Origin of the sequence: Crossiella sp. SN42 (assembly GCF_023897065.1) — a bacterium.
Lineage (GTDB): Bacteria > Actinomycetota > Actinomycetes > Mycobacteriales > Pseudonocardiaceae > Crossiella.
In genome coordinates, this window is the sequence record NZ_JAMHIV010000026.1 from 1 (window position 1) to 56,189 (window position 56,189).

The 56,189-nt window shown below is 72.1% G+C and carries 50 protein-coding genes; 21 read left to right on the top strand and 29 right to left on the bottom strand.

Annotation, left to right across the window (positions count from 1 at the left end; translation table 11 throughout):
* Window positions 1-516: 516 nt before the first annotated feature.
* On the bottom strand, window positions 517-3,021 hold the full coding sequence (locus M8C13_RS45150; RefSeq protein WP_252483853.1) for an acyl-CoA dehydrogenase: 2,505 nt from the start codon (window positions 3,019-3,021) through the stop codon (window positions 517-519).
* Window positions 3,022-3,221: 200 nt separating this feature from the next.
* Between M8C13_RS45150 and kstR the strand changes: the two genes are divergently transcribed.
* Window positions 3,222-3,848 (top strand): cholesterol catabolism transcriptional regulator KstR, encoded by a 627-nt coding sequence (gene kstR / locus M8C13_RS28740; protein ID WP_252483854.1) that lies wholly within the window; start codon window positions 3,222-3,224, stop codon window positions 3,846-3,848.
* Between the two features lie 67 nt (window positions 3,849-3,915).
* On the opposite strand, the gene M8C13_RS28745 is transcribed toward kstR, so the two are convergent.
* A complete protein-coding gene (locus M8C13_RS28745) occupies window positions 3,916-4,497 on the bottom strand; it encodes a dihydrofolate reductase family protein (RefSeq protein ID WP_252483855.1) in 582 nt (193 codons plus the stop codon).
* A gap of 754 nt (window positions 4,498-5,251) precedes the next feature.
* Window positions 5,252-6,583, bottom strand: a complete 1,332-nt coding sequence (locus M8C13_RS28750) for an NAD(P)/FAD-dependent oxidoreductase (protein WP_252483856.1) — start codon at window positions 6,581-6,583, stop codon at window positions 5,252-5,254.
* An 83-nt stretch (window positions 6,584-6,666) separates the two neighbouring features.
* Here M8C13_RS28750 and M8C13_RS28755 point away from each other — a divergent pair, with 83 nt between their 5' ends.
* From M8C13_RS28755 to M8C13_RS28780, 5 genes are all read left to right on the top strand, one after another.
* Complete coding sequence (locus M8C13_RS28755; protein ID WP_252483857.1) at window positions 6,667-7,323, top strand: TetR/AcrR family transcriptional regulator; 657 nt, start codon at window positions 6,667-6,669, stop codon at window positions 7,321-7,323.
* A gap of 697 nt (window positions 7,324-8,020) precedes the next feature.
* Complete coding sequence (locus tag M8C13_RS28765; protein WP_305884017.1) at window positions 8,021-9,412, top strand: glycoside hydrolase family 28 protein; 1,392 nt, start codon at window positions 8,021-8,023, stop codon at window positions 9,410-9,412.
* 120 nt (window positions 9,413-9,532) lie between these two features.
* Entirely contained in the window at window positions 9,533-9,946 is a 414-nt protein-coding gene (locus M8C13_RS28770) for an SsgA family sporulation/cell division regulator (RefSeq protein ID WP_252483858.1), read from the top strand.
* Between the two features lie 122 nt (window positions 9,947-10,068).
* Window positions 10,069-10,830, top strand: a complete 762-nt coding sequence (locus tag M8C13_RS28775) for a DUF4239 domain-containing protein (RefSeq protein ID WP_252483859.1) — start codon at window positions 10,069-10,071, stop codon at window positions 10,828-10,830.
* Window positions 10,831-10,845: 15 nt separating this feature from the next.
* Entirely contained in the window at window positions 10,846-11,361 is a 516-nt protein-coding gene (locus tag M8C13_RS28780; protein ID WP_252483860.1) for a hypothetical protein, read from the top strand.
* On the opposite strand, the gene M8C13_RS28785 is transcribed toward M8C13_RS28780, so the two are convergent.
* The 5 genes from M8C13_RS28785 to M8C13_RS28805 all read right to left on the bottom strand — a co-directional run bounded on the left by M8C13_RS28785 (window position 11,351) and on the right by M8C13_RS28805 (window position 15,949).
* Window positions 11,351-12,481: an ABC transporter substrate-binding protein gene (locus tag M8C13_RS28785; protein WP_252483861.1), complete on the bottom strand. Its 1,131-nt coding sequence runs from the start codon at window positions 12,479-12,481 to the stop codon at window positions 11,351-11,353. The genes M8C13_RS28780 and M8C13_RS28785 overlap by 11 nt on opposite strands.
* Window positions 12,474-13,265 carry an ion transporter gene (locus M8C13_RS28790; protein ID WP_256509876.1) on the bottom strand — a complete coding sequence of 264 codons (792 nt, stop codon included), beginning with the start codon at window positions 13,263-13,265 and terminating at the stop codon, window positions 12,474-12,476. Before M8C13_RS28790 ends, M8C13_RS28785 begins: the two co-directional genes overlap by 8 nt.
* 120 nt (window positions 13,266-13,385) lie before the next feature.
* Window positions 13,386-14,726, bottom strand: coding sequence for an MFS transporter (locus M8C13_RS28795; RefSeq protein WP_252483862.1), 1,341 nt, complete (start codon window positions 14,724-14,726; stop codon window positions 13,386-13,388).
* A gap of 13 nt (window positions 14,727-14,739) precedes the next feature.
* Window positions 14,740-15,126 carry a VOC family protein gene (locus M8C13_RS28800; protein WP_252483863.1) on the bottom strand — a complete coding sequence of 129 codons (387 nt, stop codon included), beginning with the start codon at window positions 15,124-15,126 and terminating at the stop codon, window positions 14,740-14,742.
* Between the two features lie 4 nt (window positions 15,127-15,130).
* Window positions 15,131-15,949 carry a helix-turn-helix domain-containing protein gene (locus M8C13_RS28805; protein WP_252483864.1) on the bottom strand — a complete coding sequence of 273 codons (819 nt, stop codon included), beginning with the start codon at window positions 15,947-15,949 and terminating at the stop codon, window positions 15,131-15,133.
* A 36-nt stretch (window positions 15,950-15,985) separates the two neighbouring features.
* Here M8C13_RS28805 and M8C13_RS28810 point away from each other — a divergent pair, with 36 nt between their 5' ends.
* The 6 genes from M8C13_RS28810 to M8C13_RS28835 all read left to right on the top strand — a co-directional run bounded on the left by M8C13_RS28810 (window position 15,986) and on the right by M8C13_RS28835 (window position 21,669).
* Window positions 15,986-17,020, top strand: coding sequence for an LLM class F420-dependent oxidoreductase (locus tag M8C13_RS28810; protein ID WP_252483865.1), 1,035 nt, complete (start codon window positions 15,986-15,988; stop codon window positions 17,018-17,020).
* Window positions 17,021-17,792: 772 nt separating this feature from the next.
* Complete coding sequence (locus M8C13_RS28815) at window positions 17,793-18,266, top strand: helix-turn-helix domain-containing protein (protein WP_252483866.1); 474 nt, start codon at window positions 17,793-17,795, stop codon at window positions 18,264-18,266.
* A complete protein-coding gene (locus tag M8C13_RS28820; RefSeq protein WP_252483867.1) occupies window positions 18,263-18,832 on the top strand; it encodes an ImmA/IrrE family metallo-endopeptidase in 570 nt (189 codons plus the stop codon). The genes M8C13_RS28815 and M8C13_RS28820 overlap by 4 nt, the downstream gene beginning before the upstream one ends.
* Window positions 18,833-18,875: 43 nt before the next feature.
* Complete coding sequence (locus tag M8C13_RS28825; protein ID WP_252483868.1) at window positions 18,876-20,036, top strand: MAB_1171c family putative transporter; 1,161 nt, start codon at window positions 18,876-18,878, stop codon at window positions 20,034-20,036.
* A 149-nt stretch (window positions 20,037-20,185) separates the two neighbouring features.
* A complete protein-coding gene (locus M8C13_RS28830; RefSeq protein ID WP_252483869.1) occupies window positions 20,186-20,773 on the top strand; it encodes a hypothetical protein in 588 nt (195 codons plus the stop codon).
* 116 nt (window positions 20,774-20,889) lie between these two features.
* Window positions 20,890-21,669 (top strand): hypothetical protein, encoded by a 780-nt coding sequence (locus tag M8C13_RS28835; RefSeq protein ID WP_252483870.1) that lies wholly within the window; start codon window positions 20,890-20,892, stop codon window positions 21,667-21,669.
* Here the strand turns inward: M8C13_RS28835 and M8C13_RS28840 are convergent.
* The 6 genes from M8C13_RS28840 to M8C13_RS28865 form a co-directional block, all read right to left on the bottom strand.
* A complete protein-coding gene (locus M8C13_RS28840) occupies window positions 21,609-22,832 on the bottom strand; it encodes a hypothetical protein (protein ID WP_252483871.1) in 1,224 nt (407 codons plus the stop codon). The two genes, M8C13_RS28835 and M8C13_RS28840, sit on opposite strands and share 61 nt — an antisense overlap.
* A 12-nt stretch (window positions 22,833-22,844) precedes the next feature.
* Complete coding sequence (locus tag M8C13_RS28845; protein WP_252483872.1) at window positions 22,845-23,429, bottom strand: DUF3558 domain-containing protein; 585 nt, start codon at window positions 23,427-23,429, stop codon at window positions 22,845-22,847.
* A complete protein-coding gene (locus M8C13_RS28850) occupies window positions 23,426-23,755 on the bottom strand; it encodes a hypothetical protein (protein WP_252483873.1) in 330 nt (109 codons plus the stop codon). Before M8C13_RS28850 ends, M8C13_RS28845 begins: the two co-directional genes overlap by 4 nt.
* A 119-nt stretch (window positions 23,756-23,874) precedes the next feature.
* Window positions 23,875-24,573, bottom strand: coding sequence for a DUF998 domain-containing protein (locus M8C13_RS28855; protein WP_252483874.1), 699 nt, complete (start codon window positions 24,571-24,573; stop codon window positions 23,875-23,877).
* Window positions 24,574-24,951: 378 nt separating this feature from the next.
* Complete coding sequence (locus M8C13_RS28860; RefSeq protein ID WP_252483875.1) at window positions 24,952-26,610, bottom strand: FAD-binding dehydrogenase; 1,659 nt, start codon at window positions 26,608-26,610, stop codon at window positions 24,952-24,954.
* A gap of 125 nt (window positions 26,611-26,735) precedes the next feature.
* Complete coding sequence (locus M8C13_RS28865) at window positions 26,736-27,182, bottom strand: MarR family winged helix-turn-helix transcriptional regulator (protein ID WP_252483876.1); 447 nt, start codon at window positions 27,180-27,182, stop codon at window positions 26,736-26,738.
* A gap of 148 nt (window positions 27,183-27,330) precedes the next feature.
* On the opposite strand from M8C13_RS28865, the gene M8C13_RS28870 reads away from it, so the two are divergent.
* The 3 genes from M8C13_RS28870 to M8C13_RS28880 all read left to right on the top strand — a co-directional run bounded on the left by M8C13_RS28870 (window position 27,331) and on the right by M8C13_RS28880 (window position 30,236).
* Window positions 27,331-28,527: an MFS transporter gene (locus tag M8C13_RS28870; RefSeq protein WP_252483877.1), complete on the top strand. Its 1,197-nt coding sequence runs from the start codon at window positions 27,331-27,333 to the stop codon at window positions 28,525-28,527.
* 66 nt (window positions 28,528-28,593) lie between these two features.
* Window positions 28,594-29,379 carry an SDR family NAD(P)-dependent oxidoreductase gene (locus M8C13_RS28875; protein ID WP_252483878.1) on the top strand — a complete coding sequence of 262 codons (786 nt, stop codon included), beginning with the start codon at window positions 28,594-28,596 and terminating at the stop codon, window positions 29,377-29,379.
* Window positions 29,380-29,408: 29 nt separating this feature from the next.
* On the top strand, window positions 29,409-30,236 hold the full coding sequence (locus tag M8C13_RS28880) for an aldo/keto reductase (protein WP_252483879.1): 828 nt from the start codon (window positions 29,409-29,411) through the stop codon (window positions 30,234-30,236).
* A gap of 53 nt (window positions 30,237-30,289) precedes the next feature.
* On the opposite strand, the gene M8C13_RS28885 is transcribed toward M8C13_RS28880, so the two are convergent.
* Both M8C13_RS28885 and M8C13_RS28890 read right to left on the bottom strand, forming a co-directional pair.
* A complete protein-coding gene (locus M8C13_RS28885) occupies window positions 30,290-34,126 on the bottom strand; it encodes a hypothetical protein (protein ID WP_252483880.1) in 3,837 nt (1,278 codons plus the stop codon).
* A gap of 848 nt (window positions 34,127-34,974) precedes the next feature.
* The gene (locus tag M8C13_RS28890; protein ID WP_252483881.1) at window positions 34,975-35,454 is read right to left on the bottom strand and encodes a glyoxalase/bleomycin resistance/extradiol dioxygenase family protein; all 480 of its coding nucleotides are present in this window, start codon (window positions 35,452-35,454) and stop codon (window positions 34,975-34,977) included.
* Window positions 35,455-35,473: 19 nt separating this feature from the next.
* Here M8C13_RS28890 and M8C13_RS45565 point away from each other — a divergent pair, with 19 nt between their 5' ends.
* A complete protein-coding gene (locus M8C13_RS45565) occupies window positions 35,474-36,319 on the top strand; it encodes a helix-turn-helix domain-containing protein (RefSeq protein ID WP_252483882.1) in 846 nt (281 codons plus the stop codon).
* Here M8C13_RS45565 and M8C13_RS28900 read toward each other — a convergent pair.
* Genes M8C13_RS28900 through M8C13_RS28910 form a run of 3 tightly spaced genes read right to left on the bottom strand, consistent with a single transcriptional unit; the run spans window position 36,309 to window position 41,928 of the window.
* A complete protein-coding gene (locus M8C13_RS28900) occupies window positions 36,309-37,403 on the bottom strand; it encodes a hypothetical protein (protein WP_252483883.1) in 1,095 nt (364 codons plus the stop codon). The genes M8C13_RS45565 and M8C13_RS28900 overlap by 11 nt on opposite strands.
* Window positions 37,400-40,159, bottom strand: coding sequence for a hypothetical protein (locus M8C13_RS28905; RefSeq protein ID WP_252483884.1), 2,760 nt, complete (start codon window positions 40,157-40,159; stop codon window positions 37,400-37,402). Before M8C13_RS28905 ends, M8C13_RS28900 begins: the two co-directional genes overlap by 4 nt.
* On the bottom strand, window positions 40,156-41,928 hold the full coding sequence (locus tag M8C13_RS28910) for an HSP90 family protein (protein WP_252483885.1): 1,773 nt from the start codon (window positions 41,926-41,928) through the stop codon (window positions 40,156-40,158). Before M8C13_RS28910 ends, M8C13_RS28905 begins: the two co-directional genes overlap by 4 nt.
* Window positions 41,929-41,970: 42 nt before the next feature.
* Here M8C13_RS28910 and M8C13_RS45570 point away from each other — a divergent pair, with 42 nt between their 5' ends.
* Both M8C13_RS45570 and M8C13_RS28920 read left to right on the top strand, forming a co-directional pair.
* A complete protein-coding gene (locus tag M8C13_RS45570; RefSeq protein WP_252483886.1) occupies window positions 41,971-42,834 on the top strand; it encodes a GNAT family N-acetyltransferase in 864 nt (287 codons plus the stop codon).
* A 33-nt stretch (window positions 42,835-42,867) separates the two neighbouring features.
* The gene (locus M8C13_RS28920) at window positions 42,868-43,185 is read left to right on the top strand and encodes a hypothetical protein (RefSeq protein WP_252483887.1); all 318 of its coding nucleotides are present in this window, start codon (window positions 42,868-42,870) and stop codon (window positions 43,183-43,185) included.
* Here the strand turns inward: M8C13_RS28920 and M8C13_RS28925 are convergent.
* The 3 genes from M8C13_RS28925 to M8C13_RS28935 form a co-directional block, all read right to left on the bottom strand.
* Complete coding sequence (locus tag M8C13_RS28925) at window positions 43,182-44,015, bottom strand: hypothetical protein (protein WP_252483888.1); 834 nt, start codon at window positions 44,013-44,015, stop codon at window positions 43,182-43,184. The two genes, M8C13_RS28920 and M8C13_RS28925, sit on opposite strands and share 4 nt — an antisense overlap.
* Complete coding sequence (locus tag M8C13_RS28930; RefSeq protein WP_252483889.1) at window positions 44,012-45,031, bottom strand: helix-turn-helix transcriptional regulator; 1,020 nt, start codon at window positions 45,029-45,031, stop codon at window positions 44,012-44,014. The genes M8C13_RS28925 and M8C13_RS28930 overlap by 4 nt, the downstream gene beginning before the upstream one ends.
* Before the next feature lie 83 nt (window positions 45,032-45,114).
* Window positions 45,115-46,071: a M28 family peptidase gene (locus M8C13_RS28935; protein ID WP_252483890.1), complete on the bottom strand. Its 957-nt coding sequence runs from the start codon at window positions 46,069-46,071 to the stop codon at window positions 45,115-45,117.
* 148 nt (window positions 46,072-46,219) lie between these two features.
* On the opposite strand from M8C13_RS28935, the gene M8C13_RS28940 reads away from it, so the two are divergent.
* The gene (locus tag M8C13_RS28940) at window positions 46,220-47,152 is read left to right on the top strand and encodes a M28 family metallopeptidase (RefSeq protein WP_252483891.1); all 933 of its coding nucleotides are present in this window, start codon (window positions 46,220-46,222) and stop codon (window positions 47,150-47,152) included.
* A 68-nt stretch (window positions 47,153-47,220) separates the two neighbouring features.
* Entirely contained in the window at window positions 47,221-48,687 is a 1,467-nt protein-coding gene (locus tag M8C13_RS28945; protein WP_252483892.1) for an SDR family oxidoreductase, read from the top strand.
* 1 nt (window position 48,688) lies between these two features.
* Here the strand turns inward: M8C13_RS28945 and M8C13_RS28950 are convergent, their stop codons facing one another.
* Both M8C13_RS28950 and M8C13_RS28955 read right to left on the bottom strand, forming a co-directional pair.
* Window positions 48,689-49,603 carry a hypothetical protein gene (locus M8C13_RS28950; RefSeq protein WP_252483893.1) on the bottom strand — a complete coding sequence of 305 codons (915 nt, stop codon included), beginning with the start codon at window positions 49,601-49,603 and terminating at the stop codon, window positions 48,689-48,691.
* A gap of 110 nt (window positions 49,604-49,713) precedes the next feature.
* Complete coding sequence (locus M8C13_RS28955) at window positions 49,714-49,983, bottom strand: hypothetical protein (protein ID WP_252483894.1); 270 nt, start codon at window positions 49,981-49,983, stop codon at window positions 49,714-49,716.
* Between the two features lie 308 nt (window positions 49,984-50,291).
* Between M8C13_RS28955 and M8C13_RS28960 the strand changes: the two genes are divergently transcribed.
* Window positions 50,292-51,968 (top strand): DUF885 family protein, encoded by a 1,677-nt coding sequence (locus tag M8C13_RS28960; protein WP_252483895.1) that lies wholly within the window; start codon window positions 50,292-50,294, stop codon window positions 51,966-51,968.
* A gap of 107 nt (window positions 51,969-52,075) precedes the next feature.
* Here the strand turns inward: M8C13_RS28960 and M8C13_RS28965 are convergent, their stop codons facing one another.
* From M8C13_RS28965 to M8C13_RS28985, 5 genes are all read right to left on the bottom strand, one after another.
* Window positions 52,076-53,443: a tryptophanase gene (locus M8C13_RS28965; protein ID WP_252483896.1), complete on the bottom strand. Its 1,368-nt coding sequence runs from the start codon at window positions 53,441-53,443 to the stop codon at window positions 52,076-52,078.
* A 22-nt stretch (window positions 53,444-53,465) separates the two neighbouring features.
* Window positions 53,466-54,455, bottom strand: a complete 990-nt coding sequence (locus M8C13_RS28970; protein ID WP_308202873.1) for a tryptophan dimethylallyltransferase family protein — start codon at window positions 54,453-54,455, stop codon at window positions 53,466-53,468.
* 302 nt (window positions 54,456-54,757) lie between these two features.
* On the bottom strand, window positions 54,758-55,387 hold the full coding sequence (locus M8C13_RS28975) for an ATP/GTP-binding protein (protein ID WP_252483897.1): 630 nt from the start codon (window positions 55,385-55,387) through the stop codon (window positions 54,758-54,760).
* Window positions 55,368-55,739 (bottom strand): DUF742 domain-containing protein, encoded by a 372-nt coding sequence (locus M8C13_RS28980; protein WP_252483898.1) that lies wholly within the window; start codon window positions 55,737-55,739, stop codon window positions 55,368-55,370. Before M8C13_RS28980 ends, M8C13_RS28975 begins: the two co-directional genes overlap by 20 nt.
* Before the next feature lie 4 nt (window positions 55,740-55,743).
* Complete coding sequence (locus M8C13_RS28985; RefSeq protein WP_252483899.1) at window positions 55,744-56,169, bottom strand: roadblock/LC7 domain-containing protein; 426 nt, start codon at window positions 56,167-56,169, stop codon at window positions 55,744-55,746.
* Window positions 56,170-56,189 lie beyond the last annotated feature (20 nt).

A 56,189-nucleotide genomic window follows, 5' to 3' on the forward strand; every position in this document is an offset into this window, starting at 1 on the left:
CCTCCAGCCCCGCACGATCCCTCGCCCCTGCCCGTCCCCCGCCTTCCTTCAATCCCGCTCGCCCGGCTTCGTTTCCGAGCCCCACCAATCCCGCGCCATCCACCGCCCCCGCCGAACCCGCGCCACCCGTCAACCCCACCGACCTCACGCCACCCGTCAGCCCCGCCGCCCGCGCGCCATCCGTCAACCCCGTCGACCCCGCGCCGTCCTTCGCCCCTGCCCGCCCCGCGCCATCCTCTGGCCCCGCTCGCCCCGCGCCGTTCCCAAGCCCCACCAATCCCGTGCCGTCCACCACCCCAGCCGATCCCGCGCCGTCCTCCGACTCCGCCCGCCCCGCACCGTCCTCCGACCCCGCCCGCCCCGCACCGCCCTTCGACTCCGCCCGCCCCGCACCGCCCTTCGAGCCCGCCCACCCCGCGCCGCGTTCCAACCCCACCCGCCCCGCGCCGTCGTCCGCCCCCACCAACTTCGCGGCAAGCTCCCCCACCGCAACCTGCGCCTCACCCAGCTCGAAGTTCACCGCCCCTTCCCCTCCCCATCCCGAGGCAACCCCAGCACCCGCTCCCCCACCAACGTCAGCAAAATCTGCGTCGTCCCCCCAGCAATGCTCAAACACCGGCTCAGCAAAAACCGGTGCACTTCCCCCGAGTCCCGCACCAAAGCCCGCTCCCCCAACAACTCGGCCGCCACCTCCGCGACGTCCTGCCGATGCCGCACCCCCACCAGCTTCCGCACCCCGGACTCCGCCCCCACCTCGCCCCCAGCCACCGCCCGCTGCGTAGCCCGCAAATCCAGCAACGACAACGCGAGCCCATCCACCACCAGCCCGCCAACCCGCTCCGCCACCACCGGATCCGCCAACAACCCGGCCTCCCCCGCAGCGGCCAGCACCTCCTCCACCGGCTCCCCCAACGCCGACCCCCGGCTCATCGCCACCCGCTCATCGGCCAAGGTCCCGCGAGCCAACCGCCACCCATCCCCCGGCTCCCCAACGACATCGGCGTCCGCGACGAACACCTCATCCAGGAACACCTCGGCAAACCGAGCATCTCCGGTGATCTCACGTAACGGCCGCACGGATATACCGTCCGACTGCATATTCACCAGGAAGTACGTCAACCCCCGATGCCGCGGCGCCTCAGGATCGGTCCGCGCCAAGCAGATCCCCCGATCCGCCCGATCCGCCAACGAGGTCCACACCTTCTGCCCGGACAGCAGCCACCCACCCTCGGTCCGCACCGCCCGCGTCCGCAACGAGGCAAGATCCGACCCAGCCCCCGGCTCGCTGAACAGCTGGCACCACACCACCTCGCCGCGCAACGTCGCCCCCACAAACCGCCGCCGCTGCTCCTCGGTCCCGTGCCGCAACAAGGTCGGCGCCGCCCACCCCCCGATCACCAGATCCGCCCGGACCACCCCGGCCCGAGCCAACTCCTCCTCCACCACCAACTGCCCCAACGCCCCCAGCCCCAGCCCATACGGCCGAGGCCAATGCGGCGCGAACAACCCCGCCGCCACCAACGCCGCCCGCCGCTCCCCCTCACTCAGCCCGGCGATCCGCTCAACCTCCCGCCGCACCCCCTCCCGAAACCCCACTGTCCCAGCGCCGACCCAACCACCACCGCCAACAACCCCCGGCTCACCGACCCCCGCGATCAAGCCGACTTCACCGTCGCCCGCAGCCAACCCGGCGCCGCCGCTACCAGCACCCACCCCGGTACCGCCGTCGTCCGCGGCCACCGCAGATCCGCCGCTACCGGCAACCGCCCCAACACCGTCACCACCCGCTGCCGCCCCTGCCCCGTTCCCAGCAGCCCCCGCCTGGCCGTCACCGCCAGCCCGGTCATCCCCGCCCCCCAACCCCTTCCGCCCGTTCGCACCGACCGCCCTAAGCCCCGCCGAGCCGCCGTCCCCGCCCGGCTCCGGTTGCCACCCCTCGCCCTCCCCCAACTCCACCCGCAACCGCCGCCGGGTCCCCCGCCCTGCCAGCACCGCGGCCCGCTCCCGCCACCGCACCCCACTGAGCAACTGCCGCAAGGCAAACGCCCGTCGCAGGTACAGATGCGCGTCGTGCTCCCAGGTGAACCCGATCCCGCCGAGCACCTGCACGCAGTCCTTCGCGTTGGCCACCGCCGCGTCCAGCGCGACCGCCGCCGCGGCCGCCGCCGACAACGACATCGCGGGCGAGGCTTCTTCCACCGCCCGCGCCGCGTCCCAGGCCACCGCCGCCGCCCGTTCGGACCGGCACAGCATCTCCGCGCACAGGTGCTTCACCGCCTGGAACGACCCGATCGGCCGCCCGAACTGCACGCGTTCGCGGGCATATCGCGTCGCGATATATACGCATTGCCGAGCTATCCCGGCCGCCTCCGCCGAGGCCAGCACCGCGGCCCGGTCCAGCACCGCCTCCGTGGTCAGGTCCGGCAGCACCCGGTCGGCGGGGATCACGGCCACCACCTCGACCTCGGCCAGGTCCCGCGAAAAGTCCGTGGCCGGCAACGGGCGCACCCCGGCTTCTCCCGGCGTCAGCAGGATCCAGCCGGTCTCCCCGCCGACCGGCAACAGCAGCGCGGCGTCCTCGGCCGCTCCCAGCACCGGCCCGGTCACGCCGGTGACCAGCAGCCGTCCGGCGGAATCCCGTTGCGCGGTCAGCGTTCCCGGTGTCAGGGCGACCGCGGCGGACAGTCCACACGCGACGGCGGGCAGCAGTTCCCGGACACTCGGCTGGTCGACGAGCACCAGTCCGGCCAGCACGGTCGGCAGCACCGGCCCCGGAATCAGGGCCTCGGCGGCGGCCTCCAAGGCGACGGCCAGGTCCACCACCGTGCCGCCCCCGCCACCGAGCTCCTCGGGCACGGCGATGCCGAACAGTCCCAGGTCGACCAGTCCGGGCCACAGCCGGCGCCAGGCCGGGTCGCCGTTCTCCTGCGCGCGCACTGCCGCGACGGCGTGACCGTCCCGGCCGTAGGCGAGCACGGACTCGCGCAAGGCCTGCTGCTCCGCGGTGACCGCGATCGACACGACACCTCCAGCCAGACCGAAGATGTAGAACGTGTTTCACTTTGCCGCACGGCGGCGCGAGACACCACCCTCCACTCGGACGCACCAACAACCAGACCCGAACGGGCCAGCGCACACTGGGAGTTCACCGAGATAACGGGTAGGCTCAACCCACAGAACTGGAACAAGTTTCGCCTTTGTCGTGATGTTAGCCTAAGTCCATGACGACTACGCCCAAGGCGCGCGCGGGCGGGGCCGAGGCACTGACCGGTCTCGCCGAGGAGGAGCTGGGCTCGGCGGCCCAGCGCGACCGGCGCAGGCGGATCATCGACGCGACCATCGCGCTCGCCTCCAAGGGCGGCTACGACGCGGTGCAGATGCGCGCGGTGGCCGACCGCGCCGACGTAGCGCTGGGCACCCTCTACCGCTACTTCCCGTCCAAGGTGCACCTGCTGGTCACCGCGCTGGCCAGGGAACTAGAACGGGCCAACCAGAAGATCGAGCGCGCCGCCATCCCCGGCGACACCGCCTACGACCGCGTGCTGTTCGTGCTGCGCCGCACCACCCGCAGCCTGCAACGAGACCCGCTGTTCACCGAGGCGATGACCCGGGCGTTCATGTTCGCCGACGCCAGCGCCGCCGCCGAGGTCGACTCGGTGGGCCTGTTGATGGAACGCATGTTCATCACCGCGATGGGCGGCGAACCGGACACCGAACGCAAGGCGATCGCCCGCGTCATCGGCGACGTCTGGCTGTCGAACCTGGTCGCCTGGGTGACCCGGCGGGCATCAGCCACCGACGTGGCAACCCGCCTGGAGCTCACGGTCCGCCTACTCCTCAAGGACTAGCCACCGCAGCGAGGCCGGCCCCGACGAAAGCGGGGGCAGGAAGCGAGAACTCCCTGCCCCCGACTACTCACCCACGCCGCTGATAGCTGAGGAAGAGCACTCCGCTGTCGAACCGCTTCAGATCGGCCAGCTCAAACCGGTCCGGGCTGAACCCGCCGTTGAACATCGGGATCCCCTTGCCCATCACGGTCGGGTGCTGCTTCACGAACACCTCGTCGATCTCCGGCAGCAGCTCCGCGGCGAGCGCGCCCCCGCCGACCAGGTAGATCCCCAGCCCCTCCTGCCGCTTGAGCTCCTTCACCTTGGCCAGCGCGTCCCCGCGAACCAGCTCCACCGTCGGCGCGGCCTCGGTCAGCGTGGCGGAGAACACGTAGTGCTTGAGATGCAGATAGGCATCCGGAATCCCTTGCGCCACACCACTTTCGTAGGACTTGCGCCCCTCCAGCACGGTGTCGAACCGGGTCAGCTCACCCGCGATCCCCAGCGCGTCCCGCGCCATGTACGGCAAGGTGTCCCCGTAGTTCTGGAACAGGTACTCCATGTGGTCACCCTCCATCAGGAAGTGACCAGTGGCCGTCGGGTCACCCCCGCCAACCTCGGCGATGAAGCCATCCAGGGTCGCCGCCACAAAGTAAGTCAACTTGCGCATCTATTGTCTCCCCAGTCCATCCATGGGAGCGACCCTCACCCCCAACCACTGCAACCATAGTACTCCACCCATAGTGGTTGCAACACCCAAGCGCGCTCCGCCAGCGCACCCACCCGCCAAACGCGCGGCTAGCTGCGACGTTGCCCCGAGCGTTGAGCGCTGTCATAGCGAGCGGCGACGGGCGGCAAGCAGCGGGCGGTGACAGGCGCCGGGTGGCTGCGACGTGCCGTGGACGAGGCATCAGACCACGGCACCGGGCGGCGGGCAGCGGCCATCGAGTGCCGAGCGCCGGCGTGGGCACCAGGTGCGGACGGCACGCCGACGGGCGGCACCTCACCACCGGGCGGCACCTCACGCCAGGCGGCGTCTCACCACCGGGCACCACTTCACCGCCGGGCACCGCCTCACCGTCGAGCACCGCCTCACCGCCGGCGGCGTCTCACCGCCGGACATCGACTGGCGGACTGCCGGCGACGGTCGACGGATCGCCGGGGCGCGCTCGGGCCGGGGTGGCGCTGGCCCTTCGACCGCCGCCTGGCGGCTCTTGCCAGACCGTCGCCTTGTGGCTCCTGCCGGGCCGTCGCCTGGCGGCTCTTGCCGGTGCGCCTTCCGGGCACCGTGCGTCTCCCCGCCACGCGCACCGCTTCTCTCTGCGGAACGAAACGATCAGCGGGCGAAGTTCCGCGGCCCTTTCAGCTATCAGCGAACAGCGGGCCGGGGGCCTCGGTGCGGAGCGGCGGTGGGGCGGGCTGGGTCAGGGGCGGGGTTGGCGGTGGTGGGTGCGGCGGTCTTGGGTCAGTTCGTGGAGGTAGGGGTGGAAGTCGACTTGGATGGTGTGGCGTTTGGAGGCAACGTAGCGCTTGCGTTGGGCGCGTTGGTAATCGGCGATGCTGCGGCGCATGGTGTCCCGGCTCGGCAGGGTGGTGGTGCCGTCCAGGAGGTCGGCGATCCAGGACGCCTGGGCTTCGGCCAGGGGCATAACGGCGCCCAGGGGTTGGATGAGGCCGATGAAGTAGAGGCCGGGGTGGTCTACCGAGGCGATTCGGCGGTACAGGTCGATGTGGTTGTCGGCGGGCTTGATGATGTCCTCGCCCAGGAAGGGGAAGGTGATCCGGTAGCCGGTGCAGTAAATGACCAGGTCGACTGGTTCGCTGGTGTCGTCGGTGAAGTGGACCGTGTCACCCTCGAACCTGGCGATGTTGGGGCGGATCTGGATGTCGCCATGGCCCAGGCGGCTGAGCAGGTCTTCGGAGACGGTGGGGTGGGCGGCGAAGAGTTTGTGCTGGGGGTCGGGCAGGCCGTAGTCCGACATCTTGCCGATCTTCAGGCGTAAGAAGGCGCTCAGCAGCAGGCGGCGGGCGAACATCGGCAGGGTTCGGGTCAGGAAGGGGCTGCTCAGGGTGTCGGTGGGGCGGCCGAAGAAGTACTTGGGCAGCACGTACTCACCGCGGCGGAAGGCCAGCAGGGTGCGGTCGGCTATGCGGGAGCTCTCCACCGCGATGTCGCAGGCCGAGTTGCCGAAACCCAGTACCAGCACTCGTTTTCCCGCCAGGATGTCGGGGGTGCGGTAGTGGTGGGCGTGCAGCTGGGTTCCGGGGAAGGTGTCGGCGCCGGGGAAGGCGGGTTCGGGCCAGCGGGGGTCCCAGTGGTGGCCGTTGGCGACCAAGACGGCGCGGAAGCTCTCGGTCTGCTCTGATCCGTCCACTGTGGACCGGGTGGTGACCCGGTAGCCGCCGTCGGGGTCGGGGTGGACGTTGGTCACCTCGGCCTGGAAGCGGATGTGGCGGTGCAGGCCGAAGTGCTCGACGAAGGAGTCGAAGTAGGCCGCGATCTGGGTGTGGCTGGGGTAGTCGGGCAGGGTCGCCGGCATCGGGAAGCTCGCGTACTCCATCTGCTGCCGGGAGGTGTTGATGTGCAGCGACCGGTAGGCCGAGGACATGCCGTTGTCGTTGTCGTAGCGCCAGTTCCCGCCCACCCGCGAACCGGTCTCGAAACAGGTGAACTCGATCCCCCGCGCCTGGAGCACCTGGGCCGCGGCGATCCCTGACGAACCCGCGCCGATGACACAGACCCGCTGCATGATCATCCCCCTGAGGTTGTGACCGGGTGGTCATGGCAGCATCCTCTGCGCTGGGGAGCCAGGGCAAGACCGCGTCAACGGAGGCCGCAGTGCCCACTCAGACCTGGACGAACCTGCCGGAACCGCGCCGGGACCGGGTGCTGGCCGCCGCCGTCGCGGAGTTCGGCAGGCACGGCTACTCCGGCGGCAGCCTCAACGTGATCGCGCAGGAGGCCGGGGTCGCCAAAGGCTCGCTGTTCCAGTACTTCACGGACAAGTTCGACTTCTTCCTGCACGTCACCGAGCACACCGCGCTGCGGGTGCGGGCGGCGCTGGACCCGTGGCTGGAGCGGCTCGACCCCGGGGCCGGGTTCGCGGAGACGGTGCTGGACGCGGTGCAGGCGTGGATGGCCCACTTCGCCGACCACCCCGCCGATCGCGGGATGATCGCGGCGATCAACCTGGAGCTGGACCCGGCGATCCGCGCGGTGGTGCTCGGCCCGGTGCACCAGCGCTACCGGGAGGCGCTGCTGCCGCACTTCGCCCGCGCCCAGGAGCACGGCACGCTGTCCGCCGGGGCGGATCTGGACGCGTTGCTCGCGCTGTTCCTGTTGTTGCTGCCGCATCTGGCGCTGGCTCCGTTCGAGCCGGGGATCGACGGGGCGCTGGGATTGCACGGGCGGCCGATGGCGGAGTTGCGCGCGCAGGCCGCGCGGCTGATCCGGCCGGTGCTCGCCGGGTTTGGGGTGGCGGGGCAGACCGGCTGAGGTAGGGGTGAGGGCCGGGTGCGGCTGGCCGGGCAAAACGGACAGGCGCGGCGAGCCAGGGAGCGCGGGACGGGGCGGACAAAGCAGGGCAGGGCGGCGGGCGGACAAAGCAGGGCAGAGCGGCGGGCAGGCAGCAGGGCGCGGGCGGCGGGCAGGCAGCAGGGCGCGGGCGGCGAGGCGCGCAGCGGGGCGGGTGAGGCGGCGCAGCAGGACGGGTGCGGGGGCGCGGCGGGGCTGGCGAGGTGGCGCGGCAGGGCCGGTGAGGTGGCGCCGGCACGCGGCCGGGCACGGCTGATGGAGTGGCACAGCAGGCAGTCGGGCACTGCGGGCGGAGTGGCACCGCGGGCGGGGCAGCACGGCGGGCGGGGCAGCACGGCGGGCGGTGAGGCATGGGTGGGGCGGCACGGCGGCCGGGAGGCACGGGGCGGCACGCGGCGGGCAGGCCGGCCACGACGAGCGGAGCGGCGTGGCGGGCGGTGAGGCACGGGGGTGGCACGCGGCGGGCGGGTCGGGCGCGACGAGCGGAGCGGCGGGGCGGGTGGCGCGGGAGCGGCGGGGCGGGCGGCATGTGGGATGCGGCTGGTGGGCGGGGCATGGGTGCGACCATCGGCGGATTGACCCGGTTTGGGGCGGCGTTGAGGATGGGTGAAAACGTATTCATTCATCGGGTCGCCGCCAGCCCGGGAGGGAGCTGGCGATGGGGTCGTCTCGGCGGGAGTTCCTGAAGGTGTCCGGGCTGGCCGCTGGGGGGCTGTTGCTGCCCGGGGCCGCGCTGGCGGACGGCGCGGCTGATCCGTGGGACGCGGTGCCGGGGATTCTGGCCCGGGTCGTGCCGCCGTCGTTTCCCGCTCGGGACTTTCCCGTCACCAGCTACGGCGGCAAGGGGGACGGCAAGGCGGACAACACCGCCGCGTTCCGGGACGCCATCGCCGCTTGTGCGCGGGCTGGGGGTGGGCGGGTGGTGGTGCCGGCGGGGATCTTCCTGAGCGGGGCCATCCATCTGACCAGTAACGTCAATCTGCATATACAGTCCGGCGGTATAATCAGCTTCGCTACCGATCCGAGGAAGTTCCTGCCGGTGGTGCGGACCCGGTGGCAGGGGATCGAGTGCATGAACTACTCGCCCTTCATCTACGCCTACGAGGCCACCAATGTGGCGCTGACCGGGGCTGGGCGCATCGACGGGCAGGCGGGCAATGGGCCGTGGTTCGACTTCGATCCGAAGCGGCAGCCGGACTGGGAGAAGTTGCAGAAGCTGGCGGTGGAGGGCGTGCCGGTGGAGCGGCGGGTGTTCGGGGGCGGGCACTTCCTGAAGCCGAACATGATCCAGTTCTACCGGTGCCGGAATGTGCTGGTGGAGGGGCTCGACATCCGGAATCCGGCGATGTGGACCATCCATCCGGTGCTGTGCCGCAATGTCACGGTGCGCGGGGTCACCGTGTACAGCCGGGGCGGCATGGTGGACGGGGTGGATCCGGAGGCCAGTTCCGACGTGCATGTGACCGGGTGCACGTTCGACACCGGCGATGACGGGGTGGCGATCAAGTCGGGGCGGGACGTCGATGGGCGCCGGGTGGGGGTGCCCAGTGCGAACATCGTGGTGGAGCAGTGCGCGTTCCTGGGGCGGTGGGGGGCGATCGCGGTGGGCAGTGAGATGTCGGGCGGGGTGCGCAACGTGTTCGCGCAGGACATCACCATCCGGCCGGGGCCTGACTACAAGACCTTCCACGCGGTGTACATCAAGACCAACAAGCGGCTGGGTGGCACCGTGGACGGGGTGCACGTGCGCAGACTTGTCGCTGACAAGATTGACCGGGGCGCGGTGTTCATCACGATGAACTACAGCCTGACCGGGCCGGGGTTCGGGCCGATCGCCTACCCGTCCGTGCGCAACGTCACGTTGGACCGGCTCACCGTGCGCGGCACGCCCTGGGCGGTGCGCCTGGACGGCCTCGCGGAAAGCCACATCCAGGACGTCCGGGTCAGCAACAGCACGTTCACCGAGGTCACCGACGCCGGTATCTCGATCAAGAACGCCGATCGGACCGTGTTCCACACTGTGCACGTGAATGGCAAACCGGTCCTCTGACGTGGCATTCTGCCCGAACGTTCGCACGAATGGGTGTGATGCGCGCCGAACCGCGTAAAGCTGGGAAGCCTCAGACGTCCCCCCAACGCACGCGACGGGCGAGACGGAAGGGCAGCAGTCATGCGCGAGGAGCACGCGGAGATCCGGACCACCACGATGTTCAACCTGCTGGTGGCACCGCCGGTGCCGGTGGAGGTCGAACTGGGTTACTCGACCACCGACCCGTACGCGGTGCGCGCGGTGTTCAACCCCGGTGGCAACCAGAGCGTGGAGTGGATCCTCGCTCGGGACCTGCTGGCCGACGGGCTGATCAGCGACAGCGGCGAGGGCGACGTCAAGATGTGGCCGATCCCGGATCAGCTGGAGCTGGTCGTGATCGAGTTCACCACCCCGGCCGGGCACGCCCGGTTCACCGCGGACGCCGAGGAGCTGGCGGAGTTCCTCAACCGCAGCTACGAGCTCATCGCCCCCGGCACCGAGCACGAGTGGTTCGACTTCGAGCACGAGCTCACCCACCTGGGCAACGCGAACTGAGGGCCCGGTGCCCCTCGGGGTGAACAACGGCCTCGTTCGAGCGAACAACCGGACGCGTCCTGCTCGGTCTGCCCGTGGCCACTTAGGTTTCGGAGACGAAGCCGAGGCCGGGAGGGCGCGGGGTGCTCTGGAACAGCCTGCTCATCGTGGGCGGGGCCATCGGAGTCAGCGTCCTGGCCGCCTACGTGGTGGACCGCTGCGTCCCGCGTGAGTCGCGGGCCCGCTACCACGACGTCTCCGGTCACTTCTTCGCCGCGGTCGGCGCCTTCTACGCGATCCTGGTCGCCTTCGTGGTGGTCGCGGTGTGGGAGGACATGGAGGCGGCGAAGAAGAACACCTACGTCGAGGCGAACGCGTTGCCGGGCCTGTACTTCGCCTCGACCGCCTTCTCCGACAAGGACAAGGCCGCCTTCCAGGACATCGCGGTCAGCTACGCGCGCACCGTGATCGTGGACGAGTGGCCGGAGCTGCGCGAGGGTCAGGCCAGCGCCAAGGTCGAGGACGTGGCCAAGCGGATGCGCCGCGCCATCGTCTCGATGGAGGTGGAGACCGCGCGCCAGGAAGGCCTGTACTCGGCCATGATCGAGCGGGTCAACACGATCAACACCATGCGCCGGGAACGGCTCAACGAGGCGCACACCTCGGTGCCCCGGTTCTTCTGGGCCGGGTTGATCGTGGGCGGGGTGCTGGTCATCGGGTTCGCGTTGTTCTTCGGCCCGCCGGGTTTCCTGCCGCACGCGCTGATGATCGCGGTGCTGGCCGCGCTGGTGTCGGCCTCCCTGTACTTCACCTACCTGATGGACCACCCGTTCCGGGGCGAGGTCGCGGTGGCCCCCGAAGCTTTCCGCATCGCTTTGGTCCAGATGGGACAGACACCACCGTGAAGTCGAGGAGGAGCAATGCCCGCCCAATCCCGCCGCCCCTGGTTGCGGATCGCCGTGATCGCCGCGGTGGCCGCGGTGCTGCCGCTGGCCGCCGCCAGCGCCGCGCCCGCACCGGCGCCCCAGGATGAGACCATCGAGCTGACCGCCCAGCGCGGGGTGCTGAGCCTGCCCGCCGCGCCCGCGGTCGGCGTGCCGTTCCTCGGCGGCGGCGACCTGCTCGACGCCGCGGGCAAGAAGGCCGGCGAGGGCTACTCCAGTTGCCTGATCGCCAAGCTCGCGCTGCCCGCCGAGCTCACCGCCTACTGCACCTCGGCCTACCGGCTGGAGAAGGGCGAGATCCACCTGTCCAGCCTGCGCACCTACACGCTGCTGCCCGGCCCCACGTTCAAGGACGGGCCGATGGCGGTGACCGGCGGCACCGGCGCGTACAAGAGCGCCCGCGGTGAGGCCAAGACGGTGAAGCAGGGCGGGGACCCGCTCGACCCGGCGAAGCCGGTGTCCTACAAGTTCACCATCACGCTCAGCGCCTGATCGCCTCGACCAGGTCGCCGTCGGGTGTCACGGCGGCGACCCGGTCGGCGGCCACGATCCGCAGCCGCGGTCCCCCGGCCCCGTGCCGCCACTGCCCGCCGGCCAGCGGCAGCGCGGCGATCCGCGGGGCCGGGCCGTGCGTCCAGTCGAGCCTGCCCGCGATGGTGTCGATGTCGGTGCGGGAGAGGGCTTCGCGGACCGCGGCGGGATCGGCCGGGTCGGCCGCGGCGCGCACCGCGTGGGTGGCCACCTCCAGCAGCGCGTGCGCCAAACCCAAGGGCGGCAACCAGGACCGGCCGGTGTCGCGCCGGTAGGCCGCGGCCAGCTCCGCCGCGGATCGTCCGTCCACACTGGACGCGCACTGGTGCCGGGGTGACCAGGCGACCACGGTGGCGACCCGGTCCAGCGCGGGGTGGTCCAGGCCGAACGGGTAGGCCAGCCAACGGGAACAGGTGATCAGCCGCAGGCCCAGCGGCGCGGCGGCGGCGCTGAAGCCGGCCAGGTCGGCGGTGGTGGCCGCGCTGCTGACGATGCGTGCGCCCTCGGCGTGGAAGGCGGCGAGGGCGACGGTGTGCTCGGCGGCGGGTTCGGGGTAGCCGCCGGGGTCGACCAGCGGGCGGGCCTGGCGGGCCACGGGCAGGAAACCCATCGCGGGGTCGCGGAGCGCCGCGCCTTGCGGGCCGTTGTTCCAGAGCAGGCCGACCGGGTCCGTGCCGGGGACGCGGGACCAGAGGTCGGTGAAGGCGCGGGCGATGTCGTCCAGGCCCCAGCAGAAGTGGAACGCGCCGGCGGGGCAGGTGGCGCGGTGCACCTGCCAGGGCAGCGCGGTGGACAGGAACGGCAGGCCCAGTTCCGTCGCGGCGGTGGCCAGTGCGGGCAGCACGGTGGTGCCGCCCAGCGCGGTGACCAGCCGGACCCCGTCGGCGGCCAGCTGCCGTACCGCGCGCCGCGCACCGTCCACTGTGGACTCGTGGTCGGCGGTGCGGAACTCGATCGGGCGGCCGTGCGCGGTCAGGGCGAGGCCGCGGAAGTGTTGGGTGGCATAGGCGAGCGGGTCGCCCAGCGGGGCCAGGCGGCCGGAGCGGGGCAGCGCGACCCCGATCCGCGGCGGGTCAGTCACGGGCCTTGCGCAGCTCGCGGATCTCGGCCCGGAGCGCGCGCAGCTCCAGCAGCACCGCCTGTTCGTCCTCGGCGGCGCGCGGTTCCGGGATGGCGGCCTTGCGCTCGGCGGCGATCTGGGACTCCATCGCGCTGACCATGGTGGCGATGAACAGGTTCAGCACGGTGAAGGTGCCCAGCAGCACGAACCCGACGAAGAAGATCCAGGCCAGCGGGTACTCGGTCATCACCTCGCGCATGACGTCGGACCAGGCGTCGCCGGTGATGATCTGGAACAGGGTGAGCATCGAGGCGCCCAGGTCGCTGAAGTAGCCGCCGGGCGCGGTGCCGTAGAGGTTGGTGGCCATCACCCCGGCCACGTAGAGCAGCAGGGTGAGCACCGCGACGATGGAGAGCACCGCGGGCACCGCGCTGAGCAGGGCGGCCACCACCCGGCGCAGGTTGGGCAGCACGGAGAGCAGGCGCAGCACCCGGATGATGCGCAGCGCGCGCAGCACCGAGGAGCCATGGGCGATGGGGGCCAGCGAGATCAGCACGACGAGCAGGTCGAAGCAGCTCCACGGGTCGCGGAAGAACGCCCGCCCGTGCGCGTAGAGGCGTAAGACGAGCTCGAGCACGAACACGCCCAGCGCCCACTGGTCGACGGTGTCCACAATGGACCCGTACTCGCGTTCGATGGCGGGCACGGTCTGCAGCCCGAGCACGATCGCGTTGACCACGATGACAGCGACGATCAGCTGCTGGAACCTGGTCGAGTCGACGAGGTCACGAACCCTGCTGCGCAAGCGGATCCCTTCCCGGACGGGGGCGAGGTGCGGGCGGAGCCTAACTCGTCACCCGGTCCAGGCGTGCTTTTCCCTGACGCTGCCGCACTTTCCGGTGAATCCTGCGCGACTGCCCTCAAGTCAGCCGATGCGGTCCAGTTCGCGGGAGCGGGTCTCCGGGGCGGCGAAGGCCAGCCACAGCACCGACGCCGCCACCGCGGCGCCCACCACCAGGAAGGTCAGTGGCAGGCCGAGCAGCGGCCACAGCAGCGAGCCGAAGATCACCGGCACGAACCCGGCGCCGATCCGGCTGACCGTGGAGGCCCAGCCGAACCCGCTGGCGCGCAAGGTGGTCGGGTACACCTCGGAGACGTAGGCGTAGAGCGCGGGAATGGTCACCTGGATCAGCAGGCCGTAGGCGCCGATCCACAGGTAGGCATAGCCGGGCAGGTCCAGTTGCAGGGCGAAGAGCACCAGCGCCAGCGCGGCCAGCGGCGCGCTGGCGCCGATGACCCACTTGCGGCCCACGGTCTCCACCAGCCAGGCCGAGATCAGCACCCCCAGGACGCCGACCGCGGTCATCAGCGTGGTCACCATGAAGGCCGCGTAGTCCCCGTAGCCCTGGGCGCGCAGGATGCTGGGCAGCCAGGTGAGCGCGCCGTAGTAGAGCACGAAGACGGTGAGGAAGACCGCCCACATCGCCGAGGTGGTCCGGGCGCTGTGCGTCCACAGCGCCCGGAGCTGGCTGAGCATGCTGGTCATGGACAGCGTGGGCACGGCCTGTTTTTCCGGCAGGGTCCACGGTTGCGGCGTGGCTCCGGTGCGTTCGACCAGGCGGTCGATCACCGCGCGGGCCTCGGCGTCGCGGCCGCGGCGCACCAGGTACATCGGCGACTCGGGCACCGAGAGCCGGACCCAGAACACCAGCAGCGCGGGCAGCACCATCACCAGCAGCAGCAACCGCCAGTCCCGCAAGGGCAGCAGCGCGGTGGAGACCAGTCCGCACAGGGTGGCGCCCAGCGGCCACCAGATGTCCAGCGCGGTGAGCACCCGGCCGCGGACCTTGGCCGGGGTGAACTCGCCGACCAGCGCGTAGTCCACCGGGATGCAGCCGCCCAGGCCGATCCCGGCCAGGAACCGGAACACGCAGAAGGTCACGTAGTCCGGGGAGGCCGCGCCGGCCACGGTGAACACCGAGAACATCAGCAGCGTGAGGCTGAAGGCCTTCTTGCGGCCGATCAGGTCGGCGATGCCGCCCCAGGCGAAGGCCCCCACGGCCATGCCGATCAGGTTGGCGGTGCCGACCCAGCCGCGTTCGGCGGTGGAGAGGTTCCACTCGGCGCCGACCAGGGGGATCAGGTAGCCGTTGAGGGCCACGTCCCAGGCGTCGAACATGAACCCGAGCCCGCCGATGAGGAAGATCGTGCCCTGGGTGCCCCATCGCCACGGCAGTTCCTGCACCACCTGGTCGCCTGTTTTCACGCCGAGCAGTCTCTCAGGTCCCCGCGTAGGTGCCGAAGCTCCACAGGTGGCCCTCGGGGTCGCGGACGGTGAAGCCGCGGGAGCCGTAGTCGCTGTCGTCGATGTCGCGGACGAGCTCGGCCCCGGCCGCGGTGGCGCGGGCCAGCACCTCGTCGGGCTTGGCGGTGACCACGTAGACCGAGCCGTGCGGGCTCCAGCAGACCTCGCTGTCGCGGCGGGTGCCGAGCATCACGCCGCCGCCCTCGGGCCAGGCGAGCTCGGCGTGCTGGACCTCGCCGTCGGCCTCCCCCGGCACGACCAGGGTCTCGGTGAAGCCGAAGGCGGTGGTGAGGAAGCGGATCGCGGCCGGGGCGTCGGTGTAGGCCAGGCCCGGCCACACGGTGGGAGCTGGTGTCGTCATGCGCTCAGCCTGGCGGGGGCAGCTGGTCCGGGTCTTGATGGAATGGAAGCTCCGCGGCCAGCCAGGCGGTCGGGGTCAGGCCGCTGAAGGCCCGCCAGTCCCGGCTCAGGTGGGCCTGGTCGGCGTAGCCGGCCAGCGCGGCCACCTCGGCCAGCGCCGGGCGGTCCGGGGGTGTGAGCAGGGCGCGGGCGTGCTGGAAGCGCACGATCCTGGCCAGCACCTTGGGGCTGAGGCCGAACTCGCGGGTGAAGCGGGCGCGCAGGTGCTGGCGGCTCCAGCCGACCTCGGCGGCCAGCCCGGCCACCGCGACCGGGCCTTCGGTGAGGCGTCGCCAGGCCCAGCCGAGCTCGGGCGCGGGGATCGCGGCGGGCCGGGCCACCCGGTCCAGGACATCGGTGAAGCAGGTGAACCGGTCGGCCCAGGTGCCTGCCGCGCGCAGCCGCTCCAGCAGCTCCTCCGCCGGCCTGCCGAGCAGGTCGCGCAGGGACACGTCCAGTCCGGCCAGCTCGCCGGCGGGCAGGCCGAACAGGGCGCGGGCGCCCAGCGGGGTGAGGTCGGCCTCGACGCCGAACTGCTCGCCGTCGTGCTCGACGGTCATCGGGGTCTCGTGCAGGCCGCCGACCAGGGCGGGGTAGCGGCGGGCCGGGCCGGGTCCGTCGCGCAGGTCGACGGTGCCGGCGAGGGTGGCGATGAAGGTGAGCTTGCTGGAGGGCAGGCCGCGGTGCACGCCGGGCGCGGACCGGACGTGGTAGCCGATGTAGCGGTTGACCAGCGGGCGCAGCCGGGGCGGCGGCAGCCCGATCACCTGCTCGAACTCCTCCACCCGGTCAGCCTAAGGCGAACCGCCTAACGTGGGCGCATGAAGGTTGCCACGACATTGGGGTACTGGAGCGCCGGTCCGCCCGCCGACGCCGGGGAGATCGTGCGGATCGCCGACGAGCTGGGCTTCGAGTCGGTGTGGACCGCCGAGGCCTACGGCAGTGACGTGCTCACGCCGCTGGCCTGGTGGGGCTCGCAGACCAGCCGGGTCAAGCTGGGCACCGGGATCGCGCAGATGTCCGCGCGGCCGCCGACCACCCTGGCCATGGCCGCGATGACCCTGGACCACCTGTCCAACGGGCGGGCCGTGATCGGCATCGGCGCGAGCAACCCGCAGGTGGTCGAGGGCTGGTACGGGGTGCCGTACCCGCGGCCGCTGGAGCGGACCAGGGAGTACATCGAGATCATGCGCAAGGTCATCGCCAGGGAGGGGCCGGTGACCTACGCGGGCAAGCACTTCCAGCTGCCCCTGGAGGGTGGCAGCGGGATGGGCAAGGCGCTGAAGTCGACGCTGCACCCCTTCCGCAAGGACATCCCGATCTTCCTGGCCGCCGAGGGGCCGAAGAACGTCGCGCTGGCGGCGGAGATCGCGGACGGCTGGCTGCCGTTGTTCTTGTCCCCCAAGACCAGTGACGAGTTCCGGGTGTCGCTGGAGGAGGGGTTCGCGCGGGCGGGGGCGCGGCACACCAAGGAGAGCTTCGAGGTGGTCGGCGGGCCGTACTCGATCATCGTCAACGACGATGTGGAGGCGGCGGCGGACTGGTTGCGGCCGGTCATCGCGCTGTATGCCGGGGGGATGGGGGCCAAGGGGCTCAATTTCCACCACAACGTGATCGCCAAGGCCGGGTGGCACGCGGAGTGCGAGCGCATCCAAGACCTCTATCTGGCCGGGGACAAACAGGCCGCCATCGCCGCGGTGCCCACCGCCATGGTCGAGGACTTCGCGATCATCGGGCCGCTGTCGAAGGTGCGGGAGGAGATCCAGCGCTGGAAAGAGACGGTGATCACTACCTTCTCGATCAACACGCTGCAGACCCAGTACCTGCCGCAGCTGGCCGAGTTCGTCCTGGGCTGATCGGAGTTTTTCCAACGCTGTAAGCCACTCGGGCGGCCACCAGAGGACAACTCGACTAGCTCTGATGGGTGCCCTCAGTTGTGCTTCGGCCCGAGTTTTGCCATCCTGCCCCTGACTGCGCGATCGTCCGTTCCATCCCCCCGGGCGGACGGATGCGTCAAGTCGATGCGGGGAAGGCGTTCTATCCGTCTTCCTGCGCCCAGGTCGCCGGCCGCGACTTCCTCCCCCCTAGGTCCCGGCCGGCGACCTGCCGTTCTCCCGGCCCCTGCTCGCGCTTCGCGCTCGCCGGGTCTCGGCAGGGTGTTTTCTGGGGGCGCGGCCCCCAGGCCCCGCCCGGCGGGCTCTGCCCCCGGACCCCCGCGATTGGCGGGGAGTCGCCTGGCGTTGGGTCTCGCCAGGGGCACAAGCCTCGCGCTGCCTGTCCTGCTGCCCAGTTCTTCTGCCGCTGCCTCTCCCCTGCCCAGCTCTTCTGCTCTTCTTCCGTTCTTCTGCTCTCCCTGTGCCCCTCTTCTCCCCTTCCGCTTGCCCCTCCCCGGCTTTTCTTCTTGTGTCGCAACGTATTTTGGGGTCCTGTTCGAAAAGGGGGCGGGGCGGCTCGGGGCACGCAAGCGACCCCCAGTCGCTTGGTGCCGGCGAGTCGCCCCGTCCGGGTGTGGGTCCCGGTGCTGCGGGGCTCACGGGTTGCAGCTTAGGGTCAAATCGAGCGCTTTTGCAACACAGTGGAACAAGATGGTGCTAGTTTCCACTTCAGTGTTCTCAAGGGAGGTGGGTCGTGCCAGAACGGGAAGTGCCAGGACAGCGGGCGTCCGACGGCGTCACGGCTGCTCGGTCTGCCTTCGTGGAACGGCTGCGCTATCTCCTGGAGCACCATCCCGCCGGGCCGCACACGCCGGCCGAGGTGGCCGCGGGGACCGGGTTGTCGCAGTCCGGGATCTACGCGCTGCTCTCGCCCAAGGCCAATCCGACCGTGGAGACCATGGCGACGCTGGCCTCGTTCTTCGGGGTTCCGCTCGGGTACTTCGTGGACGAGCAGATCGCCGAGCGGACCAGGGCCGAACTGGGGCTGCTGAGCCGGTTGAAGGACGCCGGGGCGCAGAAGGTGGCGTTGCGGTCGACCTCGCCGGGGACCATGGAGTCGGCCTCGCTGCCCGAACTGCTGGACCTGATCGGCGCCGCGGTCGAGCAGGCCCGCCGGCTGAAGGAGACGGACGGCCCTCGACGGCCGGATGAGTCCCCGACAGAATGAAGGTCGCCAGGTGGCGTCGCGGGGACGCCGGGCAGGAAGGCGACTCGGGGTTGCGGCGCACATACCGGGCATGCGCGGACATCGTCAACGGGCTGGCTCTGCCGCAGCCCTTCGATGTCCAGGTGCTCTGCGACCGGGTGGGCCAGGAGCGCGGCAGGCCGATCTTCCTCGCGCCGATCAGCCTGCCCACCGGTGGGCCGTGCGGGTTGTGGATCAACACCGACCCGGCCGACTACATCTTCTTCGAGGCCGACACCTCGCCGCTGCACCAGCGGCACATCGTGCTGCACGAGCTGGGCCACCTGCTCTGCGACCACCACGCCGCGCCGGTGCTCACCCCGGACGCCTCCCGGCTGCTGATGCCCTCGCTGGACCCGGCCATGGTGCGCAGGGTGCTGGGCCGGGGCTGCTACTCGGCGGTGGAGGAGCAGCAGGCGGAGATCATCGCCTCGATGATCATCCAGCGGACCAGCGCGTGGACCGCCGAGCCGGTGCGGCCGGTGCCACCGGAGGCCGCGGAGCTGGTGCGCCGGATCGAGCGCGCCCTAGAGCGATCGGTGAACTGAACTGGACGCCGTCAGCCTGGTCCTGCCGCCACTGTGCGCGCTGGTGTCCCTGATCGCGCTGCTGTACAAGCTGCCCGACCTGCGCCGCGACCGGCGGGAACCCGGGCTGCTCGCGCTGTGCGCCACCTTCGCCATCCTGACCGTCACCTACACCCTGTTCATCCCGGCCGTGTGGGCCTGGGTGGACCGGCTGCTCGGCGTGCCCAACATCGGCGGGATCATCAACCAGGGCATGGTGATCCTGCTGACCATGGCCCAGCTGAGCGTGGTGCTGCGCTGGTCCGACCCGCCCGAGGTGGCCTGGCCGCGGATCCGGTTCCGGCTGTGGCTCTACGGCCTGGTGCTGGCCGCGATGGCGGCGCTGTACACGTTGGCGGCCACCACCAGCGTGCAGGACGACCACTTCGCCCTCTCCCTGGTCCGCTCGCCCTACTACCAGGTCTACATGGGCCTCTACCTGGGCGCGTACACCCTGGGCCAGGTCGACGTGATGCGGCTGTGCTGGCGCTACGCCAAGGTCGCCGGGCGGCCGTGGCTGCGCCGGGGGCTGCGGATCGCGGCGGCCTCCTCCGCGCTGGGCCTGGTGTACTCGGCCGGGCGGGCCGCCGACGTGGTGGGCGGGCTGCTGAACTACAGCGGGCTGTGGTGGGAGCCGGTGGTGCGGGTCAGCGTCGGGCTGGCCGCACTGCTCAAGGTGGTGGGCTGGACCATTCCCGGCTGGGGACCCCGGCTGTCGGTGGCGCTGGGCGCGCGGGATCGGCGGCGGGCGCTGCGCGAGCTGACCCCGCTGTGGCAGGCCCTCTACCGCTCCGCGCCGGACATCGCGCTGGTGGACCCGCTCGGCGCGGGCATGCGGCAGAGCCTGGAGTTCCGGTTGTACCGCAAGGTGATCGAGATCAGGGACGGGCAGCTCGCGCTGCGGCCGTACCTGGATCCGGCGGTCGCGGAGACCGCGCGGCGGATCGGCGCGCAGGCCGGGCTGAGCGGGCGGGAGCTGGACGTCGCGGTGGAGGCGGCGCGGCTGCGGGTGGCGCTGCGGGACCAGGCCGAGGGACACCGGCCCGAGCGGTCCGCGCCGCTGACCGGGGACAGCGGGGGCGACCTCGCCGAGGAGCTTTCCTGGCTGCGTCAGGTGTCCAGGGCGTTCAGCGGCTCGCCGGTAGTGGCCGCGGTGCTCGCCGAGTCCAGCAGGGAACACGCCTGAGGCTTCCCGGTCGACGAGCGGCGGTCTGGTCACGATCACTCTGCGATGTGACGATGGTCACGGTGCGTATGTGCGGTTCCGGACACACTGTCGTGATCATCAGGAGCAGGCTGTGCCCCGCCCACCACGCCGTTGTTCCGGAGTTCCGCATGAGCGAGCCGCCGCCGTTCCTCCCGCCCTACCGGGCTGTGCTGGTCGCGGACAACCGGGACTACGACGGCGACGGACCGACCGGGCAGCGGCTGGACGAGTCGGTGCCCGAGGTGCTGCGCGCGACCTTCGACCGCATCGGCCAGCCGGAGTTGTGGCGGGAACTGGCCTTCCAGGACAGCTCGGCGCACGGCCACACCCTGGGCCTGGACACCCGCTACCTGCCGCTGCTGGTCGAGCCCTACCTCCAGGCCCTGCGCCGCGAGCTGGCCGCGCGGAGCAGGCACACCCGCTCCTACCCGCTGCGCCTGCGGGTCAGCCTCGGCGTCTGCCCGCTGCCGGCCTCCGGCGCCCCGGCCAGGGTGGAGGCGCACAACCTGATCAACGCCCAGTCGGTGCGCAACCTGGCCCGCCGCGCCGACCCCACCCCGGCCTTCGTGGCCGCGATCCTGTCCGAGCGGGTGTTCAACGACGTGGTGCGGGCGGGCTACACCCGGCTCTCGCCCGCGGAGTTCACCAGGACCGAGGTGCGGGTGAAGCAGTACCACGGCACCGGTTACCTCCACCTGCCGCGGGACCGCGAGTGACCTCCGCGACACTGGCATCCGGGTAAGGCAAGGCCGTTGCGTGACACATGTCACGCTCGCCAGGCGTGCCTGCCGCGAGACTGCTCCGGCGGGTCCATTGCCGAGGAGGGTCGTTCATGACCGGATCCACACAGGCACGCCGACCGGTGGGGCCATTCGCCGGAGTCGGCACCTGGTGGCGTTCTCGCCAGTTGCGCAAGGAAGAGGTGGGTGCGGCGGCGCCGCCGGTGGCCACGCCGGCCAAGGTGGCGCGGTACGAGGTGGCCGCGTGCCGGGTGCCGAGTGCGACCGCGGAGTTCGCGTTCACCTTCTCCTGCACCGTGCGGTGGCGGCTGGTGCCCGCCGCGGACGGGCCCCGGCATCCGAATCCGGCCGGGGTGGCGGTGAACGCGGTGCTGCACCGGGCGATGGCCATCTCCGGCGCGGCCGAGCTGACCGAGGGCGAACGGGTCAACGCGGAGCTGGCCGCCGAGCTCGGCACGCCCAAGCCCGATCCCGGTGGCTGGGTGCAGTCCTGGGCCGAGGACATCGGCCTGTCCGCCGACGCCGAGGACCTGAGCCTGGTCACCCAGTTGCAACGATTACGCCGCAAGCGGCTGGCCTGGGCGGCGGAGCGGGAATGGGAGTGCGACCAGCGGCAGTACCTGACCGAGAGCGTGCTGCGTGATCCCGGTTCGGCGGTGGCCTGGTGGCTGGCCCGGCATCCCGACGAGATCGAGGAGGCCGTCCGCCTCGTCGGTCCGCTGGCCCGGCTGGTCTCCGCGGTGCACCAGACCGAGGTGCACCCGCTGTACCGCGAGTTCGAGCCACGCCACCAGCTGCCCGGGCCGAGGGCTCAGGAGGGCTCCTCGCCGATCACCGGCGGCGGCACCGTGGGCAGGTCGTCCAGTCCGTAGATCTCGTCGCTGAGCCTGCGCACCTTGCTGGTGTGCTCGACGTCGTCCTCGGGCCTGCGGCCGGGCTGCGGCGGCGGGAGCAGTGCGGGGCCTGGGGCGCCTGGTTTTCCGGGGACGCCGGGGGCTGGGCGGGTGGTGTGCGGGGCGGGGTTGCGGGGTGCGGGCGTTGGTGGCTGCGGGGATGCGCCACCACCGCCCAGCACGCCGAGGAACCCCGCCGCGCCACCGGAACCAGCGCCGGGTGCGCCCGGCCCCGAGCCGCCGAACCCGCCGCCGGGACCCGGGCCGCCCAGCCCGCCGCCTTGTCCGGGGCCGCCGGACACGGTTCCCGGGCCGCCGGGGATCGGCAGGTCCGGGCGGAGGCCGGCCGGGCCGCCGGCCTGCGCCCGGGTGCCGTCCTCGGCACCGGGCCGGTGGCCGGGATCAGCGGCGGGTTGCGTGCTGGTGGGTTGCGGGGTGGCCGGGCCGGTTGGCGGCCGGCCAGGATCGGCGGGGTGGTCCAGTGACGTCCGCGGTGGGCGGGTGCGGCCGGGGTCGCGGGCGGGTGGGTCGACGGGCGGGGGTTCACGGCGGTCGCGGTCGCCGGGCGGGGGCAGGGCGAGCGGGGTGGTCTCGACCGCGATCCGGGGTGGGTCGGGCAGGGTGGGCACCGACTCCGCCTGGACCCTGGCCGCGGCCTCGAAGGCGTACAGGGCGCGGTTGGCGGCGTCGTCGCGGGCCTTGTTGGCGGCCAGCTGGGCGTGCATGTCCTGCTGGATCTCGATGAGCGCCACCGGGTTGAAGGCCGTCTCGGCGAAGCCGGGCTGGCGCACCTGTTCGGCGGACTCGATCTTCGGCTTGGTCTCGGCGAAGTCGACGCCGTGCGCGGAGACGCCGGCCAGGTTGGTCTCGGCGGCCTTGAGCGCGGTCATCGCCCAGTGCAGGGACGGCCGGGCCGCGTCGAACATCGCGCTGGCCGCCGCGCCGTGCCAGTCCAGGCCCAGGTCGGTCAGTGCCCGCGCCACCCGCTCCCGGCACTCCTCGGCCGCCACGTGCATCGCCCGCAGCGCCTCCGCCGGCTCGTGCACCGCGCCGCTGCCCGCCCCCTCCTGCATCCAGCGGTACTTCTCCTCCAGCGGATAGCCCTCGAACCGGTTGTGCCGTATCCGCGGCTCCTCGCTCATCCCGCCCCCTCGTCATCGTTTTCCGCGCAGCTCCACCAGGTTCCGGGTGGCCAGCTCCGCCATGGCCACCGCGCGCTGGCACAGCTCCGCCGTGGTCAGCGGCACCGGTTCGGTGTCATAGGAGTACTGGATGCCCAGCCGCTGCCCGTCGGCCACGCTGACATCGACGAAGCAGCCCCGGCCGTCGGTGGTCCGCCGGTTCTGCACCGCAGGGAACCCGGCCACCCGCACCAGCTGGACCTCCAGGTTGGTCTCGCCCGGCCGCAGCCAGACGTCCGCGCCCTCCTGCGGCACTGGCGTGACCTGGTAGGCGTACCGCGGTTTCTCCCCCGACCGGGAGAAGCCGCAACCCCGGTTGCCGAACCGGTCACCGGCCTCGGCGGGCATCACGTAGTCCACGCCGAGGTCCTTGCGCTGCGCGGCGGTCAGCAGCTCGCACACCTGGCCCTCGACGAAACCGTCCAGCCGGATCTCCTTGGGGCGCGCGGACACCACCGCCTTGGCCGCCGCCTCGTCCATCGGCACCGGCGAACCGGGCACCGAACATCCGGCGAGCACTACCAGCGCCACCATTCCCAGCACCCGGAACGCGATCATGACCGATACCGCGCCAGGGATTCGGCGATCTCCGTTTCGGTGAATCCGTAGTCCTGGGCGGCCAGCCTGAGTTCCACCGCCGCGTCCAGCAGGGTCTGGCTGTATTTCAGGTACTGCTGGTAGATCGAGTCCGGTCCGTCGACGAACTTCCAGCTGTACACCTTCGCGGCGTCCGCGCTGACCGGGTCACCGCCGCAGGGCCGCATCCGCAGGCCTTCCTGCAACAGGCGCAGCCTGCCCCGCAGCCATTCCCCTTCCCGGTTGAGCACCGCGAAGGCGGCCAGCACCTGTTCCCGGCTCACCCGGACCCGGTCATCGCTCCCCACGACTACCCCCCGATTTACCTCGATTACCCTCAGTAATCATAGGAGAGGTAAAGTGCGCGAGCCGTGACTATTTGCACACAACTCGGGGCTTCACCCGAATTGACGTACAACGTCCGCGATTACTTGTTTGGTTTGGCAAAATGCGCCCAACAGCCCAGTGCCACCACGGCCAGCACCTCGGTCAGCGCCAGTCCCCGTTCCCACAGGCCCAGCGGGAAGAACTCCCACCAGCGCGCGCCCAGCGGCCCGTAGTAGGCGATCACCGCCACGATCGGCGGGAACCACAGCAGCGACACCAGGCCCAGCCACCACACCGTCCTGGCGAAGCCCCGCGAGGCGACCTCCGTCAGCCACGGCCGCGCCAGCAGCATGGCCGCGATCGGCAGGCCGAAGAACGCCAGCGCGCTGCCCACGCGGTGGATGTCGCCGCTGAGGCTGGGGCCGACCGACCAGTCGTGCTTGGGGAACACCACCACCATCACCAGGCCGATGACCCACATCGCCAGGAACACCGCGGCGGGCGAGGCGGCGCGGGTCAAACCCTTGCGCACCAAGCCGACCAGGATGACCGCGGAGCCCGCGGCGAGGATCAGCAGGGCGGAGTCGAAGACCCAGCGCTGGTCGGTGAGGGCGTAGTGGCTGATGGTGCGGAACAGCGGCGCGGAGGTGGGCAGCAGGTCCAGCAGGCCGAGGAGCGCGATACCGGCCAGCACCAGCACGGTGCCGATGGCGCTCAGGGGCGCGGCGGCGCCCAGCACCCGTTCGGGGAGGGGTCTGGACGCCGCCGCGGCGGCGGTGCGCTCGGGCTCCGTCGGCACTGGGGGAACCTCGGGAGACAGCACGCGCACCTCCGCGGTGAGGCGCCGGGGTCTGCACTCCGCCGGCGCCGGGTCGTTGTGGTCGGTTGCCTGAAGAACGCGGCGGCGGCCGGACATCGTTCCCGGTCGCGGCTGTCGATAACCTGAAGACAGCGGACCCGCGCGACCGAGGGCGCGCTGGTGACCCGGCCGAGCCCGCTACCAGCGGTGATGTCCGCAGCGGAGTATCGGCCGGGCGGCGGCGACCGGTGGTGAGCAAGAACACCCCGGAGTCGCGACAGCGCCGCTGGGCGCGGGTTCGACCGGGTCAAGCCCGGCCTGGTGGCCATTGCGCGGCAACGACTCCGTGGTCTCCCGGCTGGTCGAGGGCTGGCTGACTCAGCCGACCGCGGCCGCCGCGGCCCGGCCCGCCGTGCGGCCGGAGAACAGGCAGCCGCCGAGGAAAGTGCCCTCCAGCGAACGGTATCCGTGCATGCCGCCGCCGCCGAAGCCCGCCACCTCACCGGCCGCGTACACCCCGGGCAGCGGTTCGCCACCGGCCTGCAGCACCCGGCCGTCCAGGTCGGTCTCCAGGCCGCCCAAGGTCTTGCGGGTCAGGATGGACAGTCGCACCGCGATCAGCGGGCCCGCCTTGGGGTCCAGCAGGCGGTGCGGGCTGGCCACCCGGATCAGCTTGTCCCCCAAGTAGTTCCGGGCGCCGCGCAGCGCGGTCACCTGGAGGTCCTTGGTGAACGGGTTGGCGATCTCCCGGTCCCGCGCCAGCACCTGACGCTCCACATCGGACAACTCGATCAGCGGCTCGCCGCCGGTGAGCTCGTTCATCCGGCGCACCAGCGCGGGCAGGGTGGACTCCACGATGAAGTCGACCCCGTTGCGCTTGAACGCTTCCACCGGTCCCGGCGCGCCCGCGCGGGCCCGGCCGATGACCTGCCGGACGCTCTTGCCGGTGAGGTCGGGGTTCTGCTCGGAGCCGGAGAGCGCGAACTCCTTCTCGATGATCTTCTGGGTGAGGATGAACCAGGTGTGCTCGTGCCCGGAGCGCATGATGTGCTCCAGGGTGCCCAGAGTGTCGAAGCCGGGGAACAGCGGCACCGGCAGGCGCTGCCCGCGCGCGTCCAGCCACAGCGAGGACGGGCCGGGCAGGATCCGGATGCCGTGCCTGGCCCAGATCGGGTCCCAGTTCTGGATGCCCTCGGTGTAGTGCCACATGCGGTCCGGGTTGATGATCCGCGCGCCCGCGGCCTCGGTGATGCCGAGCATCCGGCCGTCCACGTGCGCGGGCACGCCGGAGAGCAGCTTGGCCGGCGGGGTGCCCATCCGCGCGGGCCAGTTGCGGCGCACCAGGTCGTGGTTGCCGCCGATGCCCCCCGAAGTGACGATCACGGCCTGGGCGTGCAGCTCGAACTCGCCGACCGGCACCCGGGAGCTGCCCTCGCCGCGGGCCACCGGGCTGGGTTCCAGGACCTGGCCGCGCACGCCGTCGACCACGCCGCCGGTGACGCTCAGCTCGTCCACCCGGTGCCGGAACTTCAGCGTGACCAGGCCGCGCTCGACCGCGGCGCGCACCCGCTTGACGAACGGGGCGATCACGCCGGGACCGGTGCCCCAGGTGATGTGGAAGCGCGGCACCGAGTTGCCGTGGCCGTTGGCGTCGTAGCCGCCGCGCTCGGCCCAGCCGACCACCGGGAAGATCTGGATGCCCTGCTGCTTGAGCCAGGCCCGCTTCTCCCCCGCGGCGAACTGCACGTAGGCCTCGGCCCACTTGCGCGGCCAGTAGTCCTCCTCGCGGTCGAAACCCGCGGTGCCCAGCCAGTCCTGCCAGGCCAGCTCGTAGGAGTCGCGGATGCGCAGGCGGCGCTGCTCCGGCGAGTCGACCAGGAACAGGCCGCCGAAGGACCAGAACGCCTGGCCGCCCATGCTCGCCTCGGGCTCCTGGTCCAGCAGCAGCACCCGTCTGCCCGCCTCGGCCAGCTCGGCGGTGGCGACCAGACCGGCGAGCCCAGCGCCCACCACGATGACATCGGCATCGGCAGCCATTGACGACCCTTCTCCCGGAGCGGGATGACGCGGACCAGCCGATCATGCCGCCTCACCAGCCCGCGGCCTAGCACCGGGAGCGGATTTCTACCCGCGAGTAGCGCGTCGGACGGCCGGCAGGTGTTTCAGGGGGTCCAGGACTTCTCCAGGACGGCGACCAGGGGGGCCAGTTCGGGCAGGGCCTGGGCCTCGGCGAGGGCTTCGGCCAGGGCCTGGTCGTGGGTGGGGCGGGCCTGGTCGACCAGCTGCTGGCCGGTGGGGGTGACCTCGGTGTAGATGCCGCGGCGGTCGGTCGCGCACAGGTAGCGCTCCAGCAGGCCGCGCTCCTCCAGCCGGGTGACCAGGCGGGTGGTCGCGGACTGGCTGAGCACCACCGCGTTGGCCAGCTGGTTCATCCGCATGTGCCAGCCGTCCTGGCGGGACAGGATGGACAGCACGCTGAACTCGCGCACGGACAGCTCGTGTCCCTTCTGCAGCGCGCGCTCCAGCTTGTCCTCGATCCGGCAGTGCAGGGCGGCCAATGTGCGCCATCCCTGGGCCCGCGCTTCGACCGCGTCGTCGGCCAGTCCCATCGCACCCCTCCTGAGCTGCTCGGCTTGCGCCGCCCGGTGTCCAGGCGCATCATACAGCTCGTGCAATAACCAGCGTATGCAACTATCGCAGACGCGGGTTGTTGTGTACGCCGCTAATTGTCGACGCTATCCATCTGGAGTGCTGGCCATGCCCATTGCCCTGCTCGCCCTGGCGATCAGCGCGTTCGCCATCGGCACCACCGAGTTCGTGATCATGGGGCTGTTACCGGAGGTGGCCGCCGACTTCGGGGTGTCCATCCCGGCCGCCGGCCTGCTGATCTCCGGCTACGCGCTGGGCGTGGTGGTCGGCGGGCCGCTGCTCACCGCGCTGGGCGGGCGGCTGCCCCGCAAGACGATCCTGGTCAGCCTGATGGGGCTGTTCATCGCCGGGAACATGTTCTCCGCGCTGGCCGAGACCTACGGCCTGCTGATGACCGGCCGGGTGGTCGCCGCGCTCGCGCACGGCGCGTTCTTCGGCGTCGGCTCGGTGGTGGCCGCGGACCTGGTCGCGCCGGAGCGCAGGGCCAGCGCGCTCGCGATGATGTTCACCGGCCTGACCATGGCCAACGTGCTCGGTGTGCCGCTGGGCACCGCGCTGGGCCAGCAGCTGGGCTGGCGCTCGACGTTCTGGGCGGTGACCGCGCTGGGCGTGCTCGGCCTGGTCGGGGTCATCGCGCTGGTGCCGCGCACCAAGGCCGCGCCGGGCGGCGGGCTGCGCCAGGAGCTGGCGGTGTTCCGGATCCCGCAGGTGTGGCTGGCGCTGGCGATGACCGCGCTGGGCTTCGGCGGGGTGTTCGCCTCCTTCACCTACATCGCGCCGATGATGACCCAGGTCGCCGGTTTCGCCCCCGGCACGGTCACCTGGCTGCTGGTGCTCTTCGGGGTCGGCCTGTTCGTGGGCAACCTGCTCGGCGGCCGGGCCGCGGACCGCGCGCTGATGCCCAGCCTCTACCTGTTCCTGGCCGTGCTGGCCGCGGTGCTGTTCACCTTCACCTTCACCGCGCACTCCCAGCTCGGCTCGGTGCTCACCATCGCCCTGTTCGGCATCGCCGGGTTCGCCACGGTTGCGCCGCTGCAGATGCGGGTACTGACCAAAGCGGCGGGAGCGCCCGCGCTGGCCTCGGCGGCCAACGTGGCCGCGTTCAACCTGGGCAACGCGGGCGGCGCGTGGCTGGGCGGGCTGGCCATCGACCACGGCCTGGGCTACACCGCGCCGAACTGGATCGGCGGCACGCTGACCGTGGCCGGGCTCGCGGTGGCGCTGTTCTCCGGCTGGCTGGACCGCGGGCGGCGGGCCACGATCAGCACCGAGGGAGCCACTCCGGAAGCCGCGCTCGCGCGCTGAGTATGCGCGTCGACTGCATATATCGCTCTACTGAATATCCTCGCCAGGGAAAGGCAGCTCGCACCGATGAAGATCGACCTGACCGGCCGCACCGCCCTCGTCACCGGCTCCACCAGCGGGATCGGCTACGCCGTGGCCGCCGGGTTCGCGAAGGCGGGCGCCGAGGTGGTGCTCAACGGCCGCAGCGCGGACCGGGTCGCCGCGGCGGTGGACAGGCTGACGGCGGAGACCGGTTGGGACAAGGTCACCGGGGTGGCCGCGGACATCGCCACCGCGGCGGGGGCGGACTCGCTGTTCGCGCAGCTGCCTGAGGTGGACATCCTGATCAACAACACCGGCATCTTCGGGCCGCAGCCGGTCTTCGAGATCCCGGACGCGGAGTGGCTGCGCTTCTTCGAGGTCAACGTGCTCTCCGGGGTGCGGCTGACCAGGCACTACGCGCCGCGGATGGCCGAGCGCGGCTGGGGCAGGGTGGTCTTCGTCAGCAGCGAGTCCTCGACCATGATCCCCAGCGAGATGGTGCACTACGGGATGACCAAGACCGCGCAGCTCTCGGTCGCCCGCGGCATGGCCCAGGAGGTGGCGGGCAGCGGGGTCACCATCAACAGCGTGCTGCCCGGCTCCACCCTCACCGAGGGCGTGCGCGCCTTCATCGGCGAGCTGTACCCGGAGCTGCCCTTCGAGCAGGCCGAGCGCGAGTTCATGGCCAAGGACCGGCCGACCTCGCTGCTCAAGCGGCTGATCCGGCCGGAGGAGATCGCCAACCTGATCGTCTACACCGCCAGCGACGCCGCCTCGGCCACCACCGGCGCGGCGCTGCGGGTCGACGGCGGTCTCATCCCGACCATCTGAGTTCTGCGCAGCACACGAAAGGAAGATCGATGAGCAAGGTTCCGTCCCTCACCCTCAACAACGGGGTGGCCATGCCGCAGCTGGGCTTCGGCGTGTTCCAGATCCCGGACGGCGAGACCGAGGCCGCCGTCACCCACGCGCTGGAGGCCGGGTACCGCAGCATCGACACCGCGGCCATCTACGGCAACGAGGGCGGCGTCGGCGCGGCGCTGGCCGCCGCGGGCCTGCCCCGCGAGGAGCTGTTCATCACCACCAAGCTGTGGAACGCCGACCAGGGCTACGACAGCGCGCTGCGCGCCTTCGACGCCAGCCTGGACAAGCTGAAGCTGGACTACCTGGACCTGTACCTGATCCACTGGCCGGTGCCGGCCAAGGGCCAGTACGTGGACTCCTGGAAAGCGCTGACCAAGCTCCAGCAGGACGGCCGGGTGCGCGCGGTCGGCGTGTCCAACTTCCAGCCGGAGCACCTGCGGCAGGTCATCGACGCCACCGGCGTGGTGCCCGCGGTGAACCAGGTCGAGCTGCACCCGCGGCTGGTCCAGGCCGGGCTGCGCGAGGCGCACCGGGAGCTGGGCGTGGTCACCGAGGCGTGGAGCCCGCTGGCCCAGGGCGAGCTGCTCGACGATCCGGTGCTGGTGGAGCTGGCCCGCAAGTACGACCGCACCCCGGCCCAGATCGTGCTGCGCTGGCACCTCCAGCTGGGCAACGTGGTGATCCCGAAGTCGGCGACCCCGTCCCGGATCAAGCAGAACCTGGACGTCTTCGGCTTCGAGCTGGCTGAGGACGACCTCGCCTCGGTCACCGCGCTCAACGCCGACCGCCGCACCGGCCCCGACCCGGACACCTTCACCGGCTGATCCGGCCAGACCTGGTGCCCCGCCTGGGTTTTCCGGGCGGGGCGAGGTCGTGCTCAGCGGCAGCTGGGGCGTTGCGGGACGTCGGGGAAGTACTGTTCCCACTCCTGCGGGCTCAGTTCCGCCTCGGGCAGCTCGCAGACGCGGGCGGCGGCCTGTTCCGGGTCGGCGTCCCAGAGCAGCACCACGCCGTCGTGGCCGCCGCTGACCATGGTCTTGCCGTCCGGGCTGAACTGGACGCTGTAGACCCGGTCCTTGTGCAGGGCCAGCACCGCGGCCTCGGTGAGGCGGCCCTGGCCGGAGACCTCCCACAGCCGCAGGGTCTGGTCGGCTCCGGTGCTGGCGAGCATGTTCCCGTCGCCGCGGAAGGCCACCGAGTAGGTGGTGTTGCCGTGCTCCTTCTTGGTTTCCACCAGCCGCGGGTGGTCGGGGTCGCGGATGTCCCACAGCCGCACCGAGTGGTCGGCGCTGGTGGAGGCGAGCAGGGTGCCCTCGGGGTTGATCGCCACCGAGTACAGCAGGTCGGTGTGGCCGCTGGCCGCGGCCAGCAACGTGGCCTGGCCGGAGTCGCGCACCCGCCACAGCCGGATCACCCGGTCCGCGCCTGCGGCGGCCAGCACCTTGGTCTTCTCGTTGTAGGCCACCGACATGATGGCGTTGGCCGGGCTGTGCAGCACCGCGCCGCGCCGCGGCTGGTCCGGGTCGCGGATGTCCCACAGCGCCACGGTGCTGTCCACGCTGCCGGTGATCAGGGTGGCGCCGCCGTCGGCGAAGGCCATCGAGAGCACCCCGTCCACGTGGCCTTTCAGCTCGCCGCGCGGGCGGATGTCGTCGAGGTCGCCGACCGACCACAGCCGGACCGTGCCGCCCAGGGTGGAGGTGGCCATCAGCTTGCCGTCGGCGCTGAACCGGACGTCGTAGACCACGTCGTCGTGGCCTTCCAGGATCTTGAGCAGCCGGGGGTGCTGCTGGTCGCGCACGTCCCACAGCCGCACGGTGTGGTCGGCGCTGCCGGTGACCAGCACCTTCTGGGTGGGGTGCAGCACGGCGGTGCGCACCGGGCCGGTGTGCGCGCTGAGCTCGGGCAGCTCGGCCGGGTGCTCCGGGTCGGCGAAGTCCCACAGCCGCACGCTCTGGTCCAGGCTGCCGGAGGCGAGGGTCTTGCCGTCGGGGTGGAAGACCACCGAGCGGATGATGTCGGTGTGCTTGCGCAGCACCGCGCCCGCCCTGGGTTTGCGGCGGTCCCGCAGGTGCCAGACCCGGATGTCGTTGTCCAGCGAGCCGGAGACCAGGGTGTCCTCGCCTGGCCGGAAGGACAGGTCGAACACGGTGTCGTGGTGCCCGGTCAGCGGGGGCAGCTCCACCGGTTCGCGTGGGTCGCGCATGTCCCAGACGCGGATGCTGCGGTCGGGCGCGCCGGTGGCGAACAGGGTGCCGTCGTGGTTGAAGGCCGCGCCGAAGGCGCTCTGCCGGTCCACCGGCAGGCTGCCCTGGGACTTGGGGTTGCCGGGGTCGCTGATGTCCCACAGCCGCACCGGCGGTTCGCCGGAGCCGACGATGGCGAAGGTGCGGCCGTCCGGGCTGAAGGCCATGCCGTGCACGGTCATGGTGTCCTGGAAGCGGGCCTTGCGGGTGGCCGCCCCGGGGTCGCGGACGTCCCAGAGCTCGACCACGCCGTCCACCGCGGCGACCGCGAGCAGGGCGCCGGTGCGGTCGAAGGCCAGTGAGGCGATCGAGGCCCCGGTCCACGGCAGACGGCCGATCTCCTTGCCCCGCCGGGGATCGGTCACGTCCCAGAACCGCACGGTGGCATCGCCCGCGCCGGAGGCGATCAGGCCGCCGCCGGGCCGGTAGGCGATGCTGGAGACCGGGCCGGTGTGCCCGTGCAGGGTGCGCACCCGGTGCGGGTGCCTGCGGTCGCGCACGTCCCACAGGCTCATGGTGCTGTTCTGGTTGGCCACCACCATGTTCCGGCCGTCCGGGCTGTACACCGCGGCGCCGACGGTGTTGCCCTGTTCGGTGAGCGGGCTGGCGTAGTGGGTGACGTAGGTGCTGAGCAGGCTGCCCCTGGTCTCCAGGATGGGGGCCAGCCGGTAGGCGGCCAGGCTGAGCCGGGCGGCCAGGCCGGGATTGGCGCCCCGCAAGGAGATCGCCCGGTCGGCGACCCGCTGGGCCACGGTGGTGGTGCGCTCCTCGTCGGCCATCCGCTGGGAGTCCACCGCGAAACCGGTGGCGGCCACGCTGAGCACCAGCATCGCGGTGAGCAGCGCGACGGCCTGGCGCAGCCGCCGGGTGCGCCGCCGGTCCACCTGGTCCTGCCTGGCCTGCTCGGCCAGGCTGGCGGCGAGGAAGCGCTGCTCCCCGGCGGAGAGGGTGTCCTGGTTGCGGGCGGCCCAGTCCCTGGCCACGGCCAGCCGGGAGCCGCGGTAGAGCGCGCCGGGGTCGCGGCCCTCGCTCTCCCAGCCCGCGGCGGCCTCGGTGAGCTGGCGGTGCACCCGCAGGCCCTCGCGGTCCTCGGTGAGCCAGCCGCGCAGCCGGGGCCAGGACCGGATCAGCGCCTCGTGGGTGATCTCCACGCTGTCGCCGTCGCGGGTGAGCAACCGGGCCGCGGTGAGCCGGTCGAGCACGAGCGCGGTGTCCGGGTTCCCCAGATCCGTGTCACCGCTGTCCAGCTCCGCTCGGTTGATGCGGCGCTTGGTGTCCTCGGTGCCCTCGCCGAGCGCGGTCAGGCGCAGCAGGATGCGCCGCAGCAACGCGCGCTGGGCCTCGGTCAGTCCACTGTGGACTTCCTCGGCGGTGCGCGCGACGGCGTGCTCGATACCGCCGACGGCGTCGTAGCCGGCGAGGGTCAGCGTGGTGCCGCGCCTGCGCCGCCAGGTCTCCAGCAGCGCGTGCGAGACCAGCGGCAGCACGCCCGGCCTGCCGGAGGCGTCCGCGACCAGGCGGGTGACCAGCGCGGTCTCCACCGAGCAGCCCGCGCGCACGGCGGGTTCGACGATGGCGGCGCGCAGCTCGTCGGTGCCGAGCTGGCCGACCACGACCTGCGCGTCCTGCAGGATGCCGGCCAGCTCGGGGCGTTGCAGGCAGTGGGTGTAGAAGTCCGAGCGGACGCCGATGACCACCCTGGCCCTGGTCAGCTCGTCGTCGGTGGCCGCGCGCAACGCGGCCAGGAACGCCGAGCGCTCGGCCGGGTCGGCGCACAGGGTGAACAGCTCCTCGAACTGGTCCACCACGAGCAGGAACTCCGCGCCCGCCGGCTCGCCGTCGAGCAGCTGGCGCAGTGCGAGCCCGAGGTTGCGCGGCTGTTCGCGCAGGTCGGCGGCGAGCCGGCCGGCCGGGGTGCGCAGGCGGGCGGCCAGTGCCACCGCGCACTCCTCCAGCGGGCGGGCGCCGGGGGTGACCACCAGTGCGGGACCGGCCTTGGGCAGCACCCCGGCGCGCAGCACGGAGGACTTGCCGGAGCCGGAGGCGCCGACCACCGCGACGAACCGCCGCCGGGCCAGCAGGCCGATGAGCTTGTCCACCAGGCCGGCCCGGCCGAAGAACCGGTCGGCGTCCTCGGCCTGGAAGGCGGCCAGCCCGGGGTAGGGCGGGCGTTCGCCGTCGGTCTCCCGCGGCTGGACCGGGTCGAGCTCGGCGGCCGCGTCCCGCCACCGCTTCTCCCACTCCGCTTCCTCGCCGCCGCAGGCCTTGGCGTAGGCGAGGGTGACCGCCAGGCTGGGCAGCCGGTCGCCGCGCGCGGCCTGGGCGAGGGTGGCCATGGAGAAGTGCGCCTGCCGGGCGAGCTCCCGGTAGCTCGGGTTGCCCGCCTGCTGCCGCAGCGCGCGCAGCTCACCGGCGAAGCGCTGGACCGGTCCCCCGTCCGGATCCAGTGGACGTTCTGGACGTGGCATCTTCCCCCACCCGGATTGTGTGCGGGTTGATTGTGTAGCCCGCGTGGCGAAGCCACACAACAACGGAGGAGCTAAAACTGTTCGTGGGGAGGGATCTGCGCGGTACTGGGGGCCGCCGCGTGGCGAAGGCCCGTCGTTCCGGCACCGGAGCGACGGGCCTTTCCCGTTTCGCTGGCCGGCGAGTGGCCAGGTCACCGTGTCGGTGTGCGGGCGGCCGTTCTTCTGTCCGGTCACCGGGACCACGTTCGCGCCGCGCCGGTAGCTGAAGTCGTTTCCGTTGAGTGCGGCGGCGGGGCTCAAATGTGTGCGGCAGCAGCCGACTCCCGGCGGTAGTTGTTGCCGCCGTCCAGCCGGAGTCCGGGCTGGCATGGTGGCGTGCTTTTGGCGTTGTGCAGGCCGCCGCGACCGGGGCGGTCGCCACAATTCCGGATGCGCCCAAACAGGCGGAACCGCGACACACCACCTCATCGTTCATGTGCGTGAACACTGTTCCACTGCTTGTGCGCCCCAGAAGGCCAGTGACGGCCCGTCACGGCGAGCAAGGGCCATTAGTCGTCGCAACCGACTAAACAACGACCGATCGACTGTCCGGTCCGGAGCGGTCAACCGCCCCTTCAGAGATCATCACGAGGTGGTAAACATGCTGGTCAGAGCCTTGTGGTTGTGCGGTCGTTGGTTGTACGTCGTCGGCTCCGAAGCCGTACAACGCCGAAGGCGATAGAACTGGACTCGGCAGGGACACCGTCGCGACTGGGGGTCGCGACGGTGCAACGCCGGCGGTCTCCCTCGACCGCGCGCGGCAGGGCCGTTCCGTCCCACGACGGCCCTGCCGCGCATCCGGCCCAGGTTCAGGATTCGCTGTTCGTCCATTCCAGCGCGGCGGCGGCGATTTCCTCATCGGGCACGTCCCGGTCGTGCCGGGCGATGCACCAGCGAATTCCGGCCGGGCAGCGGAAAACGCCCATGCGGTCCCCGGAGAAGGAATCCGCGACCGGGTTGATGGGAGTCGCGCCCAATTCGACGGCCTTCGCGAAAACCTCGTCCACATCCGTGGTCCAGTAGGTCATGGTGAAGGCGTTGCCCTCGGCCGGGCTGGGCAGGATGCCGTACTCCGGCATGGGTTCGCTGAGCTGGAACATGGTTTCGCCCAGGCGGAGCTCGGCGTGCATGACCTGGCCGTCAGGGGTGTCCATCCGCTTGACCACCTCCGCGCCCAGGGCCTGCTGGTAGAAGTCGATGGCCTTGGCGCAGCCGGGGGCGGCGAAGAAGACGTTGAGGCGGTGGTAGCCGGCCGGGGCGGGGCCGGTGGCGGTGGTGTTGTCGGTCATGTGAGGCATCCTGGCGGCCGTGCCCACCGACCGGCTTGGACAAACGCGACAGCTCGCCACCACCAGCGAGTACGGCGTGCTCGGGGTGCGCGACATCGACTTCACGCTGGAGCGGGTGCCGGTCTCGCCTGATCTGTCGCCGCTGGTGGAGCGGCATTGGCTGGTGTCGTGGGCGTTGCCGCCGGGGCGGCGGGCCTCGGTGACGCTGCTGCCGCACCCGTGCGTGAACCTGGTCTTCGACCGGGGGCAGCTTGCCGTGAGCGGGGTGGGCAGCGCGCGGTTCACCTACACCTACGAGGGCGCGGGCCGGGTGTTCGGGGTGAAGTTCCGGCCGGGCGGGTTCCTGCCGTTCCTGGGCGCGCCGGTGGCGGAGCTGACCGATGCGGTGCGGCCGCTGTCGGCGCTGTGGGGTGCGGACGCGGCGGCGATGGCCGCCGAGCTGGGCGCGGCCCCCGAGCTGGACGCGCTGGTGGCGGTGGCCGAGCGGTACCTGCGGGCGCACTGGCCGGGGCCGGATCCGGAGACGGCGCGGGTGGGGCGGATCGTGCGGGCGCTGCTGCACGACCGGGAGATCACCAGGGTGGCGGATGTGTGCGAGCGCTTCGGCATCACCCCGCGCTCGCTGCAACGGTTGTTCCACCGGCATGTCGGGGTGAGCCCGAAGTGGGTGCTGCGCCGCTACCGGCTGCACGAGGCGGCGGCCCGGCTGGCCGAGGGCACCTCGGGCACCTGGACCGAGGTGGCGGTGGAGCTGGGTTACTTCGACCAGTCGCACTTCATCCGCGACTTCACCCAGGCGATCGGGCTGACCCCGGTCGCCTACGCGGCGGCCTGCCAGGCGCGGCAGGCCCCGGTCAGCGCGTGAGCCGCAGCGGCAGCTCCTCCACCAGCGGTTCGGCGGTCAGGACGGCGCGGATCTGCTCGCCCTGCTCGGAAGTGCCGTTGCGGGCGTCGAAGCGGGCGGCCAGTTCCAGGGCCTGCTCGGTCAGCTCGTCGCGCAGCGCGGCCGAGGGCCAGTCCACGGCGTCCCGGTCGCGGTAGGCGGGGCGGCGGACGGCGGTCTCCGGCGCTCTGGTGAGCACCAGCGCGCCGGCCGCCGCGAACCGCATGGCCGCGGCCGGGGTGCAGGGTTCGTCCAGCCAGCCGAGGTGCCTGGTGAGGAGCTTCAGGCCGCGTTCGTGGTTGCCGGTGACCGCGCAGAAGACCAGGTGCTCGGCGACCAGGCCGAGTTTGGCGCGGTCGTGGCGCAGGGCCGGGTAGGCGCCGCGGTGCGCGTCGGCGGCCTCGGTGAGCCTGCCGGTGCGCAGGTAGGGCAGCAGCAGGTTGGTGCGGATGCTCTGCGGCTGCTCGTAGCAGTTGAGCTGCCCGCTGAGCACCGGCCGCGCGGTGGCCAGGGCTTCCTCGTCGCGGCCGAGCCAGACCAGGTGGTTGATCTTGCCGTTGGGTTCGCAGCCGTCGCAGTCGGAGAGCTCGCCGCGCGGGCTGGCCTGCCAGAGCCGGAACTGCTCGGCGGCGGTGTCCCGGTCGCCGAGGTGGCGGGCGAGCAGTTCCCGGTACTGGTGCACCGGGTTCATGCCGTGCCCGGCCTGCCGGTAGCGACGTTCCATGTCGTCGAGCACGGCCTTGGTCTGGTCGAGGGGGACCTCGGGGAAGTCGGCGAGGCTGGCCACGATCCCCTTGAAGTCCCAGAGCAGGTCCTCATCCAGGTCCGGGTCGCCTTCACCGCGGTCGTAGGCGGCCAGGCACCAGGCGAAGGGCACGAACGACTTCGCGGGTTCGCCGCCGTAGCGGTAGGTCTCCAGGCTGAGGATCCGGGCGGCGTAGCGCAGGTCGTCCCGGCCGAGCGCGTCGGCCTGCCGCACCACCTGTTCGACCGCGGCGATGCGGGCCGGGCCGAAGGGCAGCTCGTCGGCGGCGCGCAGCTCGGCTTCCAGCTGCTCGGGGCTCATCGGCCACCTTCCCGGAGCTGGGCCAGCAGCTCCTCGACGTGTTCCCGTTGCGGCGCTTCCGGTTCGAGGCGGTCCAGCGCGGCGGTGAGCAGCGGTTCGGCTTCCGCGCCGCGGCCCAGCTCCATCAGCAGCCGGCCGCGGAAGACGTCCGCGGTCAGCGCGGGTCCTTCGGCTCCTGACAGCCGGTGGAAGCCCTCGGCGGCGGCGCTCGCCCTGGCCAGCGCGGGGTTCTTGTCCTCGGCGAGGGTGAGGATGCGGGCCGCGTCGTGGTCCAGCAGGGCGCGCTGGAAGACCTCGGGCGGTTCCTCGCCCAGGGTGGCGGCGAGGGTGTCGGCCTCGGCGAGCGCGGTGCGGGCGTGGTTGTTCTCCCTGGCCCAGTGCCAGGACAGCGCGGCCAGGCGGCGGTGTTCCAGCTCCCGCAACGGTTCCCCAAGCCCGGCCAGGGCCTCGGCGGCGGCTTGGTGGCGGCGGGCGGCCTCGGCGTCGCGGTCCAGCTCGTCCAGGATCTCGGCGGCGATGCCGTGCATCTGGGCCAGGCCGTACCGGTTGTCCTGTTCGGCGCACTGGGCGGCGAGCTCGTCCAGCACGGTCAGCGCGGCGTCGGGCTGGCCGAGTGCGCGGTGGGCGTGGCTGAGCAGGAACCGGGCGCGGCCGAGCTGGTCGTGCTCGGCGGCCTCGGTAAGGACTTCCTCGGCGAGGTCGGCGGCCTGGTCCGGGCGGCCGGTGGCCAGCGCGGCGGCGGCCAGGTCGAGCTTGATCTCCAGCAGGTCCAGCTCCACCTCGAACCGCAGTGCGTCGGTGAGCGCGGCGGTGAGGTGCCCGAACGCCTCCTCGGCCCGGTCCAGGTGGTGTGCGGAGCGGCCCGCGTGGTGCTGGGCGAGCACCCGGAGCAGCGGGTCCTCGGCGTCGGCGGCCGCGGCGTAGAGCGGGTAGGCGGTGTCGACGTCATCGAGCACGGCGCAGGTGTGCCCGGCGGCCAGCCGGGTGCGGTGCAGCAGCGGGGACGGCGGCAGCTCGGCCAGGATCTCCACCGTGCGCAGCACAGCGCCGACGGCGGCGGCGTGGTCCGGTTCCTCCCGGTCGATCCAGACCTGGAGCAGCGTCATCCAGCAGTCCGCGGCCAGCAGCCGGTCCGGGTGGCCGTCAGTGGCTTCGGCCAGCTCCCGGCCGAGCCGGATGGCGGCCTCGGTCTCGCCGGTCTCCCGGAGAGCGTCCACGATCCGGCCGCGAGCCCGCACCAGCGCGCGATCGGCCCCGAGGGCGGCGAGCTCCTCGGCGACGGCGTGCAGTTCGGGCAGCCCCTGCTCGGCCCGGTGGTCGTAGCAGCAGGCCAGTGCGGCCCGGCTGCGGGCGGTGGCGGCCAGCGCCGGCTCGCCGTGCTCGGCGAAGATCGCCGCGGCCTCGCGCAGCATGCCTTCGGCGGCGGCCGGGTCGTCCTCGAACCGGTCCGAGGCGGTGGCCCCGAGCCGCCGGGCGCGCAGCACCGGCGGCGGTTGCGGGCAGACCTCGTCGAAGCGGGCCCACAGCGCGGCCAGGCGGTCGTGGTCGCGGACCTCGGCGGCTTCCTCGGCGGCGTCGGCCAGCTCTTCCGGGGTTGCCGGGAAGCTGATCTGCGGTGGTTCGGCCACGGCGAGCCGGGCGGCGGCGCGGGCCGGTCCGGACAGCGGCAGGTGTTCCACCAGCGGTTCGGCGGCCAGGACGGCGCGGATCTGCTCGCCCTGCTCGGCGGTGCCGTTGCGGGCGTCGAAGCGGGCGGCCAGCTCCAGGGCCTGTTCGGCGAGCTCGTCGCGCAGGGCGGTGGCGGGCCAGTCCACGGCGGCGCGGTCGCGGTAGGCGGGGCGGCGGACGGGGGTGTCCGGGTGACCGGCCTCGATGACCCTGGTGAGCACCAGCGCGGCGGCCGCGGCGAAGTGCATCGCGGCGGCCGGGGTGCTGGGTTCGTCCAGCCAGCCGAGGTGGCGTTCGAGCAGTTCCAGGCCGCGCGGGTGGTTGCCGGTGCGGGCGCAGAAGATGAGGTGCTCGGCGATGAGGACCAGCTCGGCGCGGTCGTGCCGCACCGCCCGGTAGGCGCTGCGGTGCGCCTCGGCGGCCTCGGTGAGCCTGCCGGTGCGCAGGTAGGGCAGCAGCAGGTCGGTGCGGATGCCGTGCGGCTGCTCGCGGCAGCTGAGCTGGCCGCTGAGCACGGGCAGTGCGACCGCGACCGCTTCTTCGTCCTGGCCCAGCCACACCAGGTGGTTGATCTTGGCGTTGGGTTCGCAGCCCGCGCAGTCCGACAGCTCCCCGCGCGGGCTGGCCTGCCATCGCCGGAACTGCTCGGCCGCGGTGTCCCGGTCGCCGACGTGCCTGGCCAGGAACTCGCGGTACTGGTGCACCGGGTTCATGCCGTGCCCGGCCTGCCGGTAGCGGCGCTCCATGTCGTCCAGCACGGCCCTGGTCTGGTCGAGCGGGACTTCGGGGAAGTCGGCGAGGCTGCTGACGATGCCCTTGAAGTTCCAGAACAGGTGGTGGTCCAGCCGCCGGTCGCCCTCGCCGCGGTCGTAGGCGGCCAGGCACCAGGCGAAGGGCACGAAGGTCTTCGCCGGTTCCGCGCCGTAGCGGTAGGCCTCCAGGCTGAAGATCCGCGCGGTGTACTGGAGGTCGGCCAGGCCGAGCGCGTCGGCGTGCCGGATGACGTCCTCCACCGCGGCGGTGCGGGCCGGTCCGTAGGGCAGGTCCCGGCTGGCGAACAGCTTGGCTTCCAGCTCCTCGGGGCTCACGGGGTGTCCTCCTTGGGCACGGCCGAGTCGAGCAGGCCGAGGAACGAGCGGTTGAGCAGCGCCGCGTCGGCGGGCCGGATGGGGTGGTAGCCCAGCAGCAGGGCCTGGCCGTAGAGCGCTTCGACGGCCAGGGCGATCATGGCCGGGTCGGTGAGCGCGCAGACCCGGCGCACCAGCGGGTTGCGGTGGTTGAGCACCAGCTGCGGCCGGTCCTCGGCGGGTTTCTCGAACGCGGCGAGCACCCCGGCCCACAGCTGGTCGGCCTTGGCCCTGGTGGCTTTCAGCTCGCTCTGGAAGGCGGCGTCCCGGTCCAGCAGGTAGAGCACGGACAGCGCAGGCGGGTCGAAGGCGCGCAGCACCACCTCGCAGCCGAGCCGGTCCAGGGCGCGTTGCGCGGTGGTCAGGAACGGGCGCAGCGCCAGCTCCTCGGCCGGGTCCACCGGGGACAGCCTGGTCATCACGTCGCTGGGTTCCAGGCGCTGCACCACCAGGTCGGCGTCGAGTGCGGGCAGCCTGCCGATGATCTCGGTGTCGTAGGTGTAGCCGCCGTTGACCACGGCCAGGCCCTGGGCGGAGGCGACCGCGGCGAGCTGGCGGAAGTCCTCGGCGGTGGTGGTGTAGCGGATGCGGCCGTGCCGGGCGCGGAACTCGCCCAGGGTCATCCGCCCCATGTTGGTTTCCAGGGGCAGCCACTCGTCGACCAGGGCGAGCATGTCGTCATCGTGCAGGGCGAGGGCTTTCACGCCGAGGTGGTGGATGCCCAGGAAGCGGGCCAGCCGGGCCGGGTCGGTGGCGGCCAGGCCGACCAGCCAGCCGCGCAGCCGCTCGCCGAGGGCCTCGCGGGTCTCCTCCAGGAGGCTGTCGTCGTAGAGGGCCTCGCGGCTGGCGGTGGGCCGCAGCTCGGCGGCGTCGATGACGCAGCGGGCGAAGAAGGCCCAGCCGGGCAACAGGCCGTCGGCGCTCTCGGTGAGCAGCATCCGCTTGAGGTAGACCCGGTGCCCGGCGCGTTCGGCCGGGTTGGCCTGGAAGGGCAGCACGTAGGCCACGCCGGTGAGCCCGGCCTGCGGCACGTCCAGCTCGACCACGTCGAACGGGGTGAAGCCGAGGGTGTCCTGGGCGTAGCCGACCAGGTCGGCCAGCCGCTCCCCGGCCGGCCGCTGGTCCTGCCGCCACGGCGGTCCGTCCCCGGCGACCCGCTGCCCGAGCGCGGTGACCGGGAAGGGCAGCATGGAGCCGTAGAGCGCGGCCAGCTCCACCACGGTGGGCCCGGCCAGCCAGGACTCCGCGCCGGGCCGGGCGGACAGGGTGACCGTGGTGCCGGGTTCGGCGCGTTCGGCGGGGCCGAACCGGTAGGTGCCGTCGGCGCGGCCGACCCATTCCACCGCGGGCGCGCCGGTGGCCGAGCGGGTGGTCACGGTGACCTCGTCGGCGACCAGGAACGCCGAGAGCAGGCCGATGCCGAACTGGCCGAGGAACTCGTGCCGGGCGAAGCCCAGCTCGTCCCGCTTGGAGCTGCGGCCGATGGTGGCCAGCAGCTCGTGCACCTGCTCCTCGGTGAGTCCGATGCCGGTGTCGGTGACGGTGAGCGTGCCGCCGGTGCTGTCGATGGTGATCCCGGCGGGCGCGTCCGGATCGGTGGCGCGGCGGGCGGTCACCGCGTCCACCGCGTTCTGCAGCAGCTCGCGCAGGTAGACCCGTGGGCTGGCGTAGAGGTGATGGCTGAGCAGGTCGACCACGCCACGCAGGTCGACCTGGAAAGTGCGGTCCAAAATGATTCGTCCCCCCAAGTGCGGTGGGGCCATCCTAAGGCGGTGAGCGCCACCGGGTCCGGGAAATACGAGCACGGGCTGCGCGGGATGCAGGAGCTGGCCGACGCGGTGTGGACACCGGGCAGCCGCTGGCACCCCGGCGAGCTGGCCTGGGCGCGGTCGCAGCACCTGGGCCGCGAGCCGGACTGGCCGACCCGGTTGTGGCGGCAAGGATCCACGGTGCTGGCCTGGGGCTGGGTGGACCTGCCGGGCACGCTCTACCTCCAGGTGCGGCCGGGGTCGGCGGAGCTGGTCGGCGAGGTGCTGGCCTGGGCGGAGTCAGTGGCCGCCGAGGCGCTGTCGGTGCTGGTGCTGGACCGGGAACGCCACCTGGTGGAAGGCCTGCGCGCCAACGGCTATGTCGAGTCCATTTCGGACGGTCCGTTCTTCCGGCGGATGGTCGGCGGCCTGGCCGAGACACCCGACGTGTTGCTGCCCAAGGGTTTCACCATCCGGGAGGCCACCGACCTGGCGGCCAGGACCGAGCTGCACCGGGCCGCCTGGCACCCCTCGCGGGTGACCCTGGCCGGCTACACCACCGTGACCAGGGCCTGGCTGTACCGGCGGGAGCTGGACCTGGTGGCGCACGCCCCGGACGGCACCCCGGCCGCCTACTGCCTGGGCTGGCTGGACTCGCGCGGCCGGGTCGGGGTGTTCGAGCCGGTGGGCACCGCGCCAGAGTTCCGGGGGCGCGGGCTGGGCCGGGCGGTGTGCCTGGCGGTGATGGCGCGGATGCGGGGGCTGGGCGCGGACACCGTCACCGTGCTGCCCCGCGGCGACGCCGCCTACCCGGTGCCGGCGCGGCTCTACGCCGGGCTGGGGCTGACGCCGATCGGCCGAACGGTGGTCTTCACCCGGGCGCGCTGAACCATTCCACGACTGGCGGCCGTTGGCCGGAGCATGAGCACCGCGTCGATCGCCGGAATCCTCGTCATGCTGCCCGCCCTGGTCGGGATCGCCATCCTGTGGCGGTGGAGCGCGCCCGGCCTGGCCGAGCCCAAACCCCTGCCCCAGCCCAGAGACCTGCTCGCCAAGGCCAGGGAGGCCGCGGAGCGGTTCACCCCGCAGCGCCGCGCGCCGATCGGCCCCCGGATCGGCGCGCACCGCAGCCGGGTGCCGCGGTACGCGCCGATGCCGACCATGCGGTCGGTGGCCGAGCTCCGCGCCAGGGAGGACGCGGACCACCTGTCCTACTACCCGAAACTGCGCCGGGACTAGCGGCGGAAGCGCCAGGTCTTGCTGTCGAAGGCGACGCAGATGCCCGGCGAGAGCACGACCACCCGCAGCGTGCCGTCCCGGAAGTCGTAGTCCACGCCCTCGACCTCGAAGTTCCCGGAACACCCGCTCTGCAGCGGCAACCGGCCCAGCTCCCGGACCACCCCCCGGACGTCCGCACCGCCCAGCGCGGCGTCCAGGTCGACCTGGAGCAGCTGCTTGCCCGGTCCGTCGGAGGCGCAGAGCAGCTGGGTGGCCGAGGTGAACTCGCAGCCCTGGATGTTGGTCACCGTGCGGTCCAGCCGGATCGCGAAGGCGTACGGCAGGTTCTTCCCCGGATCCGTCACGGCCACCCCGGGGTTGGGGAAGACCAGGAAGCGGTTCATCTCGCCCCACTCCCCCGACACCAGCCACCTGGCGTCGGGGGAGACGGCGGCGAAGGAGTTGTTGATCGCTTCCCAGGACTCCAGCTGGTGCACGTACTCCGCGCGCCTGCCGTCGGCGGTCTCCACCCGGAACATCTTGGCGCGCAAGGTGCTGCTCTGGTACGGCTCCACGTAGACGCCCTGCCGGGAGCCGGGGTCGCCGATGTGGTCCCAGCCCCTGGTGCGCACGTCCAGGGGGATGGTGCCGATGCCGGTGTAGCGGATGGATCCGTTGCCGTTGCGGATGATCGTGGCCAGGCCCTGGCTCTCATCCAGCGGCCGGGCGTGGTCGGAGCCGAGGGTCTTCCACGGGCCGACGTCGGCGGCGGCGGGCAGGGCGCCCAGTATCAGGGCGGTCAGCACGAACAGGGTGGTGGTGGCGCTGCGCAGGACGTTCCCGCGGGTCATGCTCGCTCCTGGGGGACGGAGGGGTGGCGCGGCGGAACCGGATCGGAGACTACCCGGTTCCGTTGCCCGCGGTCGAGCATGCCGCGGTCCAGCAGTCCCAAAGCGGCCGCGCGCAGCCCGGCCTGGAACCGGCTGGTGGCGCCGAGGGTGTCCATCAGCGCCCGGACGTGGCGTTGCGCGGTGCGCAGGCTGACGCCCAGGCGCAGCGCGATGGTCTTGTCGGTGAGCCCGGCGGCGAGCAGCTCCAGCACCCGCCAGTCGATGCCGGGGGTGGCGTGCTGGCCGGGCAGCGGGGCGGCGCGCTGCCAGCTGTGCTCGAACAGTGAGCGCAACCCGGTCAGCAGCGCCGAGGCCGAGACCAGCAGCGCGCTGTCGGTCTCCTGCCCGATGGCCACCGGCAGGATCGCCCACCGCCGGTCCACCAGCCCCAGCTTCGTCGGCAGCCCCGGCAGGACCCGGATCCGCTCACCCCGGGACCGCCTGCGGTGCAAGGCGTCCAGCACATGCGCACAGTCCACATAGGACGCGTCGTAGACGGTCCGGTAGACCACGCCCGCGGCCAGCGCGCTGCGCGCCTCCTCGTTGGCCGCGCCGGCCACGTAGGGCGGCCGCTCGAACTGGCAGACCTCGAACCGGGCGGCGCGCTGCAACCCGGCCCAGCGCCGCCCGATCGCGGCGTGCCCGCGCAGCAGCTCCACCGGCCCGTGGCTCTCCGAGTCGCCACTGGCCCGGTCGTAGAGGGTCATCAGCGCCGGGATGAGCGCGCGCACCCGGTGCAGTCGCTGGTGGTGGGAGACGATGTAGGACTCGATCGCCGAGTCCGGGGGCACCCGGGCCCACCGCCCGTCCGCGCCGACCACCAGCCCGGCCTGGTCGAGCAGGCCGAGCAGCGCGGCGGTGCGGTCGGGGTCGAGGCGGGCCGCGGCGGCCAGCTCGCCGGTGGTCCAGGACGGGCGGGTCAGCACGATCTCGTAGACGCGCTGTTGGTCGGCGGTGAGGCCGAGCACCTCCAACATGCCACACACTCCGAGGCAGGGGTACCTCGACATCTACCGCCCCGGGCGGCGGGCCAACACCCGCCGCCCGGAGGGTCACCCACCTACGCGGCGGCGGGTTCCCCAGCGGCGAAGGTCGCCCCGGCCAGCGTCCACGCGCCGTGGGCGGCGGCGTTGGTGGCCACGCCCATGACGTTGGCGGCGACGTTGGTGATGGTGTCGCAGCGCTGGTGGTAGCAGGGATCGCTGCCGCTGCCGATGCCGCCGACCGGGATGCCGACGCGGGAGAAGCTGGCGTGGTCGGAGCGGCCGCCGATGTTCATCGAGCGGGTCGGGATGCCCTTGCCGCGGAAGTATGCCTGGAACATCTGCGCGATGGCCGCGTTGTCGTTGTAGACGCCCCAGGTGGTGGTGTTGCGGGCGCCGACCATGTCGAAGTTGAGGTAGCTCTTGATCTTCGTGCGCTCGGCGGCGGGCAGGGAGTTGACGTAGTAGCGGGAGCCGATCAGGCCCAGCTCCTCCGCGCCCCACCAGCCGAACCGCAGCTTCTTCTGGGTGACCAGCTTCGCCCTGGACACCGCCAGCGCGGTCTCCAGCGCCGCGGCCGAGCCGGAGGCGTTGTCGTTCATGCCCGGCCCCGCGGTCACCGAGTCCAGGTGCGCGCCCAGGAAGACGATCTGGTTGGCGTCGCCGCTGGTCCAGTCGGCGGTGAGGTTCCAGCCGGTGGCGCCGTTGTGGGTGAAGGACTGCAGGGTGGTGCGGAACCCGGCGGCGTCCAGCTTGGCCTTGACGAAGTCCACCGAGGCCTTGTAGCCGGGCCTGCCGTGCGCCCTGGTGCCGCCGTTGCGGTCGGCGATCGCCTGGAACTCCCGCATGTGCGCCATCACGTTCTCGGCCGGAATATCCGGCGGCGCGGCATATATCGGCGAGTTGACTATGCTGGCGGTGCGGATATGGCCGAGGCTGGACTCCGCGCTCGCCGAGGGGGCCAGCGGAAGTCCCAGCAGGGCAACGGTGGTCAGCGCGGTGAGGGCTCGCGAGGCCGTCCTTGTCACGGGCATGAGCACGCTCCTTGGGTCCGGGAACCTACCGCCGCACGCTAGGTCGCCGGGCGCGGCGCACGGGCGGGCTGGCGCAGATGCGGTGCGGCACTGGCGCAATTACGTCGCGGCGGACCCCGAGGCGTTGCGCCGCAACAGACTTCCCGCTATGCGAACGCTTCTCGCCGCAGTGCTGGCCACCGCACTGCTGACCCCCGCCACCGCCACCGCCAACCCGGCTCCCACCGCCGCGGCCCCGGACATCCCGGTCGCCGCCGTGCAGGGCCACCTCGCCCGCTTCGACGCCATCGCCGCGGCCAACGGCGGCAACCGCGCGCACGGCCGCCCCGGCTACCGCGCCTCCATCGACCACGTCAAGTCCATTGTGGACAGTGCGGGCTTCCGCACCACCCTGCAACCCTTCACCTACCGCGGCGCCACCGGCTGGAACCTCATCGCGGACTGGCCGGGCGGCGACGAGAGCGACGTGCTGCTCACCGGCGCGCACCTGGACAGCGTCACCACCGCCCCCGGCGTCAACGACAACGGCTCCGGCTCGGCCGCCGTCCTGGAGGTCGCGCTGGCCGTGGCCAGGGAGAAACCGGCCACCAAGCGGCACCTGCGGTTCGCCTGGTGGGGCGCGGAGGAGCTGTGGATGATCGGCTCCGCGCACTACGTGAACACCCTGCCGGCCGCCGAGCGGGCCAAGATCAAGGCCTACCTTAACGTGGACATGATCGGCTCGGTGAACACCGCCTACTTCGTGCTCGACGGCGACCGCTACCCGGCGGGCTCGGTGGCGCTGGAACGCGCGCTCAAGGAGTACTACGCCCGGATCGGCGTGCCGGTGGAGGACCTGGACATGGGCGGACGTGGCGACCACGCCTCCTTCACCCGCCACCAGATCCCGGTCGGCGGCCCGTTCACCGGCGCCGAGGGCCGCAAGACCGCCGCCCAGGCCCGCAAGTGGGGCGGCACCGCGGGCGCGCCGTACGACCCCTGCTACCACCGGGCCTGCGACACCGCCCGCAACATCGACGCCACCGCGCTGGACCGCAACACCGACGCGGTCGCGCACGCGGTCTGGACCCTCGCCACCTGACCGGCCCGCCGCCGCTGCCACGTACAGTGGTCAACCGGCAGACCAGCAGCGGAACGGATTGAGCGGCGATGACGGCGAGTGTCGACGAGGAGATCGAGCAGACCGACGGCCCGGGGATCGACCCGGACCGGATGGCGATCTGCCTCCAGGTGCTGGCCGAGGTGGAGGAGCTGCCGACCGAGCACCCGGACGCGGTGGCCGTCCGCCGGGCCACCGCCGCGATCTTCAAGGACGTGCGCAAGCGCCGTCGCCAGGCCAAGCGGCAGGCGGTGGCCAAGGCCGACCGCGCGGTGACCGCGGCCACCGCCACCGGCTCGCCGGAGCGGATCGACGACGAGACCCGCGGCATCCCGCTGGTGTCCAACGCCGCCGGCGCCACCGCGGGCACGCTGATCCGCTCCCGGGCCTGCTACCACTGCAAACAGCGCTACCACGTGGTGGACGCCTTCTACCACCAGCTGTGCCCGCCGTGCGCGGCGCTGAACCGCTCCCGCCGGGACGCGCGCACCGACCTGACCGGGCGGCGCGCGCTGCTCACCGGCGGCCGCGCCAAGATCGGCATGTACATCGCGCTGCGGCTGCTCCGCGACGGCGCGCACACCACCATCACCACCCGCTTCCCCAACGACGCGGTGCGCCGCTTCGCCGCGATGGAGGACAGCGACGACTGGCTGCACCGGCTGCGCGTGGTCGGCATCGACCTGCGCGACCCGGCCCAGGTGGTCGCGCTGGCCGACTCGGTCGCCGAGCAGGGCCCCCTGGACATCCTCATCAACAACGCCGCGCAGACCGTGCGCCGCTCCCCCGGCTCCTACGCGCTGCTGGAGTCCGCCGAGTCCGCGCCGCTGCCCGCGGGCCCGCTGCCCGAGCTGATCACCTTCGGCCACACCAGTGACGCCCACCCCAAGGCGCTGGCCGGGTCACTGGCCGAGGCCAGCGTGCAGGCGCACAACCTGACCGCGCTGGCGCTGACCGCCGGTTCGGCCTCGATGGAGCGGGTGGCCGCGGACATCGCCATCGACGCCGGCGGCCTGGTGCCCGACCTCCAGGAGGTGAACAGCTGGACCCAGCGGGTGCACGAGGTGGACGCGCTGGAGATGCTGGAAGTCCAGCTGTGCAACCAGACCGCGCCGTTCATCCTGATCAGCAGGCTGCGCCCGGCGATGGCCTCGTCGACGGCGCGGCGCAAGTACGTGGTGAACGTCTCCGCGATGGAGGGCCAGTTCAGCCGCAAGTACAAGGGCCCCGGCCACCCGCACACGAACATGGCCAAGGCCGCGCTGAACATGCTCACCCGCACCAGCGCAGAGGAGATGCTGACCACCGACGGCATCCTGATGACCGCGGTGGACACCGGCTGGATCACCGACGAGCGCCCGCACCCGACCAAGATGCGCCTGGCCGAGGAGGGCTTCCACGCCCCGCTCGACCTGGTCGACGGCGCGGCCAGGGTCTACGACCCGATCGTGCGCGGCGAGGCGGGCGAGGACCTGTACGGCTGCTTCCTGAAGGACTACGCGCCCGCCGCGTGGTGAGTCAGCAGGGCAGCCGGTAGGCGAGCCACTCGTCGGCCACCACCAGCCCGGCCCCGGCCAGCGCCTCGGCCAGCACCGGGTCCTCCAGCTCGCGCACCACCAGCGTGGCCACCTCCAGCCGCGCCTGCTCGATCACCGCGACCAGCAGCACCAGCAGCTCGGCCGAGGTGGTGTCCCGGTGCACGACCAGCTCGACCTCGGCCGTCTCGTCGTCCACCAGCACCGCGGTGGCGAAGGCCTTGGGCTTGCCGTCGACGTCGCGCAGGTCCACGGTCAGGTACCCGGCCAGGTCGGCGCCGACCGCGTCGGCCACGTCGTCGACGGTCCACTCCCCGCCCAGCACGCCCGCGCACAGCGGCACGTACTCGGCCAGCTCGGCCTCGGTCGGCTCCACGGGCAGCTCTCGCACCGCGACCTCCGGCAACCCGGCGGGCGGCTGCCACCCGGCGAGCTCCAGCCGCCACACCCGCCCCAGCTCAGCCGCGGTCACCGCGTCCACCGCCGCCGCGGCCAGCCGGTCCAGCCGCCCCTCGGTGTCACACCAGCGCACCCCGGTGCACCCGGCCTCACGCGCCAGCTCCACCGCCGAGCGCACCAGCACCGCCAGCACCTCGACCTCGGCCGCCGAGCCCTCGCCGACCGCGCCGGCCACCCGCCGGGCCTCCCGCTCCACCAGGACCCACTGCAACCCGGCGTCGGTCTCCGGCAGCTCCGGCCAGAACAGCTCGGCCCAGCCCAGCAGGGTCTCTCCCCGCCGGGCCACCACCGCGCCCAGCAGGCCGCGGTCCTCTTCTTCGAGTTCCGGCTCCGGCTCACCGAGCTCGGTGAACATCTCGCGAACCAGCTTGAGGTCGATGTGCTCGTCCCGCCGGAGCTCGACGGTGAGCGCGGTGGCGTCAGTGGTCCCGGTGCTCATGCTTTCCCCGTTCGCCGTGCCTGGCGCGAAGGTACTGGCAGACCAGGCCCGCTGACCTGCGGAACCACCCGGTGGGGCGGTGAACGCAACCCGGTCGGCGGCGGGGTTCACTAGGTGAATGGGGTGACCGTGGGCAGCCGGTGATGGCGGTCGGCGAACTGCCACTCGTGCCACAGGTACACGTGCACCCCCATCACGTCCGCCACGATCTCGGCCACATGGCTGCGCACCGTGACCCCGCAGCGGTATGGGCACTCCATCACCAGCCGGACGTCGCCGGGCTCGGTGTCGGGGCGCCGTCGCTGGACCGGGATCGGTGGGCGGCGGGCTGGCTGGGACTTCTCGCTGGCCGGTGTCGGCTTGTTCGGGTTCCTCCCCATGCCCCAAACCTGGCCGGTGACTTTCGGGCAAGGCAGGTTCCGACTGCGTGACAGAGTCGCCGGTTTGCCGGACACGGGGGGACAGTGATGGGGTATGGCTAACACCCGTGGGAGTGAGTCCGATCCCACGAATGAGGTACGAGGAGAGAGTGGGGAGGTCACTCAATGAATCCGAAGAAGCACGAGATCCTGGACACCGGCAACTCAGGCACGCACTGACACCAGTCTCGGCGCGAGTGCGGCGCCGAAGTCCGTGGGGGACGGCCAGGGGCCGCCGTCCTCCGGCCACAGACGGGCACACTGGGAGAATGACCGAGGTGGGGGCGCTGGCCGACCGGTTGGTCGAGGTGCTGGCGACAGAAGATCCGCTCAACGACCTACTCGACGGGCAGCCCGGTTTCCAGGGGCTGCTCCCCCAGATCTCCGCGGCCGGTCAGGCGCGGACCGCGGCCGCGGCGGCCGATCTTGCCGCCGCCGCAACGGAACTGGCGGTATCCGGGCCGGACGCGGTCACCAGGGACGTCCTGGTGCAGCAGGCCGAGGCGGTCCGGACCCGATCCGAAACCCGGCTGGCCGAGCACACCCTCCTGGACCTGATGCACGCGCCCGCGGTGGTCGCGCTCAACCGGCTGCCCGCGGCCCGGCCCGCGACCGCCGAGCAGGAGGAGTTCTTCCTGGCCCGGATCGCCGGACTCCCAGACTTCCTCGCCCAGGCCGCCGACCGGCACCGCGAGGGCGTGGCCTCCGGCCGGCTCCCGGTGGCCCGTTCCCTGCGCACGCTCACCGGGCTGCTGGAGAACTACCTCGCCCACCCCGGCCAAGATCCGCTGACCCAGGCGCCGCTGACCGGCGACCGCACCGCCCGGCGGGAACGACTGCTGGCCGAGGAGGTCCGCCCCGCGGTCGCCGCCTACCGGGCCACCCTCCAGGAGATCACCGGCCGCCCCGACGAACAGCCGGGCCTGTGCTGGCTGCCCGACGGCGAGGCGAACTACACCGCGCTGGCCCGCATGCACACCACCACCGAACGCACCCCGGCCGAGCTGCACGCCGAGGGCCTGCGCCTGCTCGCGGACCTGGAGGCGGAGTTCGCGCGGCTGGGCGGGCCGCTGTTCGGGGTGCGCACCGGGGCCGAGGTGCGGGCGCGGCTGCGCACCGATCCGGCGCTGAAGCTGCGGGACGGGGCCGAGCTGCTCGCGCTGTCCCGGGCGGCCATGGACCGGGCCGAGGCCGCCGCGCCGCGCTGGTTCGGCCGGATGCCGGGGCACCGCTGCGAGCTGCGCGAGACGCCGCCGGACAAGGCGCCCACCGCCTCCACCGCCGCCTACCTGCCGCCGCCACTGGACGGCTCCCGGCCGGGCATCTACTACGCCAACACCTACCGGGTCACCGAGCGGGACCGCTGCGTGACCGAGGCCAACGCCTTCCACGAGGCGGTGCCCGGCCACCACTTCCAGCTGGGCCTGGCCGCCGAGCTGACCGGCCTGCCCGCGCTGCGCCGGGTGGCCTGGGTGAACGCCTACATGGAGGGCTGGGCGCTCTACTGCGAGCACCTGGCCGAGGAGATGGGCCTGTACTCCGGCGACCTGATGCGGCTGGGCGCGCTGGCCAACACGGCCATGCGCGCGGCGCGGCTGGTGGTGGACACCGGGCTGCACGCCTTCGGCTGGCCGCGCGCCCGGGTGGTGGCCTTCCTGCGCGAGCACACCGCGATGACCGAGGTGGAGATCGCCTCGGAGACCGACCGCTACATCGAGACCCCCGGCCAGGCCCTGTCCTACCTGGTCGGCCGGATGGAGTTCCAGCGGCTGCGGGCCCGCGCCGAGCGGGAGCTGGGCGCGGACTTCGACATCCGCGGCTTCCACGACCTGGTGCTCGGCGGCGGCCCGCTGCCGCTGACCGTGCTGGACCGGGTGGTGGACGACTGGCTGAAGGTCGTGTCTCGCGGGTCTCGCACGCGATCGCCGGGCCCAGCCCGTTCCTGACGGCGGTGCCGAGACGGCCAAGTACGCCCGGTACGAGGCCGCCTCGGCGCCACCGTCAGGAACGACCTGGACTCCGGCGCTCACGCACGAGACCCGCGAGACACGACCTACGTCCGGGGGGCCAGCCGGCAGTTGAAGTGCCGCAGCAGCGGCGGGTTGTGCGTGAGCCGGTAGCCGGGCACCCGCTCGGGGTCCTTGGCGATCTCGGCCAGGACCTCGCCCACGTACTCCAGGTGGCTCTGGGTGTAGACCCGGCGCGGGATGGCCAGCCGCACCAGCTCGTACGGGGCGGCCTTGGTCAGCTCGTCCTGCTCGTCGAACTCGCCGAGGTAGAGCGAGCCCAGCTCGGCGGCCCGGATGCCGCCGCGCCGGTACAGCTCCAGGGCCAGCGCGTGCCCGGGGAAGGAGCTGGGGGGCAGGTGGGTGAGCAGACGGCCGGCGTTGAGGTAGATGGCGTGGATCCCGGCAGGCTGCACGATGGACACGCCGCCGGCCACCGCCAGCTCGCCGAGGTGGCGGGACTGTTCGGCGCGGGCGCGCAGGTAGTCCGGTTCGGTCACCTCGCGCAGGCCCTGGGCCAGCATGTCCAGGTCCCGCCCGGCCAGGCCGCCGTAGGTGCGGAAGCCCTCGGTGGCGATCAGCAGCAGCTCGCAGCGCCCGGCCAGCTCGGGGTCGCGCACCGCGAGCAGGCCGCCCATGTGCACGATGCCGTCCTTCTTCAGGCTGGCCACGCACCCGTCGGCCAGCGCGAAGGCCTCCCGCGCCACCTCACGCGGACTGCGGTGCTCATAGCCGGGTTCCCGCTGGGTGACCAGCCAGGCGTTCTCGGCGAAGCGGGCCGCGTCCAGGAAGTAGGGCACCCCGTGCGCGCGGCACAGCGCCGCGGCGGCCTTGAGGTTGGCCATGGACACCGGCTGCCCGCCGCCGCCGTTGTTGGTGATGGTCATGATCACCAGGCCGACCGGGGTGCCGTCGGTGAGCACCCGCTCCAGGGCCTCCAGGTCGATGTCGCCCTTGAACGGGGCCGGCTCGTCCAGGTCCTTGGCCGCCGGGCCGGGCAGGTCCAGCGCGGTGCAGCCGAGCAGCTCCACGTTGGCCCTGGTGGTGTCGAAGTGCGTGTTGCTGACGCTGACCTGGCCCGGCTTGAGCAGCGCGGTGAACAGGATCCGCTCGGCCGCGCGGCCCTGGTGCACCGGCCACAGGTGCGGGTAGCCGGTCAGCTCCTCGACCACCTCCTTGAACCGGAAGAAGGAGCGCGCCCCGGCATAGGACTCATCGCCCAGCGCCGAGGCGGCCTGCTGGGCCGCGGACAGCGCGCCGGTGCCGGAGTCGCTGAGCAGGTCGATGGTGACCACGTCGGCGGGCAGGTTGAACTGGTTGTACCCGGCCTCGACCAGCGCGGCCTCGCGCTGTTCCGGCGTGGTGATCGGGATCGGCTCCACGACCTTGATCCGGTAGGGCTCCATCAGCGGCATACGGGGTGGCTCCGCTCTTTCTTCAGGATGCGAGGGACTCCGGGCGCGGCGGGGTGACCGCGTAGCTTTCGGCCGAGAGGTACACGGTGAGCCCGGTGTGCGGGCGGCCCGTGCGCAGGGACAGGTGCGGGATGAGGCCGACGCCCTCGTTGAGCGGGCGGCGGGCCAGCACGGCCAGCGCCCGGTCCAGCAGCGCCCGATCGAGGCCGTGCCCTGCCAGCAGCGCGTGCGCCCTGGCCAGCGCGACCTCGTCGTCCTCGGCGTAGTCGCGCACCGGGAGGTAGACGGAGAACCCGCTGGCCCGGTCGGTGTCCCCGGCCAGGAAGCTCAGGCTGGAGATCAGCGGCCGCCCGGTGAAGCGGCCCCGGTGGCCGCCGGCGATCGCGGTGAACTCGCGGATCTGCTCCTCCTCCACCTGCCGGGCCGCGCCCGCCGTGCGCAGCAGCTGGGCCAGGTCGCCGTCGTGGTGGGAGAGGTAGACCTTGACCCTGGGGTCGGGCTGGGTGTGCAGGTCGATGGAGAAGAAGGAGTAGCGGTCCAGCTCGTCGCCGGGGCGCAGCCGCCGCCGGAGGTTGGGGTAGGCGCCGCCGAAGCCGAGCCGGGCCAGCCCGGCCTCGACCAGCTCGCCCGCGACGGCACGGCCGCGGACCTCCGGGTTGAAGTAGATCTTGAACGCCGGCGGCAGGCCGGGGCGCAGCACCACCGACCACCACCAGGCGAAGCGGCCCTGCGGGTGCTCGGGCAGGAACAGCTCGGCCACCGCCTCGAAGGCGGCCAGGGAGAAGCCGTAGCGCCGGGCCAGCCGGGGTAACAGCTGCTGAGCTGCGCAAACGTTTGCTTCGATGGACGCGCCCTCGCCGAGGGTTTCCAGCAGCAGGCGCACCGCGGGGCGGCCCGCCCGGTCGACGGCGAGGGAGAACTCGACCGGGGTGTGGTCGTCGGCGACATCGGAGGGCCAGGCGGGCGGTTGCCCGATCGGCCGGTCGCCACCGGGTCCGAGCATTTCCCGCACGAGGTCGGCGTATTCTTCGGCCGCATTTGTGGAATGGGAAAGACCGACCGCCCGGCAGAGCTCGCTGGTTAGTCCGGAAATGTCGTCAGCCAGCGAGAGCGTTGCCTTGCCCATCTGACTCCGTATCGTCGTTACGACACCGACGGCTGATCAACTTAGCCGAGCGGAGATCACGACGACACCGCTCTCCCAGTGACCGTGGCGAACTGCTGCAAGTTACGGAACGCACATCTCAGTGCGGCCGGGCATGACCGGCGGACGCCGCGCGCCCGCCGTTCGTGCACAGGTCAGAGATCACACGACTACCCACCGTTGCCCGGACTGACCAGTTCCGCGTCGTCGCCCGCCGACTCGGCCAACCGGGCGAGCACGTGCTCGACCAGGGTCACCAGCGCGTCCTTGCTGGACTCGCGCTGGCGCGCGTCGACCATGAGCACCGGCACGTCCGGGTTGAGCACCAGCGCCTTGCGGATCTCTTCCGGCTCGTAGCTGTGCGCGCCCTCGAAACAGTTGACCGCGACCACGAACGGGATTTTCCGGCGCTCGAAGAAATCGACCGAGGGAAACGAGCTGTCCAGCCGTCGGGTGTCCACCAGGACAATCGCGCCAATCGCGCCATTGGCCAGTTCGTCCCACATGAACCAGAACCGGTTCTGGCCGGGTGTGCCGAAGAGGTAGAGCACGATCTCGGTGTTGATGCTGATCCGGCCGAAGTCCAGCGCGACCGTGGTGGTGGTCTTGCCCTCGACCCCGGCCAGGTCGTCGACGTCCTCGCCCGCCTCGGTCAGCAGCTCCTCGGTGCTCAGCGGGGGGATCTCGCTGACCGAGCTGACCAGCGTGGTCTTCCCCGCCCCGAAACCGCCGGCGACCAGCACCTTCACCGAGGTGGGGATCACCAGCTCGGCCTGCGGGTCAGATCCTGCGGACACCATCGAGCACCGCCTCCAATAGGTTCCTACTCGGTCGTTCCACGGCCCCGGCGTACCGGGTGACCACGTCGCCGCGTTCGATCAGGTCGCTGACCAGGACCTTGACCACGATGAGCGGCACATCGATATAGGCGGCGACCTCGGCGACCGACAGGGGGTGCCTGCACAGGTCGATGATGGAGAACTGCTCCGGGGTCAGGGTCTGCAGGTCGTTGTCGGTCAGCACGCTCACGATCTGGGTGGCCAGGTCCAGCTCGGTGTTGCCCGGCCTGGTCCGGCCCCTGGTCATCGCGTACGGCCGCACCAGCGGACCGGCCGCCTCGTCGAACCAGTGCGCTTCCTCGTCCACTGGCATGCGCTCAGCTCCTCGGGGGGTTGGCGGCGGCGGTTTCCCGTGGGGCTGAGCTGAGGTAGACGCCCACCTGCTTGACCAGCAGGTTCATCTCGTAGGCGATCATGCCGACGTCGGCGGTCTCCTCGGCCAGCAGCGCCAGGCAGGCGCCCCGCCCGGCCGCGGTGACGAAGAGGTAGGCGTGCTCCATCTCCACGATGGTCTGGCGCACGGCGCCACCGCCGAAGTGCCTGCCGGTGCCGCGGGCCAGGCTCTGGAAGGCCGAGGCCATCGCGGAGAGGTGCTCGGAGTCATCCTTGGACAGGTCCTGCGAACGGCCGATCAGCAGGCCGTCGGAGGAGAGCACGACCGCGTGCCGGACCCCGACGGTCCGCTGCACCAGCTCGTCCAGCAGCCAGTTCAGATCGGTGTTCCGAGAAGCCTTGTCGCTCATGCTGGGCTGACCTTCTTCGT

Bases quoted from the DNA above. Each gene is read 5' to 3' on its own strand.
- kstR (WP_252483854.1), top strand. From the start codon at position 3,222: ATGACGACTACGCCCAAGGCGCGCGCGGGCGGGGCCGAGGCACTGACC.
- M8C13_RS28745 (WP_252483855.1), bottom strand. From the start codon at position 4,497: ATGCGCAAGTTGACTTACTTTGTGGCGGCGACCCTGGATGGCTTCATC.
- M8C13_RS28750 (WP_252483856.1), bottom strand. From the start codon at position 6,583: ATGATCATGCAGCGGGTCTGTGTCATCGGCGCGGGTTCGTCAGGGATC.
- M8C13_RS28765 (WP_305884017.1), top strand. From the start codon at position 8,021: ATGGGGTCGTCTCGGCGGGAGTTCCTGAAGGTGTCCGGGCTGGCCGCT.
- M8C13_RS28770 (WP_252483858.1), top strand. From the start codon at position 9,533: ATGCGCGAGGAGCACGCGGAGATCCGGACCACCACGATGTTCAACCTG.
- M8C13_RS28780 (WP_252483860.1), top strand. From the start codon at position 10,846: ATGCCCGCCCAATCCCGCCGCCCCTGGTTGCGGATCGCCGTGATCGCC.
- M8C13_RS28800 (WP_252483863.1), bottom strand. From the start codon at position 15,126: ATGACGACACCAGCTCCCACCGTGTGGCCGGGCCTGGCCTACACCGAC.
- M8C13_RS28810 (WP_252483865.1), top strand. From the start codon at position 15,986: ATGAAGGTTGCCACGACATTGGGGTACTGGAGCGCCGGTCCGCCCGCC.
- M8C13_RS28820 (WP_252483867.1), top strand. From the start codon at position 18,263: ATGAAGGTCGCCAGGTGGCGTCGCGGGGACGCCGGGCAGGAAGGCGAC.
- M8C13_RS28830 (WP_252483869.1), top strand. From the start codon at position 20,186: ATGAGCGAGCCGCCGCCGTTCCTCCCGCCCTACCGGGCTGTGCTGGTC.
- M8C13_RS28835 (WP_252483870.1), top strand. From the start codon at position 20,890: ATGACCGGATCCACACAGGCACGCCGACCGGTGGGGCCATTCGCCGGA.
- M8C13_RS28840 (WP_252483871.1), bottom strand. From the start codon at position 22,832: ATGAGCGAGGAGCCGCGGATACGGCACAACCGGTTCGAGGGCTATCCG.
- M8C13_RS28845 (WP_252483872.1), bottom strand. From the start codon at position 23,429: ATGATCGCGTTCCGGGTGCTGGGAATGGTGGCGCTGGTAGTGCTCGCC.
- M8C13_RS28860 (WP_252483875.1), bottom strand. From the start codon at position 26,610: ATGGCTGCCGATGCCGATGTCATCGTGGTGGGCGCTGGGCTCGCCGGT.
- M8C13_RS28865 (WP_252483876.1), bottom strand. From the start codon at position 27,182: ATGGGACTGGCCGACGACGCGGTCGAAGCGCGGGCCCAGGGATGGCGC.
- M8C13_RS28870 (WP_252483877.1), top strand. From the start codon at position 27,331: ATGCCCATTGCCCTGCTCGCCCTGGCGATCAGCGCGTTCGCCATCGGC.
- M8C13_RS28875 (WP_252483878.1), top strand. From the start codon at position 28,594: ATGAAGATCGACCTGACCGGCCGCACCGCCCTCGTCACCGGCTCCACC.
- M8C13_RS28880 (WP_252483879.1), top strand. From the start codon at position 29,409: ATGAGCAAGGTTCCGTCCCTCACCCTCAACAACGGGGTGGCCATGCCG.
- M8C13_RS28885 (WP_252483880.1), bottom strand. From the start codon at position 34,126: ATGCCACGTCCAGAACGTCCACTGGATCCGGACGGGGGACCGGTCCAG.
- M8C13_RS28890 (WP_252483881.1), bottom strand. From the start codon at position 35,454: ATGACCGACAACACCACCGCCACCGGCCCCGCCCCGGCCGGCTACCAC.
- M8C13_RS28900 (WP_252483883.1), bottom strand. From the start codon at position 37,403: ATGAGCCCCGAGCAGCTGGAAGCCGAGCTGCGCGCCGCCGACGAGCTG.
- M8C13_RS28920 (WP_252483887.1), top strand. From the start codon at position 42,868: ATGAGCACCGCGTCGATCGCCGGAATCCTCGTCATGCTGCCCGCCCTG.
- M8C13_RS28925 (WP_252483888.1), bottom strand. From the start codon at position 44,015: ATGACCCGCGGGAACGTCCTGCGCAGCGCCACCACCACCCTGTTCGTG.
- M8C13_RS28930 (WP_252483889.1), bottom strand. From the start codon at position 45,031: ATGTTGGAGGTGCTCGGCCTCACCGCCGACCAACAGCGCGTCTACGAG.
- M8C13_RS28935 (WP_252483890.1), bottom strand. From the start codon at position 46,071: ATGCCCGTGACAAGGACGGCCTCGCGAGCCCTCACCGCGCTGACCACC.
- M8C13_RS28940 (WP_252483891.1), top strand. From the start codon at position 46,220: ATGCGAACGCTTCTCGCCGCAGTGCTGGCCACCGCACTGCTGACCCCC.
- M8C13_RS28945 (WP_252483892.1), top strand. From the start codon at position 47,221: ATGACGGCGAGTGTCGACGAGGAGATCGAGCAGACCGACGGCCCGGGG.
- M8C13_RS28950 (WP_252483893.1), bottom strand. From the start codon at position 49,603: ATGAGCACCGGGACCACTGACGCCACCGCGCTCACCGTCGAGCTCCGG.
- M8C13_RS28955 (WP_252483894.1), bottom strand. From the start codon at position 49,983: ATGGGGAGGAACCCGAACAAGCCGACACCGGCCAGCGAGAAGTCCCAG.
- M8C13_RS28960 (WP_252483895.1), top strand. From the start codon at position 50,292: ATGACCGAGGTGGGGGCGCTGGCCGACCGGTTGGTCGAGGTGCTGGCG.
- M8C13_RS28965 (WP_252483896.1), bottom strand. From the start codon at position 53,443: ATGCCGCTGATGGAGCCCTACCGGATCAAGGTCGTGGAGCCGATCCCG.
- M8C13_RS28975 (WP_252483897.1), bottom strand. From the start codon at position 55,387: ATGGTGTCCGCAGGATCTGACCCGCAGGCCGAGCTGGTGATCCCCACC.
- M8C13_RS28980 (WP_252483898.1), bottom strand. From the start codon at position 55,739: ATGCCAGTGGACGAGGAAGCGCACTGGTTCGACGAGGCGGCCGGTCCG.
- M8C13_RS28985 (WP_252483899.1), bottom strand. From the start codon at position 56,169: ATGAGCGACAAGGCTTCTCGGAACACCGATCTGAACTGGCTGCTGGAC.